The following is a 44417-nucleotide window of genomic DNA, read 5'->3' on the forward strand; positions in this document are numbered from 1 at the left end:
ACGCCGTCGCCGAGGAGTTCACGCGGGCCTGGCCGGGCCACGAGGTCCTCGACGCGGTCCTCCCGGCCGGGGCGGCCGACGGGCACGAGGCGCTCGGGGCCCGGCTGCAGGCCGAGCGCCCCCCGGACAGCTTCCAGGTCCATCCTGGCGCGGAGGTGCGGGAGTACGTCGAGGGCGGGCTGCTCGGAAGCCTCACCGAGGAGGTCGCCCGGTGGGGCCTGGCCGACGTCCTGCCGCGAGGGCTGCTCGACGGAGTGTCCGTCGACGGCGAGGTCTACGCAGTGCCCGCCGGCATCCACCGGCTCGTGCTGTGGGGCAACGAGGGGGTGCTCAGCCGTGCCGGACTCGCCGTGCCCGCGGCCGGCTTCGAGGAGTTCATCGACCATCTTGATGCGTTGTCCGCATCCGGGCTCCGGCATCCGCTCGCCGTCGGGGCCGACTGGGCCCAGCTCGGATTGCTCGAGGGGGTCCTGCTCGCGACGCTCGGGCCGGAGCGGTTCCGCTCGCTGTGGAGCAAGGCGGCCGACTGGTCGGGGACCGACGTGGCCGAGGCACTCACCCGCTATCGCGCGCTGCTCGCGTACACGCCCCCCGACCGTGACCACCTGACCTGGGCGCAGGCTGCGGACCTCCTCCGTCGCGGCGAGGCCGGCTATCTGTTCATGGGTGACTGGGTGCTCGGTGCCTGGGAGCGCCAGGGATTCCGGTCCTACTCACATCGTCCGTTCCCCGGCGCCGACGGAACCTTCCAGTGGCTCGGGGACGCCTTCGTCCTTCCCCGGGACGCGCCGAACTCCGAGGCGGCGATCCGCTGGCTGGCGACCGTGGGTGGCCCGGAGGGACAGCGCGCGTTCAGCCTCCGAAAGGGGTCCGTCCCCGCGCGCATCGATGCGGACCGCGCCGACTACTCGACCTACCGACGCGACACGATGGACGACCTCGCGGGGAACGAGCTCGTGCCGTCGTGCGCGCACGGCTCGGCGTGCACCCGGGCCGAGGCCGCTGCCGTCGTGTCGGCGGTGGGCCGTTTCTCCGCGTCGGGAGACATCGAGGCCCTGCGGTCCGAGATCGCTGCCGGGGTCGCCGCGTACGGGCCGGGGGAGAGCGGTGTCGACGCGCGCCGTGTCGGGTCGTCCCGCCCCCGATCGTCCTGATCATCGTCCGGGGCGAACCCGTCCCGGCGGAGCAGCCAACCCGAGAGAGGTCCGACATCATGATCACCACCGAACGGGCGAGCCGGACCCCGAGTCGGACCGCCGCGGCCGCGGCGTCGGTCTGCCGTGTCCTGGTCAGCGTCTTCCTGGTCTTCGTCGCCGTGTCCAAGCTGTTGCGGCTGCCGTTCATGGTCGACACCACCGTGAACCGGATGGGGTTCCCGGTCTCCGTCATGCCGGTCATCGGCACGGTGTTACTGGTCTGCCTGGCGCTGTACCTGGTGCCGCGGACAGAGATCCTGGGCGCCGTGGCACTGAGCGGTGTGGTGGGCGGTGCGGTGGCCGTGCACCTGCGCATCGGGGCGCCGCTGCTGCCCGACTACCTGGTCGTCCTCGGCTTCGGGGTGCTGGTCTGGCTGCCGCTGTACCTGCGCAACGACCTGGTGCGCCGGATCGTCCGCGACGGTCGCTGACGCACCGCGGGGAGCGGCATCGCAGGAGAAGAGCGGAGCCGTGGCTCCGGAGCAGGCTCGTACCAGCTCACCATCGATGGAGGATGCCATGATCAGCGACCGGAACCCGTTCCCCGGAGCCGTCGAGCCGCCGGCCGACGAGATGCCCGGTCGGGATGTCTCGGGCCTGGCCCGCGGCATCGTCTGGAGCGACCTCGCCGCCGAGATGCGGGCGGAGGCCGAGGCGGCCGGCGACGACCGCTTCGAGCGCGCCGACGCCATGGTGTCGTGGAGCAGCCGGGTCGAGGAGCTCGAGGCCATGATCCCCGACCGGCCGGCCGCACCGTTCGAGGCACGACCGATCGACCTGGAGCGGGCCCGCGCGGCGCGGGACGCGGTCGACGACGAGCGCGCGGCGTGACCTCGCCGGACCGGGAGGACGGCGCGGGGCCGGGTCCGGCCCTGCGCCTCGTCCGCGACGACGAGGTCGTCGTGCCCCCGCCCGCACCGCCCGACCTCGCCGCCCTGACCTCCGCCCGCGCGGCGCGCCGCCGGGCGATCGAGGACGGTGAGCCTCGGAGGGTCGCCGGGCGACGCGACGCCGGCCGGCTCACCGCCCGCGAGCGTCTCGACCTGCTCCTCGACCCCGGGAGCTTCACCGAGATCGACACGTTCCGCCGCGGGGCGGGCGGCGACGGACCGGAGACCGACGGTGTCGTCGCCGGGTCGGGGACGGTGGGTGGCCGCCGGGTGTTCGTCTTCGCCCAGGACGCCATGCTGCTGGGCGGCTCCCTCGGCGCAGCCCACGCCGCCACGATCCACAAGGTGATGGACCTCGCGGTGTCCACCCGGTCCCCGCTCATCGGGCTGCACGACTCCGGCGGCGCCCGCATCCAGGAGGGTGCCGCCGCCCTCGACGGGTACGGCGGCATCTTCCGGCGCAGCGTCGCGGCCTCCGGGGTGATCCCGCAGATCGCCGTGCTGCTCGGCCCGTGCGCCGGGGGAGCGGCCTACGCGCCCGCCCTGGCCGACGTCGTCGTCATGGTCCGCGAACTCACGCGGATGTACCTGACCGGGCCCGACGTCGTCCGCCAGGTGACCGGTGCGGACGTCACCCACGAGGAACTCGGGGGGGCCGACATGCACGGGAGCCGCACCGGTCTCGCCCACGTGGTGGCCGACGACGAAGAGACGGCCCTCGCCGACGTCCGCACGCTCGTCGGCCTGCTCCCGGCGAACAACGACAGCCCGGCCGCCGTGCGTGCCGGCAAGGTCGCCGACGACACCCGGCCCCGGCTGCGCGAGGTGGTCCCGACCGATCCGGCGACGCCCTACGACGTCACCGCGGTGATCGGCGAGATCGTCGACGGCGGCGACCACTTCGAGCTCTCCGAGGAGTTCGCCACCAACGTCGTCACCACGCTGGGACGGGTGCGTGGCGAGCTCGTCGGGATCGTCGCCAACCAGCCCTCGGTGCTGGCCGGCGTGCTCGACCGGGCGGCGTCGGAGAAGGCGGCGCGGTTCGTGCGGTTCTGCGACGCGTTCGGGGTGCCGCTGCTGTCCCTGGTCGACGTGCCCGGCTTCCTGCCCGGCCTCGAGCAGGAGCACCAGGCCGTCATCCGGCACGGCGCGCAGCTGCTCTACGCCTACTGCGAGGCGACCGTGCCGCGCATCAGCGTGGTGCTGCGCAAGGCCTACGGGGGCGCCTACATCGTCATGGACTCCCGGTCGGTGGGGTGCGACCTCGCGCTCGCGTGGCCCACCAACGAGGTCGCCGTGCTCGGCGCCGAGAGCGCGGTGGACGTGCTGTTCCGCCGGGAGCTGGCGGAGTCCGACGAGCCCGACCTGCTCCGTCGCGAGTACGAGCACACCTATCGCGAGCGCTACCTCCACCCCGACCACGCCGCCGCGCAGGGCCTCGTCGACGACGTCATCGACCCGGCGGACACCCGGTCCGCGATCGTCGAGGGCCTCGCGATGCTGCGGGCCAAGCGGGCGGACCGCCCGGACCGCAAGCACGGGAACATCCCCCTCTGACCCCCGGGTCGTGCGTTCCTCACTGTCGCGCCCGGGTCGGGCCCGGCACAGTGCCCCGGACGATCGCCGTACCGGGAGGACCACCATGACCGAGCACCGCATCGGGACCCACGAGGAGTGGCGGAAGGAGCGGATCGCGCTGCTCGAGGCGGAGAAGGAGCACACCCGTCGCGGCGACGAGCTCGCGACGCAGCGTCGGGAGCTGCCCTGGGTGCCGGTGGACAAGGACTACGCGTTCGCCACGGCCGACGGGCCGGCCTCGCTCGCCGACCTGTTCGCCGGGAACTCCCAGCTCGTCGTCTACCACATGATGAACCCGGGCTGCCCCGCGTGCGCGTGCGTGATCGACGGACTCGACGGGATCGCCCCGCACCTGCAGGGCCACGACGTGGCCGTGGCCACGATCTGCCGCTTCCCGCTCGAGGACGTCCTCGCCTTCGGCAAGCGGCAGGGCTGGACGCTGCCGCTGGTCTCCAGTGAGGGGAGCGACTTCAACCGCGACCTCGAGGTGCTCTACACCGCCGAGGAGGTCCGGGCGGGTGCCGAGCACAACTTCCAGGAGCTCCCGCGCGAGCTGGCCGAGATGATGCCGGTGGTCGACGCCCAGGGGCTGAGCTCGTTCGCCCGCGAGGGCGACCAGGTGTTCCACACCTACTCCGGCTACTCCCGCGCGACCGACGTGCTGAACCTCGCCCTGCAGTGGCTCGACCGTGCCCCTCTGGGCCGCAACCAGGGCGGCGAGCCCTGGCCGCTGCTCCGCCCCGACTACGCCCACGTGCACTGACGCGGTCCGGCCGCGGGGATCAGAGCAGCGCCGCGAGTCCGGCGTAGCCGATGTCGCGGAGGCGGCGGCCCGAGAGCTGCGCGTAGGCGTCGTCGGCGCGGATACCGGCGCCCTCGACCACCCGGTTCATGTAGTTGAACAAGGCGCACACCGCGATCGCGTCGTGGAGGGCCCGCTCGTCCCAGCCGGCCGCGTACACCGCCTCGGCGTCGTCCTCGGCGACGCGGCTCGGCGTGAGGGTGAGGACGCGGACGTAGTGCAGCAGCGGCCGCATCCGTCCCTCGACCGGCGCCGAGTCGAGATCGGCCAGGGCCGCCGGGAGCAGCTCCGCCGGCACCCCGAACGCCTCGGCGGTCGCCGTGTGCACGCCGTGGCAGTAGCCGCACCCGTTCAACCCGGAGACGTAGGCCGCGATCAGCTCCCGCTGCCCGGGCGTGAGCGGTGACTCCGCCCGCATGACGCGTTCGTGCAGCTCCAGCAGGGGCCCGACCGGCCCGGGGTGGGCCCGGAAGACGTCCAGCAGCGTGGTCTCGGGCGGCAGCGACGGCAGGTGGGACACGGCGGCCCTCTCTAGGGGTGCACGGCGCAGCGGTCGACGTCGGCGCGCCGCAGCCAGCAGGCGGTGAGGTGGATCCGGGTGGCGGCGTCGCGCTCGGCGAGGGCCTCCAGGTGGGCCGTCCGGCTCGCCACGGCCGCCCACCTCTCGCGGACCGAGCCGACCGGGATCCGGGCGAGCCCCGCGTCGGCGAGCACCGGCCGCCACGTCGTCCAGTGGTGGGTGCCTCGGCGGACGAGGTCGTCGAGGGTCACGCCGTCCACGGCACCGTGGCGGGCGCGATCGACCGCCAGCGCGACGAGCGCGGGGTCGCGCCCGGGGTCGTCGCAGGAGAGGCCCAGCCCGGCGAGCAGCCGCTCCGCGTCCAGGCCGAGCAGCACGATCCCGATCTCCTCGTCGGCGGAGGCGTCCAGCGCGGGCAGACCCCGGTGCGGACCGTCATCCATCGACGCCCACCCCGACCTCGGGGCGTCGTGGCGTTCCGCGGCGCAGACCCCCGGCGATCGCCGCGGCGACCCGGGCGGTGGCCACCCGGTGCCCGTCGATGTTGCGGGCGGCCGGGCCGAGCACCATCGAGGTGGTCGCTCCCACCGCGAACACGCGCGGGGAGCGGGCGTGGGCCAGTGTCCTGGGGTCGAGATCGGGCCACCCGTCGTCGCCGTGGGCGATCTCCGGCGCGAGGAGCGAGGCGCCTCCGGCGACCCCGTTCGGCACCGTCCCGAGAGCGAGAGCGATCCGGTCCCCGCGCACCCGGGTGCCGTCGTCGAGGGTGACCGCTCCCGGGGCCACGGCGAGCACCGTCCGTGCCCGGTGCACCACCAGCGAGCCCTCCGACTCGGCCCGCTCGAGCCGCGGTCGGAACTCGAACATGATCGACGCGCGTCGGTGGGCCCGGAGCATGGCCCGGCGGTCGGTACGGTCCCGGCCCTCGAACCGGGCCCGGCCCTCCGGGCGGAAGAAGGAGGCGTTCACGTCGGCGCACTGGTAGTGCTCCCGTTCGGCCCGCACCACCCAGTCGACCCGGGCGCCGGACCCGAGCGCCGCGGTGACGAGGTGGGCCGCGGTCAGGCCCGCACCGACGACGACGACCCGGTCCGCCCCGGGCGCGGGCGAGCGGAGCGACGGGGGAGGAGCCGCACCGGGCTCGTCCCAGTAGTGGACGCCGGGCGGGGTCGGCCCCCCGCCCCACCAGCCCGTGGGGGCCTCGCGCCGCTCCTCACCCGGGCAGAGCACCGCGAACCGGGCCGTGGCCACGCCGGTGTCGGTGGTGATCCGCACCCGGTCGTCGACCTCCCGGACCTCCCGGACCTCCGCCCGCCGGACCCGGTCCATCCCGTGGGTCGCGGACAGGTGCTCGCAGTACGCCTCGAACACGTCCACCGGGACGACCGAGCGGTGTCCGGACTGCGCCATGCGGATCTCGCGCCGTTCGACCGGGGTCAGCCGGCCCCAGTGCATCCGGGCGAAGTCCAGCAGCTCGCAGTCGCGGTAGCCCTCCACCCCGGGATGGTGCTCGTAGGGCGAGCGCAGGACCCGCTGTCCGAGACGGTCGATGCGGGCGAAGAAGCGGGCACACGGCGCGGGGTCACGGTCGAGGACGACCACGTCGCGCACCCCGTCGTGCCACAGCGCCGACACGACGGACAGGCCGGCCGGGCCGGCGCCGACCACGGCCACCTCCGTCTCGGAGGGCGGCGGGTCGGCCGGGACGTCTCCGGGCGCGGGGAGCGACGGCCAGGGCCGTCCTCGGGGTGAGTCGAGGAGCTGCGGGGCGGGGAGGAAGACCGTCACGGGTCAGGGGACGACGGTGACCGGCACGACGAGCTCGACCACCGGGCGCTGGGGAATCCCGTCCCGCACGATGTCCTCGATCGTCAGCCCGGTCTCCGCGGTCGTCTCCGCGGTCACGGGGGAGTACTGGGAGTACGAGTACGCGGGCCGCGTGGTGCCGGCGTCCAGCGAGTAGACCTTGAGGACCGACTCGCCGGGCCGCACCTCCCCGTCGTAGAACACGACGCGACGCTGGTCGGGCGTCAGGAACGACTTCGAGAACTGTCTCGACAACAGCACGGCGTCGTCGTCGTCGACGATCGTCGAGTCGCCGCCCACCACGACCTGCATCGCGATCCAGGTGCGGTCGGTCAGGTTGGTCTCGGCCTTGATGACCTGCCACCGCCCGGGCTCCGGGAGGTCGACCACGACGGAGACGTCCTGGTCGACGGTGTCGACGGCACCGGAGACGAGGAGGACGCGGCGACGGACGTCGGCGACCCCCGCCATCTGGATGTCACGCGAGCGGATGCGGCCCGAGACGTCGAGCCCGGGCAGTTCCGGTGATGCCATGGAGCACTCACTCCGTTCCACCGCCACGAGGACGGACTCGAGCCTGACGACGCCCGGAAAGGGTGTCAAGGAAACATCGGGTGTCAGGGGGTCTCCGGCTCCTCGGCCCCGGGGGGCTGCCGGTCGATGGACTCCACGCTGAACGACTCCTCGTCGATGCCGCCGCGCACCTCCAGGTCACGGCCGAGCTCGATCTGGTACCGACCGTCCTCGGACCGGACGTCGTACTGTTCCTCCACCGATCCGTCCACGATCGCGAACAACGCCTCGTACACCACGTTGCGGTCGGCCTGGGTCGCGTCGTCCGAGAAGTCGTCGATCGCGTCCTCGGCTCCCACCAGCCTCAGGGGCGGGTCCATGGCTCCTCCTCGGGTCGTCGGTGACATCAGCGTCCGCCGACGACTCCCCGGACCACGTCTCCTGGACTGCGCTCCGGACGATGCCGCGAGCGAGATCGAGAGCACGGCACGAGTAGCCGGACGCATCTCGGAGCGATCAGGGTGATCCACACCTGATCGGGAGGAGCTGCCACCGTGACCGTCCTCGAACGACCTGCCCCACCCGCGCCCCGGGAGCACCGCCGGACCCCGTTCCGTCTCCAGGCGCTGCTCGCCGTAACGGTGTGGACGGCCTGGCTGGTCCTCGGCGGTGGAGAGGCACTGGACGCGATCCGCCGGCACGCGTCGGTGGCCGTGACCATGATCTTCGGTTCGCTCGTCGGCGGCGGCACCAGCGAGGGCGGCGGCGCCATCGCGTTCCCGATGTTCACCAAGGTGCTCGGCATCCCGCCGACCGACGCCAGGGTCTTCACGTTCCTCATCCAGAGCGTCGGGATGATCGGAGCGGCGATCGTGATCCTCGTGCTGCGCGTCCCGGTCGAGCGGCGGGTGATCGCCCTCGGGACACCGGCGGGCGTCGCCGGGGTGCTGTTCTCGACGACCGTCCTCGCCCCCGGTGTCCCCTCGTCCGGCATCCGGCTCGGGTTCACCGTGCTGATCGTGGCGCTCGGGATCGCCCTGGTCGTCGGGCAGGCGCGGGGGACCGTCGCCCACCACCGGGCGATCCCGGTGCGGGGGCGGCGCGAGGACGCCGTGATCGTGGTCGCCGGACTCGCGGGCGGGCTGCTCTCCGGGATGGTCGGGGTCGGCGAGAACACGGTGATGTTCCTGGTGCTCGTGCTGCTGTTCCGGGTCTCGGAGAAGGTCTCGACGCCCACGACCGTCGTGATCATGTCGGTCGTCTCGGTCGCGGCCTCGTTCTCCCACGTGGTGCTGCTGCGCGACGTCCCACCGGTGGTGTGGGAGTACTGGCTCGCGGCGGTTCCGATCGTGGTGGTCGGTGCCCCGCTCGGCGCCGTGATCTGCCGACGGCTCTCCGCGGCCACGATCCGGTGGATCCTCGTCGTGCTGATCGCCGCGGAGCTCGTCAGCACGGTGGTCCTGGTGCCGATCCCGCCCGTCGCCGCGGTCCTGGCCGTCACGGGGCTGGCCCTGGCGACGGCGGTCTGTCTCCTGTTCACCCGCGTGCGCCGCTACGGCGCGGGCACCTCCACGGAACCCCAGGGAGAAGCCGCATGACCACCCTCCTCACCGTCGCCCGGCTCCCGCTGCGCCGCGCGATCCGCGACGTCCGGTACGTCGACCCCGTCCTGTACGGGCGGTCGCGGGGGGTGGTGCGCCGCGTCTACCGGGAGGTCGAGCGGGACTTCGGGATGCTCGCGCCGCCCGTCGCGCTCCACTCGCCGGCGCCGGGCCTGCTGGTCGCGGTGTGGGAGCTCCTGCGGGCCACGCTGCTCGTCGGCGGGGAGACCACGCGCGCGCAGCGGGAGGCGGTCGCGGCCGCCGTCTCGCGCGCCAACCAGTGCCCGTACTGCGTCGAGGTCCACGACGCGAGCCGCGAGCAGCTGGGCGGTCCGGCCGACGTCCCGGTCGAGAACGACGAGCTCCTCGCCGTCCGGGGCACCTTCGAGTACCTCAACCGCATGGTCACCGTGTTCCTCCCGGAGTCGCCGCTGCCCCCGGCCGCGCCGGAGCCCGTCCGGCGGACGGCCCTGCGGATGCTCGGGTCGGCAGCGGACCGGCCGGTCGAGCCCTGCCCGGTGGGCCGCTCGGGCACCGAGCTGCTCGCGGACGTCGCGGACGTCGCGGACGTCGTGCTCGGTGCCCGGCTCGCCGCTGCCGTGCGCGGCGCGGTGTACGCGGCGCTCGCCCGGCCCCCGGGGCTCGGCGACGAGCTCCCCGCGGACCCCGCGCTCCACCTCGCCGTCCTGGTCGCCGTCGCGCCTTGGCGGGTGACACCCGAGGTCGTCGGGCGCGTGGCGGGCGGCGACGAGCTCGTCGTGGCCCTCGCCGCCGCCGGTGCCGCCCGCGCCGCCGCGGCCGTGACACCTCTCGGGGGGAGCGGTCGTGCGGCTGGGTGAGCTGAGCGCGCGGTCCGGCGTGCCGATCTCGTCGATCAAGTTCTACCTGCGTGCGGGGCTGCTCCCCGCCGGCCACCGCGAGTCGGCCCGGCAGGCCTGGTACGACGAGGAGCACGTGGACCGGCTGCGGGTGATCCGGTCGCTCGTCGGGGCGGCCGGGATGTCGCTGGAGCGGGTGCGGGAGGTCGTCGACTCCGGCGGTACCGACGACGAGAGCTTCGCGTGGGCCGCCGACCTCCTCGGACGCCGGTGGACCCTCGACCTGGTCCGCGTGCTCGCGCAGGGCCCGCGCCGCTTCGTCGATCTCCGGCGGGACCTCCCGCGCGTCTCCCCGACGGTCCTGGCGGAGCGGCTGCGGGAGCTCACCGCGGCTCGGGTGGTCGAGCGGGAACGGCTCGCGCTCCCCGCGACCTCCTCGGTCTACCGCCTCACCGACCACGGGGCCGGGCTGGTCCCGGTCGTGACGGCCCTGGAGGCGTGGGCACGGAGGTCGGACCCGGCGAGTGCCGCGGGGTGATCCCGCGAGCAGGGGTGGGAGCCTGACCGGATGGACCTCGAGGAGCGCACCCGACGAGCAGTGGCGGCCGCGCAGGCCGTGGGCGCCGAGCACGGCCTCGAGGTCGACGCCCCGGTCGTCCTGCACGACCTGTTCTCCGTCGTCGTGCACCTCGCGCCCGCGCCCGTCGTCATGCGGATCCCGACGGTCCTCACCCCGTCCCGCCGCGCCGACCCGGCCCGCACCCTCGCCGAGCGTCGCGACGAGCTCGCGGTCGCCGCGGCGCTGGACCAGATCGGTTTCCCGACGACGAGGCCGTCGCCGCTGCTGCCCGCGGCACCGCTCGAGCGCGACGGCTTCGTCATGACCGCCTGGGAGCACGTCGAGGTGGTCGACGGCGAGGTCGACGACCCGGCCGGGTTCGTCGCCGACCTGCACCTCGCCCTGCGGGGCATCGACGTCGACCTGCCGTTCCTCACCTTCTGGGACGACTGGTTCAGCGAGACCCTCGACGCCCTGGAGGCCCTGCCCGAGCTGCTCGCCCCCGACGACCTCGCCCTCGCCCGCCGCGAGCACGCCCGGCTCGACGAGGTCCTCCGCTCGCCCGAGGCCCTCGCCGCCGCCTTCCCCCACGCGGCGGTCCAGCCGATCCACGGCGACGCCCCCACCCACAACGTCCTGCTCACCCCGGAGGGCCCGCTGGTCTCCGACCTCGAGCACGCGGGGCTCGGGCCGGTGGAGTGGGACCTGGCGATGCTCGGGCGCGAGTTCGTGCACGACTACGACGCCGCCACCGTCCTGCGCGGCGGCCGGCCCGCGAACCGGGAGCTGCTCGCGCTGTGCGAGTCGGCCCGGTGGCTGCAGATGGTCTGCTGCCTCGGGCTCGCCCCCGCGGCCCCGCCGTCGCTGATCGAGGCCCTCGTTCCGCTCGTCGACTCCTGGCGCGCTCAGATCCCGGAGTAGAAGGACCGGGCGCGGTCGAGCACGTCGGCGTGGTCGGCGCGCTGCCGCGCCCGCTGGGACGGGTCCTCGGCGAAGCGGCCGTGCTCGTCGAGGTGCGCCTCCAGCCGGTCGAGGAACGCCAGGCACCAGCGCGCGTCGTCGGGCCGGGCGATCCGGGAACCGTCGCGTGTCTCGACGTGCACCGGCGTGGTGTGGGCGAACACCGGCATCTCGGGGGCCAGGGGGTGCGGCCCGCCCTCGAAGGCGGCGGCGAACCAGCCGGGGGAGTCGCCGCGCACGGTCGTCTCCAGCTCTCGGTCCCGCGTCTCCGCGACGACGCCGTCGGGCCCGACGAGCCGCAGCGTCCCGTCGTACTCGCCCTCGACGGTCACCCGCACCTCGAGCTCGTCGCCCGCCACCACCGCGCCGGGGCCCGACCCGGCTACGGAGATCGTCGGGAAGGGGCCGTTGGTGGCAAGCGTGCGGCCGGCCCGGACGGCCTCCTGGAACGCCGCGACCGACAGCGGCTCCCCGCGCAGGTCGGCGTACATCCGGCCCCAGCCGGGCGGGTTCGACGCGACGCCCGGGCCGTGGGCGAACGAGAGGAACACGTCGCTGCCCGCGGTGGCGGCGAGGCGCAGGCCGCAGTTGAGGAGCCGGCGGTAGAGGGCGGCGGTGCCGCGCGGGCCCCAGCAGTGCACGAGGTCGATCGAGTCGACGAGCCCGAGGGCCGCGTCGACCACCAGGGAGCGGGCCTCAGGTATGCGGGCGATCGCGAACATCTCGTCGGCCCCGTCGAACACGGGGTGCGCGTAGCCGACGGTGGCGTCGCGCTCGCGGAGGTCGGCGCAGGCGGTGGCGTTGGGCGGCCAGTCGTGCGGGTGCTCCGCCCCGTCGTGCCCGGTCTGGTATCTCGTCGGCGGGCGGGTGAGGCCGAGGGCGTGGACGTGCCCGAGGAGGTCGTTACGGAACTCGACGCCCGCCCGGGCGACGTGGCGCTCGTCGTGCCAGAGGTCGTGCCCGACGGTGCTCTCCAGCAGTTCGCGGTCGTAGACCAGCGCCCCGGACAGGTTGCCGGCGGTCAGGCTCATCAGCGCCAGGTCCTCGCCGCCCTGCATGGCCCGCGCCTGCCCGGGGTCCACCACGAGGTCGCCGGAGTAGTTGAGGTGCACGTGCAGGTCGGCGGAGTGCCAGGCCGGTCGGTGCGTGCGCCGCAGGGTCGTCCCGACGACCGCCTGCTCCCGCGGGTCGACGACCGACGTCTCCGGGGCGAACTCGGGACCCCGCGCACAGGTGATCTCGAGCGGGGCGGCCGGCACCGTGAGCGTGACCTCGCGGGCGTGGAAGAACGGGCGGTGCGCGGCGTCCCACTTCGGGGGTGCGCCCTCGGGGAACCAGGCGCCGCCGGTCTCGTCGAGCACCGACCAGCGGGACCGGTCGTCGGCGCGGAGGGTCAGGTCGACGCTCTCGCGGACGTCGACCGCCCGCACGTCGGTGGGACCGATCCGGACCACGGGGCGCGCGCCGTCGACCTCGATCGCGTCGAGGACGATGCCGGTGTCCGGCACGGTCACCGCCCGCCCGTCGAGGTCGATCGTGGTGCCGGGGGAGGCCTCGACGACGACGTCGACCGGCGTGGGTCGCCCGGCGACGGCGAGGCGGCGGGGCCCGTCGACGGCGCTGCCGTCGACGACGTGCAGGACGCCGGGGTCCCCGCCGACCGCGTCGACCACCTCCCGGACCGCCGCCGCCCAGTCGCCGGTCCGCCCGAGGGCCGCCATGACGTCGCCGAGCCGCGAGAAGCGCGCGTTCCGGAAGAACTCGGGCAGGTCCTCGCCGCCCCAGTCCCAGCCGCGCTCGTCGAGCAGGCGCCGGTAGTGGGCGAGCGCCTCGATCGCGGGCGCGGGCAGGTCGAGCACCTCGTCGTCCTGGCAGCACACGCGGGTGAGCCTCCCAGAGCGCGGGCCGACGGTGGCGGATCCCTGACGTCCAGTGTCAGCGAGGTGCCATCGCTGGCACGGGGACCGGGGTCAGTCCTCCGTCCGCGCGAGCAGGAGGCGGAGCAGGCGCTCCAGCTCGGCGCGGTCGGCCTCGTCGAGCCCGGTGAACACGCGGTCGGCCTCCGCGGAGCGCGCCTGGCGCAGCGCGGCGGCCAGCTCGCGGCCGGCGTCGGTCACGACGACGAGGGTGGCGCGGCGGTCGTCGGGATCGGTCTCGCGCCGGACGAGGCCGCGCTCCTGCAGGGAGTCGACCACCTCGGTGGCCGAGCGGGGCGCGATGCCGAGGTGCTTCGCGAGCTCCCCGGGGCGCACCGACCCGTGGCGCATCAGGGTGCCGAGGGCCCGCAGCTGGGAGGGGGTGACGTCCCACGGCGCGAGCGTCTCGCGGGAGGCGTGGCGCAGGCGGCGCGCGACGGCCCAGAACAGGTCGCTGGCCGACGTGGGTTCGTCGTGCTGCACGGGAACACCCTAACCAAGAACGCTGTTGTAGCCTCATCATGAGGTTACCTCAGCAATAGGGAGCCGCTTCTTGCCTCGTCCGTCCGACATCTCCCGCGAACAGCGCCAGCGCGACCGCGAGCAGGCCAAGCAGGTCTCGCTCCGCCGGATCGCCCGCCTGTTCGCCCCCCACCGCTACTCGCTCGTGGTCGTCGTCGCCGTCATCGTGGTGTCGTCGGTCGTCGGGCTGGCCTCGCCGTTCCTGCTGCGCGAGGTCATCGACGTGGCGCTGCCGCAGCGCGACGTCCGTCTGCTCGTCTGGCTCGTCGTCGGGATGGTCGTGGTCGCCGCGGTGACCGCCGCGCTCGGCGTGATCCAGACCTGGATCTCCACCTCGGTCGGCCAGCGCGTGATGCACCGGCTGCGCACCGACGTGTTCGCCCACCTCCAGCGCCTGTCGCTGGGCTTCTTCACGCGCACGCGCACCGGCGAGGTGCAGTCGCGGATCACCAACGACATCGGCGGCATGCAGTCCGTCGTCACCTCCACCGCCACCTCGATCGCCGCGAACCTGACCACCGTGATCGCCTCCGGCGTCGCGATGGTCGTCCTGTCTTGGCAGCTCTCGCTCGTGACGCTGCTCGTGCTGCCCCCGGCGGTGCTGCTCTCGCGGCGCGTCGCCCGGCTGCGGCGCACGATCACCGCGCAGCGCCAGCGCGAGCTCGCCGACCTCAACGTCACCATCGAGGAGGGCCTCTCGATCGACGGCGTTCGCCTCTCGCGCACCCTCGGCACCGGCGACGCCCTCGTCGGCCGGTTCACCGACTCGTCCCTGCGCCTGACCGACCTGGAGCTGCGCAGCCAGCTCGCGGGCCGCTGGGTGATGGCGACGATGTCGATCGTCTTCGCCGCGATCCCGGCGCTCATCTACCTCGGCGCGGGCCTGCCGTGGACCGCGAGCGGGCTGTCGATCGGCACCCTGGTCGCGTTCACCACGCTGCAGACCGGCGTGTTCCGGCCGCTGTCGGCGCTGCTCGACGTCGGGGTCAACGTCTCGGCCTCGCTCGCGCTGTTCGCGCGCATCTTCGAGTACCAGGACACCGTGATCGAGGTCAGCGACCCCGAGCACCCCGTCGACCTGCCCGACCCCCGCGGCGACCTGCGGCTCGAGCACGTCACGTTCTCCTACCCGGGAGCCGACCGGACCGCGCTCAACGACGTCTCGCTCGACGTCCCGGCCGGCACCACGCTGGCGCTGGTGGGGGAGACCGGCAGCGGCAAGTCGACGCTCGGCGCGCTGGTGGCGCGGCTGCACGACCCCGACGCCGGGCGCATCACCATCGACGGCGTCGACCTGCGCGACCTGCGCCTCGAGGATCTCGCCCGCATCGTCGGGGTGGTCAGCCAGGAGACCTACCTGCTGCACGCCACCGTGCGGGAGAACCTGCGCTACGCGAAGCCGACGGCCACCGACGCCGAGATCGAGGCGGCGACCCGGGGCGCCCAGATCCACGAGATGATCGTCGACCTGCCCGAGGGCTACGACACCGTCGTCGGGCCGCGCGGGCACCGCTTCTCCGGCGGCGAGCGTCAGCGCCTGGCCATCGCCCGCACGCTGCTGCGCAACCCGCGCGTGCTCGTGCTCGACGAGGCCACCTCGGCGCTCGACACCGCCACCGAGCGGGCCGTGCAGGAGGCCTTCGACGCCCTCGCCGCGGGCCGCACCACCCTGACGATCGCCCACCGCCTGTCCACCGTCCGCGAGGCCGACCGGATCGCGGTGCTCGACCACGGCCGCATCGTCGAGTCGGGCACGCACGAGTCCCTGGTCGACGAGGCGGGTCGGTACGCGCAGCTGTCAGGGGTCTGACGACTCGTGAGCACTAATCCGTGTCCGGACACGGACTAGTGCTCACATGCGTCAGCACCTCGACGAGCGGCCCGGGCCGCAGCTGCACCCCGAGGTGCGAGGTGTCGAGGCTCGTCGTCGTGAAGGGGTTCCCGACGACAGCGGCGTCGGCCTCGGCGACGAAGCGGTCCTGCAGGGCCGGCATGAGGGCGCGGTCGGCGGTGAGGCGCACGTAGGTGTGCGGCACCCGCCCCCACCGCGCCGGGTCGACCCGCACCGTCTCCTCGTCGATCGCCAGCGACTCCCGGCGGTCCATCGCGGCCAGCATCGCGAGGAGCTCGGCGCGGGAGCCGTCGGCGAGCAGCGCGCTCTGCAGGGCGTCGAGCGCGGCGGGGTCGGTGGTGCCGAAGTCGACCCGCAGCTCGCCCGCCTCGACGGGGTGGGCGAGGAGCAGGGTGGGCGCCACGGCGTCGAGCTCCGAGGGGGCGAAGCCGGTGTAGTCCGACGGCCCACCGTTGACGCAGCACCACGCGGACACGTAGACGACGTGGTCGAGCAGCTCGGGCACGGCGTTCGCCACGGCCGTGACCGTCAGCCCGCCGCGGCTGTGCCCGACGAGCACCACCGGCCCGTGCTCGCGGGCCGCGCGCACCACCTCGACCACCGCCGCGACGTCGTCGGCCGTCGAGATGCCGACCATGCCGGTGTTGCGGGCGTCGAGCCCGTGCCCGGGCAGGTCGACCGCGACCGCCCGGTGGCCGCGCAGGGTCAGGCCGCGCGCGACCGGCCCCCAGTGGGCGGCGTTTGCGAAGGCCCCGTGGACGAGGACGAAGGTGCGAGGCATGGGAGCACTATCGCGTGCCCGAGCACGGATCACTGCTCACCTGGCCGCGGGCCACCTCAAGTACGGTTCCGCCCCATGCAGGACTTCGAGGTCCGCGCGGGCACCGCGCACGCGGTGGTGACCGGCCGCGGTGCCGGCCTGCGAGCCTTCACGGTGGACGGCGTGCACCACGTCGAGACCTACGACGGCGATCCGCCGATGGGTGCGGGCTGCGTCCTCATCCCGTGGCCCAACCGGACCGCCGGCGCCCGGTTCTCCTGGGACGGCACCGACCACGAGCTCGAGGTGACCGAGCCCGACCGCGGGCACGCGATCCACGGCCTCGTCCGCAAGCGCGACTGGGAGCTCGTCACGCACGACGACGCCGCGGTCACCCTCGCGATCGACGTCCCCGCGGGGCACGGCTGGCCGCAGCCGCTGCGCGTCGAGACCACCTACGCGCTGGAGCCCACCCAGCTCGTCGTCACGCACTCGGTCACCAACACCGGCGACGGCGCCGTCCCCGCGGGCATCGGCACCCACCCCTACCTGCGGGTGGGCGACCACCCGAGCGGCGACTGCACGCTCGAGGTGTCGACGGCGACCGTCCTCGACGTCGACGACGCCCTGATCCCCACCGGTGCGGCGCGCGACGTGTCCGACGACGAGTCGCTGGCCGCGCCCCGGGTGGTCGCCGACCTCGACCTGGACACCTGCTTCGGCGTCACCCCTGGGGTCGCCGGGGTGCTGGCCGAGCTGCGGGCCCCCGACGGCTCCGGCACCCGCCTCTGGGGCGACCGGAACTTCGGGTGGGTCCAGGCCTTCACCCCCGACAGCCCGTTCGGCCGCTCCGGGAAGGCGGTCGCGGCCGAGCCCATGACCTGCCCGCCCGACGCGCTGAACTCCGGCACCGACCTCGTCGTGCTCCAGCCGGGCGCCACGTGGACGGTGCGGTGGGGCCTGGAGGCGCTGTGAGCGGTCGGATCGTGGTGGGCGGGGAGGCGCTCGTCGACCTCGTGCCGACCGAGCGGCGTCCTCTGGCCCCGCTCGCCCCGCGCCTCGGGGGCGGACCGTTCAACGTGGCGGTGGGCCTCGGGCGCCTCGCGGTCCCGACGACGATGCTGACGCGCTTGTCCACCGACGCGTTCGGCGACGAGCTGCTCGCGCGGCTCGGTGAGTCGGGCGTCGACACGGCGCTGGTCCAGCGCGGCGACGAGCCGACCACCCTCGCCGTCGTCACGCTCGACGAGTCGGGGGCCGCGCGCTACTCCTTCCACGTCGAGGGGTCGGCCGACCGCCTCGTCGCCGACCCCGGACCCCTTCCCGACGATGCCGTGGCGCTCGCGCTGGGGACGCTGTCGCTGCTGCTGGAGCCGGGCGCGACCGTGTACGCCGGGCTCGCCCGGCGGGCCGCCGCCGAGGGCCTGTTCGTCAGCCTCGACCCGAACATCCGGGAGGCCCTCGTCGGCGACCCCGACGCGGTGCGGGCCCGGCTCGACGCGATCGCCGCCGTCGCGGGGCTGGTGAAGCTCTCCGACGAGGACGCCGCGTGGTGGGGCCGCGAGCCGGCCGACCTGGTCGCGGCGGGCGCGGGGGCGGTCGTCGTCACCCGGGGCGCGGAGGGCCTGACGGCGGTGACGGCGACGACCGAGGTCGAGGTGCCCGCGGACACCTCGAGGGGACTCGTCGACACCATCGGCGCGGGCGACTCCGTCCACGCGGCGCTGCTCGCCCACCTGGCCGAGCACGACCTGCTCTCCACGGGCGCCGTCCGGGATCTGTCGTCCGACGGCTGGCGCGAGGCGCTGACCTTCGCGGCGAGGGTCGGGGGGTGGACCGTGTCGCGCGCGGGCGCCGAGCCACCGACGAGGGAGGAGATCCGGGCGTGACCGGCGCCACTGGAACCGGCAGCGTCGTCCGTGCTGCGGTGATCGCCGCGTGGGCGATACGGTTCCCGCAGCGTACGACGCCCCACACCCGCGGGAGATCACCTCGGGAGTGACGCCGCTCCGGCGCGGTGACCACCGTCCCCGTGTGTCGGGCGGTGCCGTTCCCCCGCTCCCGCACGATCGAATCGTGAGAGGGATGCACCCGATGGCCGACGACGGCGAGAAGCGCACCGCCACCCTGTCCTACCCGGGCGGGGAGCACACGATGGAGATCGTCGAGGCCACCGAGGGGTCCTCCGGCATCCAGCTCGGCAAGCTGCTCTCCGAGACGGACCTGATCACCCTCGACCCCGGCTTCGTCAACACCGGGTCGTGTCGCTCCGACATCACCTACATCGACGGTGACGCGGGCATCCTGCGCTACCGCGGCTACCCCATCGAGCAGCTGGCGAAGAACTCGACGTTCGTCGAGACCAGCTACCTGCTCATCTACGACGAGCTGCCCAACGCCAAGCAGCTCGAGGACTTCACCCAGCAGATCCAGCGGCACACGATGCTGCACGAGGACCTGAAGAAGTTCTTCGACGGCTTCCCGGTCGACGCGCACCCGATGCCGGTGCTCTCCTCCGCGGTCTCGGCGCTGTCGACCTTCTACCAGCGCTCGCTCGACCCGTTCGACGAGCCGAACGTCGACCTGTCGACGATCCGCCTGCTCGCGAAGGTCCCGACGATCGCGGCCTACGCCTACAAGAACTCCATCGGCCAGCCGTTCCTCTACCCGGACAACTCGCTGAACCTGGTGGAGAACTTCCTGCGCATGACGTTCGGCCTGCCGGCCGAGCCGTACGAGGTCGACCCCGAGGTCGCCAAGGCCCTCGACATGCTGTTCATCCTGCACGCCGACCACGAGCAGAACTGCTCCACGTCGACGGTGCGGCTGGTCGGCTCGTCGCAGGCCAACCTGTTCGCCTCGATCTCGGCGGGCATCAACGCGCTGTTCGGCCCACTGCACGGCGGGGCCAACGCCGCGGTGCTGACGATGCTCGAGAACATCCGCGACAACCACGGCAACACCGACGACTTCGTCGCGAAGGTCAAGAACAAGGAGCCCGGCGTCCGCCTCATGGGCTTCGGGCACCGGGTCTACAAGAACTACGACCCGCGCGCGGCCATCGTCCGCGACACCGCCCGCGGCATCATCGAGAAGCTCGGCGGCGGCGACGAGCTGCTCGACATCGCGATGAAGCTCGAGGACTACGCGCTCAACGACGAGTACTTCGTCGAGCGCAAGCTCTACCCGAACGTCGACTTCTACACCGGCCTGATCTACCAGGCGATGGGCTTCCCGACGGAGATGTTCACCGTCCTGTTCGCCATCGGCCGGCTCCCCGGCTGGATCGCCCACTGGCGCGAGATGATCGAGGACCCCGACACCCGCATCGGGCGCCCGCGCCAGGTCTACACCGGCCCCACCGAGCGCGACTTCGTGCCGATGGAGGAGCGCTAGAGCGCTCGTGAGCACTAATCCGTGTCCAGACACGGATTAGTGCTCACGGGACGGGTAGTCACCCCCCATGGCTGACTCGACCGCTGTCGTCTGGTTCCGACGCGACCTGCGGGTGCACGACCAGCCGATGTTCCTGGCCGCGAAGGAACGGGCGACGAAGGCCCTCGCGCTGTTCGTCCTCGATCCCACGCTGCTCGAACCGGCCGGTCCGCGGCGCACCGCGTTCCTGTTCCGCTGCCTGCGCGCGCTCGACGACGACCTCGGTGGCCGGCTGCTCGTGGTGAAGGGCGACCCGGCCGACGTGGTGCCGCGCATCGCGCAGGCCGTCGGGGCGGACTCCGTGCACGTCGCGGGCGACTTCGGCCCCTACGGCCGGCAGCGCGACGAGGCCGTCGAGAAGGCCCTGGGCGACGTCGAGTTCGTCCGGACCGGGTCGCCGTACCTGACCCTGCCCGGCAGCATCACCAAGAGCGACGGCGACCCGTACAAGGTGTTCACGCCGTTCTCGCGGGAGTGGACGAAGCGGGTCGCCGACGCGGCCCCCGCCGTGACCGACGCCGGCACGCTCTCCTGGATGGACCCGGGCGAGAAGGACGGCGGGCCGCGGGCCGTGCGGGTGCCCGACGACCCGGCGGTCGACGCCGAGCTGCCCGCGGCGGGGGAGAAGGCCGCCCGGGAGAACTGGGAGGCGTTCGTCGACGAGCACCTCACCGACTACGACGACATGCGCAACCGCCCCGACCGTCCCGGGACGAGCCGGATGAGCATGCACCTCAAGTACGGCACGGTGCACCCGCGCACCCTGCTCGCCGACGCCCGCGGCACGGGGACGGGCGCCGCGTCGTTCCGCAACGAGCTGTGCTTCCGCGACTTCTACGCCCACGTGCTGTGGTGGTATCCCCGCAGCGCGCGGGAGAACTTCGACCCGAAGTTCGACCGGATCCCGCTCGACACCGGCAAGGCCGCCGAGGAGAGGTTCCGGGCCTGGCAGGAGGGCCGCACCGGCTTCCCCGCCGTCGACGCGGCGATGCGCCAGCTGCAGGGCGAGGCGTGGATGCACAACCGGATGCGGATGACCGTCGCGTCGTTCCTCGTCAAGGACCTGCACCTGCCGTGGTGGTGGGGAGCCCGCCACTTCCTGAACCTGCTCGTCGACGGCGACCTCGCCTCCAACCAGCACGGCTGGCAGTGGTCGGCCGGGTCGGGCACCGACGCCGCGCCCTACTTCCGCGTGTTCAACCCGGTGACCCAGGGGGAGCGCTTCGACCCGCAGGGCGACTACGTGCGCCGTTGGGTCCCGGAGCTGGCCGGCATCGAGGGCAAGAAGGTCCACCAGCCCTGGAAGCTCGACCAGCCGCCGACCGACTACCCGGCGCCGATGGTCGACCACAAGGCCGAGCGCCTGGAGGCCCTCGACCGCTTCAACCGGCTCTAGACGAGCCGCTCCAGCAGCGTGCGGGTGCCCGCCCGCAGGTCGTCCGCCGCGGCGGCGTCGCCCGCGAGCAGGCGCAGCAGGCACTGCTGGAACAGGCCGTCGAAGGCGGCGTAGACGAGCGCGGGGGAGGAGTGCGGCTCGCGCCCGACCAGGCCGGCGTAGGCGTCCACCACCCGCCAGATCATCCGCTCGAGGCTCGCGTCGATGTCGGCGACGTCGAGCCGGAACGACTCCTCGAACATCGACTGGGCCCGCAGGTCGTACCAGAGCCGGTGCATCAGCGCGTCGTCGACGAGGGTGGCGGCGAGCCCGTCGCCCGCGTCGCGCGCCAGGTCGTCGGCGTCGGTGGCGTCCGCGGCGATGGCGTCGTAGCGCTCGACGCACTGCGTCTTGTACTGCCGGACGCAGTAGGTGATCAGCTCGATCTTGTCGCGGAAGTAGTAGTGCAGGACGCCGTGGCTGAACTCGGAGTTCTGCGCGATGTCGCGCAGGCTCGTGCGGGCGTAGCCCAGCGACGCGAGCGTCTGCAGCGCCGCCCCGGCCAGCTGGCGGCGGCGTTCCTCGACCTTGTCGGTGGGCCGGCGCGGCGTCCGGTCGACGGTGTCGGTGCTGGTCACACGGCTCCCTCCGCTCCGGACGACGACGCGGGTCACCCTACCCCCGGTCGTCTGGACGGTCGTCCAGGAAATTCTTGACGACCGTCCAGAGCCGTCCCTACTGTGACGCGCACCGCACTCGGAGGAACAGCGACGTTCCGGCCGGACGGCCGGGGAGGGACGTGGAGATGACCGTGTTCGACCTGACCGGACGCCGGGTGCTCGTGACCGGGGGCGCCCAGGGGCTCGGCGAGGGCATGGCGCGCGCGCTGGCCGCGGCCGGCGCCGCCGTGATGATCGCCGACGTGCAGAAGGACGTGGGCGAGCAGACCGCGGCCTCGATCGCCGAGAGCGGGGCGACCGCCCGCTTCGTCGCGCTCGACGTCACCGACGACGCCGGCTGGGAGGCCGCCGTCGCGCACACCGTCTCCGAGCTCGGCGGGCTCGACGTCGTCATCAACAACGCCGGCCTCGAGGTGACCCAGCTGCTGGTCGACACCGAGCCGGACGACGTCCGCCGCCTGCTCGAGGTCAACCTCATCGGCACGATGCTCGGCATCAAGCACGCCTTCCGGACGATGCGCCCGGGCGGCGCCGCGGGGGCCGGCGGCGCGGTGATCAACGTGTCGTCGGTGGCCGCGACCATCGCGTTCCCCTCGATCGGCGCCTACTCGGCGACCAAGTCCGGGGTCGACCGGCTGACCCGCATCGCGGCCGCCGAGTCGGGCAAGCTCGGCTACGGCGTGCGCGTCAACTGCATCTACCCGGGCCTCATCCCCACCGCGATGGGCCAGAAGCTCGCGGTCGAGACGGCCGGGCTGGGCCTGTTCGCCAGCCCCGAGGAGGCCGTCGGCGCGGTCGTCGGGCTCACCCCGTCGAACCGGCTCGGCGAGGTCTCCGACATCGCCGACGCCGTGGTCTTCCTCGCCTCCGACGCCTCCCGCTTCGTCAACGGGGCCGGCCTGCCCGTCGACGGCGGGATGGGCATGTAGTCGATGCGTCTCGCGGACTACCTGGACAAGGGGGCGTCGCTCGGACCCGACGCCCCCTGTCTGACCCTCGACGGCGAGGCCCGGTCCTACGGCCGGGTCGTCGAGGACTCCCGTGCGGTCGCCCGGGCGCTGCGGCGCTCGGGCGTCGCGCCCGGGGCGCCGGTCGGCATCCTGTCGGCCAACGACCCCACCGCGTTCACCTGCGTCTTCGGCATCTCGCGGGCGGGCGCGGTGTGGTGCCCGATCAACCCGCGCAACGCGGCGGGCGAGAACCGCGAGCTGCTCGACCTGTTCGGCTGCGTCGCGCTCGTGTTCCAGGGGCGCTTCGCCGCGCTCGTCGCGGAGATCGCCCCGCAGCTGCCCACGCTGACCACGCTCGTCTGCCTCGACGACGAGAGCCCGGCCGTCGAGGGCGCCGTCGGCCTCCGCGCGTGGCTCGCGGCGGCGGCGGACGACCCGGACCCCGACGAGGCCGGGAACGGCCGCCCGGGCGACCTCGCGGCGCTCGTCGGGACCGGCGGGACCACCGGCCGGCCGAAGGCGGTGGAGCTGACCGAGGGCAACCTCGAGACGATGTCCGCGATCACGCTGATGGCCTACCCGCTCGAGCGGCGGCCGGTGTACCTCGCGCTCGCGCCGCTCACCCACGCCGCCGGGGTGCTCTGCTTCCCGATCCTCGCGCAGGGCGGGGAGATCGTCGTGATGGCGGCGCCCGACGTGGGCGGCTTCCTCGCGCTGGCCGAGCGGCACCGCGTGACGCACACGTTCCTGCCGCCGACGCTGATCTACATGGTCCTCGACCACCCCGCCCTCGACGCGACGGACCTGAGCTCCCTGCAGTGCTTCTGGTACGGCGCGGCCCCGATGTCGACCACGCGGCTGGCCCAGGCCTGCGAGCGGATCGGGCCGATGGCGCAGCTCTTCGGCCAGTCCGAGGCCCCGATGATGGTCTCGACGATGAGCCCGGCCGACCACCGCCGACCCGACGGGAGCCTCGCCGTCGAGCGCTTCGCCTCGGCGGGCCGGCCGTCCCCGCTGGTCACCGTCGCGATCATGGCCGACGACGGGACGCTGCGGCCTCCGGGCGAGCGCGGGGAGATCGTCGTGCGGAGCTCCCTGGTGATGGCGGGCTACCACCGCAACCCCGAGGCCACGGCCGAGGTGTCGGCGCACGGGTGGCACCACACCGGCGACATCGGCTACCTCGACGACGACGGCTGGCTCTACATCGTCGACCGCGCCAAGGACATGGTGATCTCCGGCGGGTTCAACGTGTACTCCGCCGAGGTGGAGCAGGCGCTGATGGCGCACGACGCCGTCGCCGACTGCGCGGTGGTGGGCCTGCCCGACGAGAAGTGGGGCGAGCGGGTCACGGCCGCGGTGCAGCTGCGGGCCGGCGCGTCGGCGACCGCCGAGGAGCTCGTCGCGTTCGCGAAGGAGCGGATCGGCAGCGTGAAGGCGCCCAAGCAGGTGGTGTTCTGGGACGACCTGCCGCGCTCGACCGTGGGCAAGGTGCTCAAGACCGAGGTCAAGGCGAGGCTGGCCCTCTAGCGACCCAGGGCCTCGCGCCACGACACCCGGGCGCCGGTCCGCAGCACCGAGCGGGCGTAGATGCGGCCGCCGACGCGCAGCACCAGGGCCGTGAAGGCGACCGTCAGGACGAGGGCGAGCGCCACCTGCCACACCGGCGCCACCCCGAGGGCGACCCGCGCGGGCATCGTCAGCGGAGCCCACAGCGGGATGATCGACAGCACCGTGAGGACAGGCGAGTCGGGGGAGGAGAGCACCAGGTTGAACCCGACGACGAACCCGATGAGCACGACGATCGTCACCGGCGTCAGCACGCTCTGGGTGTCCTCCTGGCGCGACACCAGCGACCCGAGCGCGGCGTAGATCGTCGCGTACAGCGCGAAGCCGAGCAGGTACCAGACGAGCACCGACACGAGCGTCCCGCCGAGACCGGCGCCGGCGACGATCAGGCCGGCCCCGCCCGCCACCGCGAGCCCGGCCGCACCGAGCACGAGCAGTTGCAGCAGCCCCACCGCGCCGAGGCCGATCACCTTGCCGAGCAGCAGCTGCCACGGCCGCAGCGTCGCGAGGACGATCTCGACGACCCGGCTCGACTTCTCCTCGACCACGCCCTGCGCCACCATCGCGCCGTAGGTCTGGATGGAGAAGAACAGCAGGAAGGCCCCGAACGCGCCCAGCCCCACCCGCAGGCCCTGCGCCGGGTCCTCGGGGTCGGCGGCGACGACCACGGGCTCGGCCTGCACCGCGGCGGCGTCGAGGGCCGCCGGGTCGACCCCGCGCGCCGCGGCCACCTCGGCCTGCGCGGCCAGCGTCGTCGCCACCGAGATCACCGAGCCGGTGCCGTCGCCGAGCGACCGCTCCACGTCGACGCGGGGGCGGGTGGGCGCGCCCGACAGGGCGGCGTCGGCGTCGCCCGCGACCACCATCGCGCGGCCGGCCGCGGCGTCGGCGACCGGCACCACGGTGACGATGCGCCCCTGGTCGTCGGCCGCGGTGCGCAGTGCGGTGGTGATGCCGAGCGTCTCCGGGGCGACGGCCACGGTGGAGCTCCGCGAGTCGGCGCCCGAGGCGATCGAGCTCACGAACAGCGTGTACGCCACGAGGAACACCAGGATCACGATCGTCGAGACGACGAACGCCCGGCCGCGGACGCGGGCGAGGAACTCCCGGCGGGCGACGAGCAGCACGGCACTCACGCGACGGCCTCCCGGAAGAGCTCGGTCAACGACGAACGGCGGCGCGCGAACTCGTGCACCGGCCCGGTGGCCAGGGCGGCGCGCAGGAGCGGCTGGTCGTCGGCGCCGGGCTCGAGCGTCACCTGGGTGCGCCCGCCGTCGGGGCGGGCCGACGCGACGCCCGGGACGCCGTCGGCCCAGCCCGCCGGGGCCTGCGGGGCGTCGACGACCACGACGTTCCCGGCGCTGCGCAGCTCCTCCACCGCACCCTCCGCGACGAGGGTGCCGTCGCGGACGATGCCCACCCGGTCGCAGAGCCGCTCCACGAGGTCGAGCTGGTGGGACGAGAACACCACCGGCGCTCCCTGGTCGCAGCGCTCGCGCAGGACCTCGCTCATCACGTCGACGGCGACCGGGTCGAGGCCGGAGAAGGGCTCGTCGAGGACGAGGACGTCGGGGTCGTGCACCAGGGCGGCCGCGAGCTGGACCCGCTGCTGGTTGCCGAGGCTGAGCTTCTGGACCTCGTCGCCCACCCGGTCGGCCACCCCGAGCCGCTCGGTCCACCGCTCGGTCGATGCCTTCGCGTCCGCGGCGGACAGGCCGTGCAGCTGGGCGAGGTAGCGCAGCTGCTCCCCGACGGCCATCTTCGGGTACAGCCCACGCTCCTCGGGCATGTAGCCGATCCGGCGGCGGCGCCCGGCGTCGATCTCGCGGCCGTCGAGCCGGACCGAGCCGGCGTCGGCGGCGAGCACCCCGAGGACGATGCGCATCGTCGTCGTCTTGCCGGCCCCGTTCGCGCCCACGAACCCGAACAGCTCGCCGGGGCGCACCGTGAAGCTCATGTCGGCCAGGGCCCGGACCGACCCGTAACGCTTGGACACACCGTCGATCTCGAGCACGCGGACCAGCCCCCTCGCCGGAGGAGGTGATCATAGAGCCGCCGGGAGCCCGCCGCCGTCCACCCGATCGTGAGGGGACGCCACCCCTGCAGGTGTCCCGCCCGGGCGCCCGGGCGGAGCAGCATGGTCGTTCTCCGGGGGTTCGGGTGGTGGGGGTGCGGTGCGGCTGCTCGTCGTGATGGTGGTGACGCTCGCCCTGCTCGCGGCGGCCGCGCCGGTGGCGATCTCGCAGGCCCCGCGGCTGGGGTCGCCGATGCTGGCGCTCGTGGCCTTCGGCGTCGCCGGGGTCGCGCTGCTCGCGGGCCTCGCGCTGCTCGTGCGGGCGGCGCTGCTGGGACGGCGGGCCTCCGCGGCCGACGCCGCCGAGGTGCCGCCGGACGAGTCGGTGACCGAGCCGCGCTCCGGCGCCGACCGGATCGCGCTGGTCCCCAGCGCGGGCCGCCTCGCGATCTCGGTGCGCACCTCCACCCTGCCGCCCCGCCACGCCCGGGACGACGAGCCGGCTCAGGACCCGGCCCAGGACCCCGTCACCCGCGACCACGCCGCCGACGGGGGCGAGCCCCAGATCCACGCCCAGGCGAGCTCGCCCGTCGAGGCGGCGGTCGCGGACCCGTCCCCGCGGCGCTCGGCGGTGTTCTCCTCGCGGTACACGACCACCCGCTCGCGGCGGTAGTCCGGGCCCTCGTAGGCGTCGAGCGCGGGCATCGCCGCGGCCGGGTCGGCCAGCGTCACGAGGTGGCCGGGCACGGTGCCGGCCCCGCGGACGAGGGCCGGGTAGCCGTACCCGGTGTCGTACACCCGGCCGGTCGCGACGGCGGGCCGGGAGCCGGTGGCGTGCGGGGCGAGCCGCCACCACGCCGACGCGCCGGGCTGCAGCGTGCCGTAGACGAACACCCGGTCGGGCCACGAGCGCGGGTCGGCGCAGCCGCGGCCGGGCAGCGGGGTCGCGGCACCGGGCGGGACGGCCGCGGGCTCCCCGACGAGATCGCGCGCGGCGGCCTGGCCGAGGTCGGTGAGCCGCACCGGGGCCCCGTCGACGAGCAGCGGTGCGCGCAGGGGCGCGGCGGGCCAGTAGCCGAGCACCGGGTCGAGCCGGACCCCGCGCTCGTCGTGCACCGTCGCGGCGTCGAGGCGGGCGAGGTCGTAGCGCTCGCCGCGGCCCTCGCAGCGGTCGAGGACGGCGACCTGCTCCGGGGTGGCGAGCCAGACGTGGTGCTGCTCGGGCACCGTCGTACGTGCCCCGATTGTGACGTCCAGTGTCAGCATGGCCGCAGTGCTGACACTCAACGTCGCAGGACGCGCATCATCGCGGGCACGCCGACCCGCGGCCCACACCGCCGCGACCCCGCGCACCGCCACCCGCAGCGCCACCACGGGATCGGGGAGGCCGAGCTCGGTCCGCAGCCAGGTGATCTTCGACGGGCAGGCGTTCGACCCGTAGGCGAGCACCGGCACCCGCCCGGCCAGCGGCACCGCGCCCCGTCGGGCCAGCCACGCGTCGATGGAGAAGCCGTCGACACGCCACCCGCCGCCCGCCTCCTCGTCGGGAAGCAGACGGCGGGTGGCCGCGTCGTCGTGGACGAACGAGTAGTCCGGCACGACCCCGGGGTAGGGGTCGGATGGGAACTCGCGGTCCGGGGAGGGAGCAGCTATTCCTTCGCTGCCTTCCACTCCTCGAGGTGCGGCGACTCGTCACCGATCTTCGTGCTGTCGCCGTGCCCGGTGCGCACCACGGTCTCGTCGGGCAGCGAGAACAGCTTCGCCGCGATCGAGTCGAGGATGACGCCGTAGTCGGAGTACGAGCGCCCGGTGGCCCCCGGCCCGCCCTGGAACAGGGTGTCGCCGGTGAAGACGACGCCCAGGTCGGGCGCGTAGAAGCACGTCGACCCCGGGGAGTGCCCCGGCGTGTGGATCATCTTGAGGTCGATCCCGGCGATCGTGAACGTCTCGCCGTCCTCGAACTCGCCGTCGGGCTCGAGGTCGGGGTGCGTGAGATCCCAGACGACGCGGTCGGCCGGGTTCAGCAGGACCGGCGCGTCGAGCGCCTTCGACAGCGCCGGGGCGGCGTTGACGTGGTCGTTGTGCGAGTGCGTGCACAGGATCGCCGTGACGTTGCGGTCGCCGACGGCCTTGCGGATCGCCTGCGCGTCGTGCGCCGCGTCGATCACGACGACCTCGCTGGAGTCGCCGAGGATCCAGACGTTGTTGTCGACGTCCCAGGACCCGCCGTCGAGCTCGAACTTGCCGGACGTCACGACGTTCTCGACGGGACCGCCGTCGTTGACGCCGCTCCCGACCGTGTCTCCGTAGCCGACCATCTAGAGGATCACCACCGATCGCAGCACGTCGCCGTGGTGCATCTTCTCGAACGCGGTCTCGACGTCGTCGAGCGAGATCCGCTCGGTGACGAACTTGTCGAGCGGGAAACGGCCCTGCAGGGACAGGTCGACCAGCATCGGGAAGTCGCGGCTCGGCAGGCAGTCGCCGTACCAGGACGCCCGCAGCGACCCGCCGTGGGAGAAGAACGGCTGGAAGTCGGCCTCGAGCTTCATGTCCGGGGACGGCACGCCGACCAGGACGAGGCGCCCGGCGAGGTCGCGGGCCTCGAAGGCCTGCTTCCAGGTGGCCGGGATGCCGACCGCGTCGATGACGACGTCGGCGCCGAAGCCGTCGGTGAGGTCGCGGATCCCCTGCACCGGGTCGGTGTTCTTCGCGTTGATGGTGTGGTTCGCACCGAAGCCCCTGGCCCACTCGAGCTTCCGGTCCTCGGTGTCGACCGCGATGATGGTGGTGGCACCCGCGAGCGCCGCGCCGGCGATCGCCGCGTCGCCCACGCCGCCGCAGCCGATGACGGCCACCGACTCGCCGCGCTGCACCTGCCCGGTGTTGATCGCCGCACCGGCGCCGGCCATGATCCCGCAGCCGATGAGGCCGGCCTGCGCCGGATCGATGTCGGGGTTGACCTTCGTGCACTGCCCGGAGTGGACCAGCGTCTTCTCCGCGAACGCGCCGATGCCCAGGGCCGGCTTGAGCTCCTCGCCGGTCTCCTTGAGCGTCATCGACTGCGCGGCGTTGTGCGTGTCGAAGCAGAGGTGGTGATGCCCCTTGCGGCAGGCCCGGCAGACGCCGCACACCGCCCGCCAGTTGAGGATCACGTAGTCGCCGACCTCGAGGCCGGTGACGCCCTCCCCGAGCGCCTCGACCGTGCCCGCGGCCTCGTGGCCGAGCAGGAACGGGTAGGCGTCCTCGATGTTGCCCTCCCGGTAGTGCAGGTCGGTGTGGCAGACCCCGCACGCCTGGATGTCGACGACCGCCTCTCCCGGTCCCGGATCTGGGATCACGATGGTCTCCACCGTGACCGGCTTGCCCTTCTCCCGGGATACGACTCCCCGGACCTCCTGCGGCATTGCTGTCCCTCCACACCTCGACGGCTCATGCGCTCATGCGCAGGGTTCCACGTGACGGGCGTTACTACGCAAGCCCTCATCGCGAAACGCCGCACGGGCGGTCACCTCGGGACCCCGAGGTGACCGCCCGTGCGGGTGGTGCGGACTGCTCAGACGTGCAGGATCAGGCCGGAGCCCTGGCCGCCGCCGCCGCAGAGGCCGGCCGCGCCGATGCCGCCACCGCGACGCTTGAGCTCGTGCGCCAGGTGGATCGCGATGCGGGCGCCGGACATGCCTACCGGGTGACCCAGCGAGATGGCCCCGCCGTCGGGGTTGACCCGCTCCGGGTCGACGCCCAGCTCGCTCGTCGACTGCAGCGCGACCGCGGCGAAGGCCTCGTTGAGCTCGAGCATCTCGAGCTGGTCGGCCTTCAGACCCTCGCGCTCGAGGGCCTTGTTGATCGCCCGCGACGGCTGCGAGAGCAGCGAGTTGTCGGGGCCGGCGACCCAGCCGTGGTGCCCGATCCGGGCGAGGACCTCGAGGCCGAGCTCCTTCGCCTTCTTCTCCGACATGATCACCGCGGCCGCGGCGCCGTCGGAGATCTGCGACGACGTGCCGGCGGTGATGATGCCGTCCTTGGAGAACGCCGGGCGGAGCTTGCCCAGGCCCTCGGCGGTGGTGTCGCCGCGGACGCCCTCGTCCTCGGAGACGACGATCGGGTCGCCCTTGCGCTGCGGCACCGACACCGGGGCGTACTCGGCGTCGAAGCGGCCGTTCTTGGCCGCGTCGGCCGCGCGCTGGTGCGAGTACGCCGCGTACTCGTCCATCGCCTCGCGGGTGAGGCCGATCGCCTTGGCGAAGCGCTCGGTCGAGGCGCCCATCGACTCGGCGTCGTAGACGTCGGTCAGCGCGTCGTACTCGGTGGCGTCGATGATCGTCCCGTTGCCGTACTTGTAGCCGCGGCGGGCCTTCGGCAGCAGGTACGGAGCCGCGGTCATCGACTCCATGCCACCGGCGACGACGATGTCGTAGTCGCCGGCCTGGATCATCTGGTCGGCGATCGCGATCGCGTCGAGACCCGAGAGGCAGACCTTGTTCAGCGTGAACGAGGGGGTCGACATCGGGATGCCGGCGTCGGTCCCCGTCTTGCGGGCCGGGTTCTGGCCGGAGCCGGCCTGGATGACCTGACCCATGATCAGGTACTCGACCTGGTCGCCGGAGATCCCCGCCTGCTCGAGGGCCTTCGTGATCGCGGTCGTTCCGAGCTGGTGGGGGGTGAGGTCGGCATACGCTCCGGAGAGCTTGCCGATCGGCGTACGGGCGCCGGAGACGATGACGGAACCGGGCATGGGTCCTCCTGGTCGGTTGGCGAGAGGCTCTGACGAGATGGGGGCACGACTGACGCTTGCTGAGCCGCACCGGCGACCACCGGGGACTCGAACGTACCCGTGTCACGGCCCACACCCCAGGGCTTCGTGGAGCCCTCGGGGTGGAGCCGCCGATGGGGATCGGTTCAGCTGTCGCCGACCCCGGACACCTTCGCGACCTCCTCCATGATCGGCGGCCACTCCTCACGCAGGGCCTGGTTGCCCATGAACAGGCCCAGGTGCCCGCCCGGGGCGGTGCGCTTCCAGACCTTGTCGGCCGGGGTCGACACGAAGTCCGCGGCGCGGAAGACCTGCACCGGCGGGGTGATGTGGTCGGTGGCCCCGCCGAGCAGGAACAGCGGGCAGTCCAGGGCGCCCAGGTCGACCCGGCGCCCGCCCACGTGCAGCCGGCCCTCGACGAGCTCGTTGCCGGTGAACAGGTGCTCGACGAGCCAGAGGTAGAACGCGCCGGGGACGTCCTGCGTGTGCTTGAACCAGTCCTCGAAGGTCTGGTAGCGGGCCACGGCGGCGTCGTCGTCGAGGTGGCGCAGCAGGTCGACGTGCTTGGCGATCTCGGCGTCGGGGCTCATCGCGATGAAGCCGTTGAGCACGAACTGACCGGGCATGTTGCCCCGGCCCATCGCGACCATCGCCTTGTAGGGCAGCGTGCCGAAGCGGCGGCTGGTGACCCGCGAGGAGGCGCCGATCGCGGTGTCGCCCGCGTGGAAGTCGATCGGGGCGCCCGCGAGGGTCAGCGTGTTGACCCGCTCCGGGTGCAGCGCCGCGTAGATCGCGGAGAGCCACCCGCCCTGGCAGTCGCCCACCAGGTTGACCGTGGTGTGGCGGGTGCCCGCCGTCGCGGTGTCGACCGCCCGGTCCACGACCGCGACGTAGTCCTCGATCGTCGTGTTCTTCGTCTGCTGCGTGGCGCCGACCCAGTCGAGGGTGAACGCCCGGGTGAGACCCGCCTGGCGGATCACCTGCATCTGCGACTGGCTCGGCGCGTAGTCGACGATGCACGAGTCGTGGCCCGCCTGCGGGGGCAGCACGAGGGTGGGCACCACGTCGTCGACGGAGCTCGCGGTGAAGTCCCGCAGCCGCGCGATCGGGGTCTCCCAGACGATCCGGTGCTCGGTCGACCAGGTCGGCTTGCGGCGGCCCAGCACGTGGCGCCACCAGCGGGCGGCGTCGTAGAGGGTGCGGTGCGGCGTCGCCGCCTGGGCGAGGGCACGGGTGGTCACGTACGCCCCGCCCTCGACGAGGGCCGTGGTGGCGTTCTTGAGCGTCTCGCCACGAAACGTGCGCAGGTAGGCCGCGGGGTCGACCGGGTCGAGCGGGGGCGCGTCGGGGGCCAGCGGGGCACCGGCACCGGAGATGTCGGTGGTGGTGGCCTCGTCGGTGGTCGCGGTCATCGGGATCCCTCCTCGGGCAACCGGAACACGAGGTGCGTGAGCCGCCCGGGGCGGTCCGGCGGCACCGCCGGCTGCTCGGTGAACCGTAGAGGCGCTAGGGATGCTTCGCAACGCGTCCCCTTCGTCGGGTTCCGCCGAACAGCGCAACCGCCGTCACGGGTGTGTCCCGGACCGCACGAACAGGTGTGACCGGCGGCACGACCGGGCACGATCTCGTGCGACGGGCCGCAGGAGATGCGGACGAGCGAGGCGAGCGGAGGTTGCGCGATGGCGGACATGACTGGACAGGTCGCCCTGGTGACGGGGGGCGCGCGCGGCATCGGCAAGGCGATCTCGGAGCGGCTGGCGAGCCGCGGCATGAAGGTGGCCGTGGGTTACTCGAACGGCCGGGACACCGCGGCGGAGCTGGCCGAGAAGTACCCCGGGATGACGATCCACCAGGGCAACATCGGCTCGCGCGAGGACTGCGAGCGCGTGGTGCAGGAGGTCTACGACCAGCACGGGCGCATCGACGTGCTCGTCAACAACGCCGGCATCACCGCCGACAAGATGCTGCACAAGATGGAGGTCGACGACTGGGACAAGGTCATCCAGGTCAACCTCTCCGGCACCTTCTACATGTCGCACCTGGCCTTCCAGCAGATGCGGGAGCGCCAGAGCGGCCGGATCATCTCGATCTCCTCGGTGATCGGTGAGCGCGGCAACGCCGGGCAGGCCAACTACGCGGCCACCAAGTCCGGGCTGTTCGGCATGACGATGTCGTTCGCTATGGAGGGCGCGAAGAAGGGCATCACCGCGAACTGCGTGGCGCCGGGCTACATCGAGACCGACATGGTGGCCGGCGTGCCCGAGTCGGCCCTGGAGAAGATCGTGGCCCAGGTGCCGGTGGGCCGTCTCGGCCAGCCCGACGACGTCGCGCGCGTGGTCGAGTTCCTCGCCGATCCCGACTCGTCCTACATCACCGGGCAGGTCTACTCGGTCAACGGCGGGCTGTTCATGTCGGCCTGACCGACCCGACCACCCTGACCCGTCCGGGCCGCCCGGACCCTCAGGCCAGGAGCCGGCCGAGCTCGACGCAGATCTCGTCGAGCGCGGCGGTGGCCGCCCGGCACACGCCGGGGAAGCTCATGAAGCCGTGGACCGCCCGCGCGTGGTCGCTGTGCCTCGTCGGCACGCCGGCCGCCCGCAGGCGGTACGCGTAGGCCTCGCCGTCGTCGTGCAGCGGGTCCACCTTCGCGGTGATCACCAGCGCGGGCGGGAGCCCGCGGTGGTCGGGTGCCAGCAGCGGGGAGCACAGCGGGTCGGTGGCGTCGCCGTCCGGGCCCAGGTAGTTGGCCCGGAAGACGTCCATGTCGGCGCGGGTGAGCAGCGGGCCCCGCTCGAACGCGTCGGTCGACGGCGCGTCGAGCGAGAGGTCGACCACCGGGTAGATCAGCACCTGGGCGTCGATGGCGGGGCCGGCCTCGCGGGCCATCAGGCAGACGACGGCGGCCAGGTTGCCCCCGGCGCTGTCGCCCATCACCGCCACCCGGTCGGCGCGGCCGCCGAGGGCGTCGGCGTGGCGCACCGCCCAGGTCAGGGCCGCGTACCCGTCGTCGCGTCCGGCCGGGTAGGGGTGCTCCGGGGCGAGCCGGTAGTCCACGGAGACGACGAGGGCGCCGATCCGCGCGGCCACCTGCGCGCACAGCCAGTCGGACTGGTCGAGGTTGCCGAGCGACCCGCCACCGCCGTGGAAGTTCACGACGATCGGCAGTCCGTCCTCCCGGCGCCGCCCGCCTGGCAGGGGGCCGTGCGGCCGGTACAGGCGGACGGTCATCGGGCCGGCGTCGGTGTCCACGCGGAGGTCGGTGAGCGAGACGTCGCCGGGCATCGGCCCGAACACCCGTGAGGTGACGACGTTGTGCGAGAGCCGGCGGGCCCGGGCGCGGGCGAGGTCCTCGGCGCTCATCCGGCTGATCGCGATCACGCCGGCCCGGTCGGTGAACCAGGTGAAGAGGCGGGTCCGCACGTCGATGTCGACCTCGCCGACGACGTCGCGGTCCTCGCGCGGGGGACGGAGACGGGACAGGGCGGGGTGCGAGCGCAGCGTCGGTCCCGGCATCACGCCTCCTCTCCTCGCAGACGCCCCGTTCGGCGGTCGACAGCGACCACGTTGCTCCGTTCGGGCAGGTGCGGCCGATCATGGCGTGCCGTACCTCACAGCGCCAGCGCTCGCCCGCGCACGATCGTGGGCGCGCGGTGACCGGTATCCCGGACCGACCGCCCGTCCGGGTGACCGGCGCGTCGCGGAGACGACCGGCCGTACGGCGTCGGTCGGCGGGGGGTGTGACGCATCGCCGAGTCGGCCCGGCCGCCGCGGGCTGCCTGCTAGGGTCGGGCCCAGCGAGGGGGAGTAGCTCCCAACACCGCGATCGACACACTGATCGCCGCCCGGCCGACGTCGGGTGTGCATCCGGTCGCGGAGGCCATCGACACCGGGGGACCGGGCGGTGGCGGGCGAGACCTTCGGCCGACCCGTTGTACGCACCGGGCCGGGCCGGAGACCGTCCGAGGTCCTGCCGGCACGGCCCGGAGGACGAGAGGACCTCGTGGACATCTTCCTGATGTCGCTGGCCGTCAGTTTCGCCGTCATCTTCGTCGCCGAGCTCGGCGACAAGTCGCAGCTGATGGCCCTCACCTTCGCCACCCGCTACAAGGCGCTGCCGGTGCTCATCGGCATCACCGTCGCCACCGCGGTGGTGCACGCGGTGTCCGTGGGCGTCGGGTACCTGCTCGGAGCCGCGATCCCCACCTTCTGGATCAGCATCGTCGCCGCCGTCGCCTTCGTGGCCTTCGGCCTGTGGACCCTGCGCGGCGACCGGCTCACCTCCGACGAGCAGGAGAAGGCCCAGCGCTCCGGCGGGTCGGCCGTGATCGCCGCCTCGGTCGCGTTCTTCCTCGCCGAGCTGGGCGACAAGACGATGCTCGCGACGATCACGCTGGCCACGCAGTACCCGGGCTGGGGCGGCGTCGTCGGGGTCTGGGCCGGCTCCACGGTCGGCATGGTGGTGGCCGACGGCCTCGCGATCGCCGTCGGGCGGCTGCTCGGGCGCAACCTGCCCGAGCGGGCGATCCGGATCGGTGCGGCCGTCCTCTTCTTCGTCTTCGGTGCCTGGCTGGCCTACGAGGCGCTGGCCGGCTAGCGGTCAGGGCTGGCGGTCAGGAGGCCGTCGCCAGCTCCGAGGCCGCCTCCCGGGTCGAGGCGATCACCACGTCGTCGTAGTAGAGCGTCCCGTCGGTGTCGATGTCGGAGGACCGGTAGAGGCCGGTCTTGAGGTAGGACACCTCGTCGGGATAGAGCGTGCCGCCGCGCGGCCGGTAGTCCGACACCACCTCGCGGCCGTCCTGCAGGACGTCGACGCTTCCCTCGTCGGGGTCGTCGGAGAAGCGGACGTGCAGCACGAGGTCGGTGCGCTGCCCGGCCACGGCCGGGCCGATGTCGCGCGACCAGTGCTCACCGATGGCCTCGCCGCCCTCGAGCACGAAGCGGCCGCCGTGCACCTGGATCGAGAGCGGCGGGCTCCCGTCGCCCGAGTTCTTCCACTGCGCGATCACCTGCCAGTCGGAGGTGTCGACGGGGAAGCCGTCGGCGAGGCGCACGGCGAAGCCGAACCAGTAGTCGTCTCCGGGTCGGAAGCTGCGGTACGCGGGCTCGAGCTCGGAGCGGGTGCCGCCGCCGGGCACCGTGTACTCCACGGCCGCGCGTCCGGGCACGTCCGGCGACGCGACCGCGGTGGGGTCCTCGGCGTCGTCGGTGTTCCACGGGGTCACGCGGTAGGTGTCGAGGACCGTGGACGACTGGGCGCCGGCCCGCCACAGGACGCCGTCGCCGGTCGGCCCGGAGGACGGCCCGTTCCCCGACGACGAGCGGGTGCCGGTGGCGCACCCGGCGAGCAGGAACACCAGCACGATCCCGACGACGGTCCGGGTCAGTCCTCGGGGCACATGATCGAGGCTACGGACCGCCCGGTGAGTCCGCGGTCTCGTCAGACCCGCGAGACGCGTCCCGGCTCGCGGACCGCCGGCGGCAGGAGCGCGGCGTCCACCCGCCCGCCCGCGGCCAGCGCCGCGCCCACGGGGTAGGCGCGGGCCCGGGCCGGGAGGTCGGCCTCGTCGCCGGAGAGCACCACGGTCACCCCCGCCGGCTCGGCCCCCGGGGCGGGGCACAGCCCGAGGCGGCGCAGGGCCTGCCCGGCGACGGCGCCGGCGCTGTCGTGCAGCCGCACCCCGGGCAGCGCGGCCGCGATCTCGGTCGAGACGAGCGGGTAGTGGGTGCAGCCGAGCACCACGCCCGCCACGTCGTCGGGCGTGTGCCGCGCGGCGGCTCCGACGGCCGCGGCGATCGCGTCGGCGTCGGCGGCCTCGACCGCGTCGGCGAGCCCGGGACACGGCACGGGCGTCGCCTGCCCCGGCGCGGCGAACAGGGCGACGAGGTCGGCCTGGTAGGTGCTGGCGGTGGTCCCCTCGGTGGCCCACACCGCGAACGGCTCGCCGGCCGCGGCCGCCGGCTTGATCGCCGGCACCGTCCCGACGACCGGGCGGTCCGGCTCGAGCTCCGCGCGCATCGGCACCAGCGCATTGACGCTCGCGGTGTTGCACGGCACGACGACCGCGTCGGCACCGCGGGCCACCGCCAGCCGCGCGACCCCGAGGACCCGCTCGACGATCCAGTCGGCCGGGCGACCGCCCCAGGGCATGCCGACGGGATCCATGAGCAGGTCGAGGTGGGCGTCGGGACGCAGGTGGCGCAGCCACCCCGCCGTCGGCAGCATCCCCAGCCCGGAATCGATCAGTGCGATCCGGATCGAGGGGTCGGCTCGCCTCGCAGGCACATGGCGAGGGTACGCGGGGCGGGTCAGACCATCGCGGCGGTGCCGACCTCGGGGTGGGCGAGGAAGTACTCGACCATCGGGCCGACGTGCTCGTCGAAGGTCGGGCAGCGCACCCCCACCTCCGCGAGCAGCGCGGTGGTGGCCGCGGTGTCGTAGATCGTCGGGTGGGTCAGGTACTCCAGCGTCGAGGACGGCACCTGGAACAGGCGCCCGACCCCGGGCACGTGGTCGATGCCGAAGCCGGCCAGCGACGTCGGGGTCGGCACCACCCGCAGCCGCTTGCCGAGCCGGGCGGCGAACGCCTCGCACATCTCGACGACCGTCGGCGGGTCGGGCTGGGCGAGCGCGACGGTGCGGCCCACCGCGGCCTCGTGCCCCGCGAGCGCGGCGATCCCGTCGACGACGAAGTCCGAGGGGACGAGGTTGAACGCCACCCGGTCGGCCCCCGGGGGCAGCGGCATGAACGCGGTGCCGCCCTGGCGGGCGAGCAGCTGCAGCACGTAGTAGGGCCCGTCGTACTTCTGGGTCCGCCCGGTCGTGGAGTCGCCGACCACCACCGACGGCCGGTAGATCGTCACGGGCAGCCCCGCGTCCCGCGCCTTCACGACGACCCGCTCGGCCTCGTGCTTGGTGTGGTCGTAGTGGTTCGCGAACGCCTGCCCGAGCTCGAGGTCGGACTCGTCGAAGATGCCGTCGTAGCGCCCGGAGACGTAGCAGGTGGAGACGTACTGCAGGCGGCGCAGCCCGGCGCCGTCGGCGGCCTCGCGGGCGAACGCCACGACCTGGCGGGTCCCCTCGACGTTCACGCGCCAGGCGATCTCCGGGGCCACGGACAGGTCGTAGACCGCAGCCAGGTGGAAGATCTCGAGCCGGTCGGCCAGCAGACGCGACCGCACGGCCGCGTCGAGCCCGAGACCCGTCGTCGTGATGTCCCCGACGACGAGGTCGGTCCGCCCCGCCACGGAGGGGTCGTCGCGCTCGATGTCGGCGAGCGCCTCGCGCGCCCGGTCCATCCAGCGCTCCTGGACGAGCGCGACGGCCCGGGCCTCCGGGTCGCGCCGCAGCGTGCGGGGGAGCAGGGCCGAGCCCAGGAAGCCCGGGAAGCCGGTGAACAGCACGGTGGTCACCGGCGGAGACTATTCGGTACCGCCCGTACCGGGCGGTGAGTCCCCACACAGCGGGACGACGGGTGTCAGCCCGGCCCGCGTGGGGCACCTTCGCACGCAAGGGACGTCGCGCACCGCAGCCGGCGTGACGGCGCCGCCGGTGAGAGGGAAGACATGCAGAGCCAGAGGATCGTGGTGGTCGGGGCGGGGTTCGCCGGCCTGGAGACCGTCAAGCGCCTGGAGAAGGTGCTGCGCGCGGAGATGGGGCGTGGCGAGGTCGAGGTCGTGCTCGTCGCCCCCAACGACTACATGCTCTACCTGCCCCTGCTCCCGCAGGTGGCCTCCGGCGTCATCACCGCGCAGGCCGTGACCGTCCCGCTGCCCCGCGCGGTCAAGCGCGCCCACCGGCTGCCCGGCACCGTCGTCGGGGTCGACCTCGCGTCGAAGAGCTGCGTCGTCCGCAAGATCAGCGGCGAGGTCGTCGACCTGCCCTACGACCGGCTGGTCCTCGCGCCCGGCAGCGTCACCCGGCAGTTCGACATCCCCGGGCTCGAGGAGAACGCCCTCGGGATGAAGAACCTCGCCCAGGCCGCCTACCTGCGCGACCACGTGCTCTCCCAGCTCGAGCTGGCCAACGCCTCCACCGACGACGAGGAGCGGGCCGCCCGCTGCCGCTTCGTCGTGGTCGGCGGCGGCTACGCCGGCACCGAGACCGCCGCCCAGCTGCAGCTGCTCACCGAGGCCGCGCTCAAGCGGTTCCCGCGCCTCGACCCCGGCATGGTGCGCTGGACGCTGGTCGACATCGCGCCGCGCCTCATGCCCGAGCTCGGCAAGAAGCTGGGCGAGCAGGCACTCGACCTCCTGCGCCGCCGCGGCGTCGAGATCAAGCTGGAGACCGGCGTCGAGGAGGTCACCCCCGACCGGGTGACGCTCTCCGACGGCACCGTGATCCCGTGCCGGACGCTGGTGTGGACCGCCGGCGTGACCTCGAGCCCGCTGGTCAAGAACCTCGACGTCGACCTCAACCGCGGGCGCGTCCAGGTCGGCGCCGACCTCGAGCTGCCGGGCTACCCCGGCGTGTTCGCCCTCGGCGACTGCGCCGCGGTCCCCGACCTCACGCAGGACGACAAGGAAGCCATCTGCCCGCCCACCGCGCAGCACGCGAGCCGGATGGCGCGGACCGCCGCCGACAACGTCGTCGCCTCGCTGCAGGGCCGGGCACTGACGCAGTACTCCCACCACGACCTCGGCCTCGTCGTCGACCTCGGTGGCTCGCAGGCCGTGGCGCACCCGCTGAACCTGAAGCTCAAGGGGATGCCCGCGCAGGCGGTGACCCGCGGCTACCACCTGTTCGCGCTGCCGCTGATGCGCACCCGCGCCCGGGTCGTCGCGAACTGGATCCTGCACCTGTTCGGCGGCGACGACTTCATCCGGATCGGCTTCCTGTCCGATCGCAAGGCCACCGTCGACGAGTTCGAGGGCACGCAGTCCTACCTCTCGGCGGAGGAGATCCGCGCGCGGGCCTCGTGAGCGGATCCGAATCCTGATGGGGGCCGGCTGATGCCGCGGCTCGACGACGTCCTCGCGCCCGACGGCACCCGCATCCGCTGGTGGGACAACGGCGCCGTGGGCCGGCCGGGCCCCGACGTCGTCATCTCCAACGGGCTCGGCGCCGCCCCGGCGGCCTGGCCGTTCCTCGGCGGGGACGGACGGCCGAACCCGACCACCCCGCGGGCCGTGACCTGGCACCACCGCGGGCTCGGCGGGTCCGAGCGGCCGGCCGACCCCATGCGGATCTCGATCGCCGACCACGTCGACGACATGTTCGCGGTGATGGACGCGGCCGGGATCGAGAAGGCCGCGGTGGTCGGGTGGTCGGTGGGCGTGGCGATCGCCTTCGAGGCCGCCCGCCGGGCCCCGGAGCGGGTGTCGTCGCTGCTCGTCCTCGGGGGTGTGGCCGGTGGCGGGTTCCGCACCGGTCCGTCCTGGGCGCCGTCCTTCGTCTCGCGCGGGATCTCGACGGCGAGCGCCTGGTCGCTGCGCCTCGTGGGCCCGCCGGTGGCCGGGCTGATCTCGCTGCTCCCGCGGAGCATGGACGTCAGCGGGCTCGCCGCGCTGTCCCCGCCGCCGCTGCAGACGCTCGCCGAGGTCGCCCGCGAGTTCTCCCACCACGACTGGACCTGGTTCTCGACGATGGTCCTCGCCGCCGGCCGGGAGCCCGCCATCCCGGTCTCGTCGATCTCGGTCCCGACGACCGTCGTGGCCGGGGAGTTCGACACGATGGCGCCGGTCGAGGAGATGGTGGCGCTCGCCGACTCCGTCCCGGGCGCGCGCCTGGTGCGGCTGCCCGGCACGCACTTCCTGCCGCTGCAGTTCCCCGACGTGCTCGAGGCCGAGCTCGCCGACCTCAGGTCCGGTCGGCGCTGACCGGTCCGGGGCCGGTCGGTCCGGGGCTGGTCGGTCAGGGACCGATCCGGTCGGCGACGACCCGCAGCGCCAGCTCGTAGCCGAGCGTCCCGGCCCCCGCGATCACCGCGGTGGCGATGCCGGAGACGTAGGAGTGGTGCCGGAACTCCTCGCGGGCGTGCACGTTCGAGATGTGCACCTCGACGACCGGTACCGGGATCGCGGCGAGGGCGTCGCGCAGGGCGACCGAGGTGTGGGTGAGACCGCCCGGGTTGACGACCACCCCGGCGAAGTCGGTCATCGCCTCGTGCACCGCGTCGATCAGCACGCCCTCGTGGTTGCTCTGCCGGGCGTCGACCCGCAGGCCGAGCTCGGCCCCGAGGGTGCGGGCGCGCTCGTCGACGTCGGCGAGCGTGGTGGAGCCGTACACGTCGGGCTCGCGGCGCCCCAGCAGATTCAGGTTCGGGCCGTGGAGCAGGAGTACCGGACGGGGTTCGTGCATTTCACGATTCTGCGACACGGGGTCTCCGATCGATCACAGAGGGATAACAACAGCGATGTGATTCGAGGGTCAAGGTCCCGGGTGGGGACGCCGATGGAAGGACATCGCCCACAGTGGGCGGCCCTGCCGCAGGGAGGCAGGACTGGGACGGGAGTCTTTATGAGGACGGTTCTGATCTGTGACGACCGGCGCAGTGTCCGTGAGGGCCTGACCCGTGTCATGTCGGCCGTGCCGGGCGTGCAGCGCATCGACTGCGTCGCCACCCCCGAGGACCTGATGGCCCGCTACGCCCGCCAGCCGGTCGACGTGGTGTTCGTCGGGACCCAGCGTGCCGTCAGCACCGGCGCCGAGGCCACGCGGCGGCTCGTCGCCGCCCACCACCAGGCCAACGTCATCGTCTTCGGGGCCCCGGACGACGCCGGCAGCATCGCCGCCGCGATCGCGGGCGGCGCCCGCGGCTACCTGCGCTGGGACGCCTCGCGCCCCGAGCTCGTCGCCGCGCTCGCCTCGACGACCATGGGCGATGTCTTCCCCGCGCAGCGCCAGACGGCGGAGCCGGGCACCGGGGTCAACCTGACCGAGCGCGAGATGCAGGTGCTCCGCGGGATGAGCCAGGGCAAGAGCAACGGTCAGATCGGGCGCGAGCTCTACCTGTCCGAGGACACCGTGAAGACCCACGCGCGGCGCCTGTTCCGCAAGCTCTCGGCGTCCGACCGCGCGCAGGCGGTGGCCCAGGGCTTCCGCTGCGGCCTGGTCAGCTGAGTCGATCGTCCTCCGTCGCTGGGCAGCGAACCGGACGATCCGCCGAGTCGGAGGCGGCGGCATCGTCGGGCGAGCACGGCGACGGGTCGGGTACGACCTCGCGGGGTCACCCGCGACGAGGGGGGACACGCCCGGCCGGGCAGTGGCCGGGCGTGTGCTCGTCGTGACGGGTCAGGCCGTGGAGGTCCTACAGCGGGCCCACCGTGGACGCGATCCGGTCGTCCCGGATCTCGGTCCGGGTCCGGCGCTGGGCGCCGAAGCGGTGCCGGATGCCGTCGGGGCCGGCGAGCCAGCCCTGGTAGGCGTCGACCCGGTGCTGGGACTCGGCGCCGTCGGAGGTGACGGTGACGAGATACCGGGTGTCGCGCTGGAAGCGGTAGCGCGGAGCAGACTTCACCTTCGCGGTCATCGGGCGCGATCGTACGGGTACTGACGATCCGCGCGGTGGCCCGACGCGCTGACGACGCGGTCACATCCTGACCGCCTCGGACGCCATCATGGCCGGGTGCTCGAGACCTCGGCCCGGCTGCTGCGCCTGCTCTCGCTGCTCCAGACCCGCCCCGAGTGGTCGGGTCCCGAGCTCGCGGAGCGGCTCGACGTCTCGGTCCGGACCGTGCGCCGCGACGTCGACAAGCTGCGCGGCCTCGACTACCCCGTCGAGGTCGACCTCGGCCCGACCGGTGGCTACCGGCTCGGCGCCGGCGCCGCTCTGCCGCCGCTCCTGCTCGACGACGAGGAGGCGGTCGCCGTCGCGGTGACGCTGCAGACGGCCGCGGGCTCCGGAGGAGTGGGCGTCGCCGGGCTGGGCGAGACCGCGGTCCGGGCCCTGGTCAAGCTCGAACGCATCCTCCCGGACCGCCTGCGCCGACGGGTCGCCGCGGTGCCGGTGTCGACCGTGGCCCCGATCCGCGCGCTGCCGTCGGTCGACCCGAAGGACCTCGTCGCCGTCGGCGCCGCCTGCCGGGACCGGCGCGTGCTCGAGCTCGACTACACCGCCTTCGACGGCACCGAGACCCGCCGGCGGGTCGAGCCCCACCACCTCGTGTCGTGGGGACGCCGCTGGTACCTGCTCGCCTACGACCTGGGCCGCGACGACTGGCGCACCCTCCGCCTCGACCGCACCCGACCCCGCGTCTCGCCCGACGGCCTCGCGACCGGGCCCCGCTTCGTCCCGCGGGACGTCCCCGGCGGTGATCCCGCCGCCTACGTCGCCTCGAAGGTCGCCGACGTGCGGCCCTTCCGGTGCCGGGCCCGCGTGCTGGCGGGCATCGACGAGGTGCGCCGGCGCATCTGGACCGACCAGGTCCGGCTGACCGACCTCGGCGACGGCACCACCCGCGTGCAGCTCTCGAGCGACGCGGCGTCCTCGGCCGCGTTCCTCCTCGTCGCGATGGAGCTCGACCTCGAGGTGGAGGAGCCCCCGGAGCTGACCGCGGCGCTGCGCTCGCTGGGGGAGCGCTGCCTGCGCGCGGCGAATTCGTCCAACCCCGGGGTTGCGCCCGCTCGGGGTTAGGCTAGGCTCACCTCAACGAGATCGTCCGACGGACATCTCCACCAGACCGGCCCGTGCGAGTGTTGTGGTGGCGCTCGCGGTGGCTGCGCAAGAGGAGGGCGCCGGGCTCGAGGGACGAGCCCGGCGCCGTCCTCGCGACCATACCTCGTCTCATGGCCCCTCGCGGCCCGAGGCTCGAGTGCGCACCCGGTCGCCCCCCGCATCGACACCCCGCGGTCAGAAGGGTGGGTCGGTGTCGTCGATGTCCTCCGTCGGCTGCTCGACCCGCCCGGTCTTCGTGGCGGCGCGGATGCCGAGGCGGATGGAGGTCTGGATGGCCTTGTCGGTGATGATGCCGTCGCGGTTGGGGCGGGGTTCGAAGTCGGGGCGGGGCTTCGCGGGGTCGAGGTCGAGCAGGTGCCACGGGTACGGGTAGCGGCGTGCCACGGGCCCGGGTAGTGGGTTGGTGACGCGGCTCGCGGTGTGGTGGACGGTGCCGGTGGGGTCGGTGACCTGGAAGCGGCCGGGGTCGGGCTGGGTGTAGTGCCAGCGGCCGGTGTGTTTGCCGCGGTGGTGGTGGCGGCAGAGGTTGGCCAGCTCGTCGGCCTGGGTGCGTCCGCCGTACTGCCAGTCGAGGGTGTGGTCGTGGTCGCAGCGGCGGGCGAGCTTGCTGCAGCCGGGCGCGACGCACTGGTGGTCGCGGGCGTCGATCCACCGGGCCAGTGCGGTCCGCGGCAGCCGCTGGTCGCGGTCGCGGGTGGTGGTGGCGGGGTGCTCGTCGGGGTCCAGGGCGCAGG

General features: G+C 73.6%; 45 protein-coding genes (1 of these 45 cut by a window edge). 22 read left to right on the plus strand and 23 right to left on the minus strand.

Translation table 11 applies throughout. From position 1 onward, the window contains the following. The 5 genes from ACFPBZ_RS18675 to ACFPBZ_RS18695 form a co-directional block, all read left to right on the plus strand. Nucleotides 1-1154 carry the 3' portion of an ABC transporter substrate-binding protein gene (locus ACFPBZ_RS18675; RefSeq protein WP_378037604.1) on the plus strand. The gene continues 79 nt to the left of window position 1, outside the view, so the window shows 1154 of its 1233 coding nt (coding positions 80-1233); its start codon lies off the left edge, out of view; the stop codon is at nt 1152-1154. Nucleotides 1155-1213: 59 nt separating this feature from the next. Beyond that, entirely contained in the window at nt 1214-1627 is a 414-nt protein-coding gene (locus ACFPBZ_RS18680) for a DoxX family protein (protein WP_378037605.1), read from the plus strand. Nucleotides 1628-1715: 88 nt separating this feature from the next. Then, a complete protein-coding gene (locus tag ACFPBZ_RS18685; protein ID WP_378037606.1) occupies nt 1716-2027 on the plus strand; it encodes a hypothetical protein in 312 nt (103 codons plus the stop codon). Between the two features lie 41 nt (nt 2028-2068). Further along, a complete protein-coding gene (locus tag ACFPBZ_RS18690; RefSeq protein ID WP_378037646.1) occupies nt 2069-3643 on the plus strand; it encodes an acyl-CoA carboxylase subunit beta in 1575 nt (524 codons plus the stop codon). An 85-nt stretch (nt 3644-3728) separates the two neighbouring features. Further along, on the plus strand, nt 3729-4427 hold the full coding sequence (locus tag ACFPBZ_RS18695; RefSeq protein WP_378037607.1) for a DUF899 domain-containing protein: 699 nt from the start codon (nt 3729-3731) through the stop codon (nt 4425-4427). Nucleotides 4428-4446: 19 nt separating this feature from the next. Here the strand turns inward: ACFPBZ_RS18695 and ACFPBZ_RS18700 are convergent, their stop codons facing one another. The 5 genes from ACFPBZ_RS18700 to ACFPBZ_RS18720 form a co-directional block, all read right to left on the minus strand. Beyond that, nucleotides 4447-4986 (minus strand): carboxymuconolactone decarboxylase family protein, encoded by a 540-nt coding sequence (locus ACFPBZ_RS18700; RefSeq protein ID WP_378037608.1) that lies wholly within the window; start codon nt 4984-4986, stop codon nt 4447-4449. Nucleotides 4987-4997: 11 nt separating this feature from the next. Then, entirely contained in the window at nt 4998-5429 is a 432-nt protein-coding gene (locus ACFPBZ_RS18705; protein ID WP_378037609.1) for a DUF6187 family protein, read from the minus strand. Further along, nucleotides 5422-6774, minus strand: a complete 1353-nt coding sequence (locus ACFPBZ_RS18710) for an NAD(P)/FAD-dependent oxidoreductase (RefSeq protein WP_378037610.1) — start codon at nt 6772-6774, stop codon at nt 5422-5424. The genes ACFPBZ_RS18705 and ACFPBZ_RS18710 overlap by 8 nt, the downstream gene beginning before the upstream one ends. Nucleotides 6775-6777: 3 nt before the next feature. After that, a complete protein-coding gene (locus ACFPBZ_RS18715) occupies nt 6778-7326 on the minus strand; it encodes a DUF6423 family protein (RefSeq protein WP_378037611.1) in 549 nt (182 codons plus the stop codon). Between the two features lie 83 nt (nt 7327-7409). Beyond that, entirely contained in the window at nt 7410-7685 is a 276-nt protein-coding gene (locus ACFPBZ_RS18720) for a DUF6235 family protein (RefSeq protein ID WP_378037612.1), read from the minus strand. A gap of 174 nt (nt 7686-7859) precedes the next feature. Here ACFPBZ_RS18720 and ACFPBZ_RS18725 point away from each other — a divergent pair, with 174 nt between their 5' ends. The 4 genes from ACFPBZ_RS18725 to ACFPBZ_RS18740 are packed head-to-tail and all read left to right on the plus strand — an operon-like array spanning nt 7860 to nt 11204. After that, complete coding sequence (locus ACFPBZ_RS18725) at nt 7860-8903, plus strand: sulfite exporter TauE/SafE family protein (protein WP_378037613.1); 1044 nt, start codon at nt 7860-7862, stop codon at nt 8901-8903. Beyond that, on the plus strand, nt 8900-9745 hold the full coding sequence (locus ACFPBZ_RS18730; RefSeq protein WP_378037614.1) for a carboxymuconolactone decarboxylase family protein: 846 nt from the start codon (nt 8900-8902) through the stop codon (nt 9743-9745). The genes ACFPBZ_RS18725 and ACFPBZ_RS18730 overlap by 4 nt, the downstream gene beginning before the upstream one ends. After that, nucleotides 9732-10262, plus strand: a complete 531-nt coding sequence (locus ACFPBZ_RS18735) for a winged helix-turn-helix transcriptional regulator (RefSeq protein WP_378037615.1) — start codon at nt 9732-9734, stop codon at nt 10260-10262. Before ACFPBZ_RS18730 ends, ACFPBZ_RS18735 begins: the two co-directional genes overlap by 14 nt. 30 nt (nt 10263-10292) lie before the next feature. After that, nucleotides 10293-11204, plus strand: coding sequence for an aminoglycoside phosphotransferase family protein (locus ACFPBZ_RS18740; RefSeq protein WP_378037616.1), 912 nt, complete (start codon nt 10293-10295; stop codon nt 11202-11204). Here the strand turns inward: ACFPBZ_RS18740 and ACFPBZ_RS18745 are convergent. Continuing rightward, complete coding sequence (locus tag ACFPBZ_RS18745; protein WP_378037617.1) at nt 11189-13123, minus strand: CehA/McbA family metallohydrolase; 1935 nt, start codon at nt 13121-13123, stop codon at nt 11189-11191. The genes ACFPBZ_RS18740 and ACFPBZ_RS18745 overlap by 16 nt on opposite strands. 90 nt (nt 13124-13213) lie before the next feature. Beyond that, the gene (locus tag ACFPBZ_RS18750; protein WP_378037618.1) at nt 13214-13642 is read right to left on the minus strand and encodes a MarR family winged helix-turn-helix transcriptional regulator; all 429 of its coding nucleotides are present in this window, start codon (nt 13640-13642) and stop codon (nt 13214-13216) included. A gap of 70 nt (nt 13643-13712) precedes the next feature. On the opposite strand from ACFPBZ_RS18750, the gene ACFPBZ_RS18755 reads away from it, so the two are divergent. Further along, nucleotides 13713-15491: an ABC transporter ATP-binding protein gene (locus tag ACFPBZ_RS18755; RefSeq protein ID WP_378037619.1), complete on the plus strand. Its 1779-nt coding sequence runs from the start codon at nt 13713-13715 to the stop codon at nt 15489-15491. Nucleotides 15492-15504: 13 nt separating this feature from the next. Here ACFPBZ_RS18755 and ACFPBZ_RS18760 read toward each other — a convergent pair whose 3' ends face one another. Next, on the minus strand, nt 15505-16314 hold the full coding sequence (locus ACFPBZ_RS18760; RefSeq protein WP_378037620.1) for an alpha/beta hydrolase: 810 nt from the start codon (nt 16312-16314) through the stop codon (nt 15505-15507). Nucleotides 16315-16389: 75 nt separating this feature from the next. On the opposite strand from ACFPBZ_RS18760, the gene ACFPBZ_RS18765 reads away from it, so the two are divergent. The 4 genes from ACFPBZ_RS18765 (at nt 16390) to ACFPBZ_RS18780 (ending at nt 21124) form a co-directional block, all read left to right on the plus strand. Then, entirely contained in the window at nt 16390-17268 is an 879-nt protein-coding gene (locus ACFPBZ_RS18765) for an aldose 1-epimerase family protein (RefSeq protein WP_378037621.1), read from the plus strand. Beyond that, a complete protein-coding gene (locus ACFPBZ_RS18770; RefSeq protein WP_378037622.1) occupies nt 17265-18182 on the plus strand; it encodes a carbohydrate kinase family protein in 918 nt (305 codons plus the stop codon). Before ACFPBZ_RS18765 ends, ACFPBZ_RS18770 begins: the two co-directional genes overlap by 4 nt. A 205-nt stretch (nt 18183-18387) precedes the next feature. After that, the gene (locus ACFPBZ_RS18775; RefSeq protein ID WP_378037647.1) at nt 18388-19689 is read left to right on the plus strand and encodes a citrate synthase; all 1302 of its coding nucleotides are present in this window, start codon (nt 18388-18390) and stop codon (nt 19687-19689) included. Nucleotides 19690-19756: 67 nt separating this feature from the next. Beyond that, nucleotides 19757-21124: a cryptochrome/photolyase family protein gene (locus tag ACFPBZ_RS18780; protein WP_378037623.1), complete on the plus strand. Its 1368-nt coding sequence runs from the start codon at nt 19757-19759 to the stop codon at nt 21122-21124. Here ACFPBZ_RS18780 and ACFPBZ_RS18785 read toward each other — a convergent pair. Next, nucleotides 21121-21741, minus strand: a complete 621-nt coding sequence (locus ACFPBZ_RS18785; RefSeq protein WP_378037624.1) for a TetR/AcrR family transcriptional regulator — start codon at nt 21739-21741, stop codon at nt 21121-21123. The two genes, ACFPBZ_RS18780 and ACFPBZ_RS18785, sit on opposite strands and share 4 nt — an antisense overlap. Before the next feature lie 167 nt (nt 21742-21908). Here ACFPBZ_RS18785 and ACFPBZ_RS18790 point away from each other — a divergent pair, with 167 nt between their 5' ends. Further along, nucleotides 21909-22712: an SDR family NAD(P)-dependent oxidoreductase gene (locus tag ACFPBZ_RS18790; protein WP_378037625.1), complete on the plus strand. Its 804-nt coding sequence runs from the start codon at nt 21909-21911 to the stop codon at nt 22710-22712. A gap of 3 nt (nt 22713-22715) precedes the next feature. Beyond that, nucleotides 22716-24263: an acyl-CoA synthetase gene (locus ACFPBZ_RS18795; protein WP_378037626.1), complete on the plus strand. Its 1548-nt coding sequence runs from the start codon at nt 22716-22718 to the stop codon at nt 24261-24263. Here the strand turns inward: ACFPBZ_RS18795 and ACFPBZ_RS18800 are convergent. The 7 genes from ACFPBZ_RS18800 to ACFPBZ_RS18830 form a co-directional block, all read right to left on the minus strand. After that, a complete protein-coding gene (locus tag ACFPBZ_RS18800) occupies nt 24260-25438 on the minus strand; it encodes an ABC transporter permease (protein ID WP_378037627.1) in 1179 nt (392 codons plus the stop codon). The genes ACFPBZ_RS18795 and ACFPBZ_RS18800 overlap by 4 nt on opposite strands. Further along, nucleotides 25435-26259 carry an ABC transporter ATP-binding protein gene (locus tag ACFPBZ_RS18805; protein ID WP_378037648.1) on the minus strand — a complete coding sequence of 275 codons (825 nt, stop codon included), beginning with the start codon at nt 26257-26259 and terminating at the stop codon, nt 25435-25437. Before ACFPBZ_RS18805 ends, ACFPBZ_RS18800 begins: the two co-directional genes overlap by 4 nt. 561 nt (nt 26260-26820) lie before the next feature. Then, a complete protein-coding gene (locus tag ACFPBZ_RS18810; protein ID WP_378037628.1) occupies nt 26821-27915 on the minus strand; it encodes a gamma-glutamylcyclotransferase family protein in 1095 nt (364 codons plus the stop codon). A 50-nt stretch (nt 27916-27965) separates the two neighbouring features. Continuing rightward, nucleotides 27966-28634 (minus strand): MBL fold metallo-hydrolase, encoded by a 669-nt coding sequence (locus ACFPBZ_RS18815; RefSeq protein WP_378037629.1) that lies wholly within the window; start codon nt 28632-28634, stop codon nt 27966-27968. Continuing rightward, nucleotides 28635-29723, minus strand: coding sequence for an S-(hydroxymethyl)mycothiol dehydrogenase (locus tag ACFPBZ_RS18820; RefSeq protein ID WP_378037630.1), 1089 nt, complete (start codon nt 29721-29723; stop codon nt 28635-28637). Between the two features lie 149 nt (nt 29724-29872). Then, nucleotides 29873-31051 carry an acetyl-CoA C-acetyltransferase gene (locus ACFPBZ_RS18825; protein WP_378037631.1) on the minus strand — a complete coding sequence of 393 codons (1179 nt, stop codon included), beginning with the start codon at nt 31049-31051 and terminating at the stop codon, nt 29873-29875. 164 nt (nt 31052-31215) lie between these two features. Continuing rightward, nucleotides 31216-32481 carry an alpha/beta fold hydrolase gene (locus tag ACFPBZ_RS18830; RefSeq protein WP_378037632.1) on the minus strand — a complete coding sequence of 422 codons (1266 nt, stop codon included), beginning with the start codon at nt 32479-32481 and terminating at the stop codon, nt 31216-31218. A gap of 276 nt (nt 32482-32757) precedes the next feature. Between ACFPBZ_RS18830 and ACFPBZ_RS18835 the strand changes: the two genes are divergently transcribed. Further along, nucleotides 32758-33489 carry a beta-ketoacyl-ACP reductase gene (locus ACFPBZ_RS18835; RefSeq protein ID WP_378037633.1) on the plus strand — a complete coding sequence of 244 codons (732 nt, stop codon included), beginning with the start codon at nt 32758-32760 and terminating at the stop codon, nt 33487-33489. 40 nt (nt 33490-33529) lie between these two features. On the opposite strand, the gene ACFPBZ_RS18840 is transcribed toward ACFPBZ_RS18835, so the two are convergent. Further along, on the minus strand, nt 33530-34582 hold the full coding sequence (locus ACFPBZ_RS18840) for an alpha/beta hydrolase (protein ID WP_378037634.1): 1053 nt from the start codon (nt 34580-34582) through the stop codon (nt 33530-33532). 487 nt (nt 34583-35069) lie between these two features. Here ACFPBZ_RS18840 and ACFPBZ_RS18845 point away from each other — a divergent pair, with 487 nt between their 5' ends. Beyond that, the gene (locus ACFPBZ_RS18845; RefSeq protein ID WP_378037635.1) at nt 35070-35663 is read left to right on the plus strand and encodes a TMEM165/GDT1 family protein; all 594 of its coding nucleotides are present in this window, start codon (nt 35070-35072) and stop codon (nt 35661-35663) included. A 16-nt stretch (nt 35664-35679) separates the two neighbouring features. On the opposite strand, the gene ACFPBZ_RS18850 is transcribed toward ACFPBZ_RS18845, so the two are convergent. Genes ACFPBZ_RS18850 through ACFPBZ_RS18860 form a run of 3 tightly spaced genes read right to left on the minus strand, consistent with a single transcriptional unit; the run spans nt 35680 to nt 38479 of the window. Continuing rightward, entirely contained in the window at nt 35680-36465 is a 786-nt protein-coding gene (locus ACFPBZ_RS18850) for a polysaccharide lyase (protein ID WP_378037636.1), read from the minus strand. A gap of 41 nt (nt 36466-36506) precedes the next feature. Next, nucleotides 36507-37352 carry a glutamate racemase gene (locus ACFPBZ_RS18855; protein WP_378037637.1) on the minus strand — a complete coding sequence of 282 codons (846 nt, stop codon included), beginning with the start codon at nt 37350-37352 and terminating at the stop codon, nt 36507-36509. 23 nt (nt 37353-37375) lie between these two features. Next, nucleotides 37376-38479 carry an SDR family oxidoreductase gene (locus ACFPBZ_RS18860; RefSeq protein WP_378037638.1) on the minus strand — a complete coding sequence of 368 codons (1104 nt, stop codon included), beginning with the start codon at nt 38477-38479 and terminating at the stop codon, nt 37376-37378. Between the two features lie 153 nt (nt 38480-38632). Between ACFPBZ_RS18860 and ACFPBZ_RS18865 the strand changes: the two genes are divergently transcribed. Both ACFPBZ_RS18865 and ACFPBZ_RS18870 read left to right on the plus strand, forming a co-directional pair. Then, nucleotides 38633-39988, plus strand: coding sequence for an NAD(P)/FAD-dependent oxidoreductase (locus ACFPBZ_RS18865; protein WP_378037639.1), 1356 nt, complete (start codon nt 38633-38635; stop codon nt 39986-39988). Nucleotides 39989-40018: 30 nt separating this feature from the next. Further along, nucleotides 40019-40885 (plus strand): alpha/beta fold hydrolase, encoded by an 867-nt coding sequence (locus ACFPBZ_RS18870; protein ID WP_378037640.1) that lies wholly within the window; start codon nt 40019-40021, stop codon nt 40883-40885. Nucleotides 40886-40919: 34 nt separating this feature from the next. On the opposite strand, the gene aroQ is transcribed toward ACFPBZ_RS18870, so the two are convergent. Beyond that, nucleotides 40920-41366, minus strand: coding sequence for a type II 3-dehydroquinate dehydratase (gene aroQ / locus ACFPBZ_RS18875; RefSeq protein WP_378037641.1), 447 nt, complete (start codon nt 41364-41366; stop codon nt 40920-40922). Nucleotides 41367-41525: 159 nt separating this feature from the next. On the opposite strand from aroQ, the gene ACFPBZ_RS18880 reads away from it, so the two are divergent. Beyond that, the gene (locus tag ACFPBZ_RS18880; RefSeq protein ID WP_378037642.1) at nt 41526-42128 is read left to right on the plus strand and encodes a response regulator transcription factor; all 603 of its coding nucleotides are present in this window, start codon (nt 41526-41528) and stop codon (nt 42126-42128) included. A 187-nt stretch (nt 42129-42315) separates the two neighbouring features. Here the strand turns inward: ACFPBZ_RS18880 and ACFPBZ_RS18885 are convergent, their stop codons facing one another. Further along, complete coding sequence (locus ACFPBZ_RS18885; protein WP_378037643.1) at nt 42316-42537, minus strand: hypothetical protein; 222 nt, start codon at nt 42535-42537, stop codon at nt 42316-42318. Between the two features lie 96 nt (nt 42538-42633). On the opposite strand from ACFPBZ_RS18885, the gene ACFPBZ_RS18890 reads away from it, so the two are divergent. Beyond that, entirely contained in the window at nt 42634-43641 is a 1008-nt protein-coding gene (locus ACFPBZ_RS18890) for a helix-turn-helix transcriptional regulator (protein ID WP_378037644.1), read from the plus strand. Between the two features lie 216 nt (nt 43642-43857). Here ACFPBZ_RS18890 and ACFPBZ_RS18895 read toward each other — a convergent pair. Next, on the minus strand, nt 43858-44417 hold a 560-nt coding region (locus tag ACFPBZ_RS18895; RefSeq protein WP_378037645.1), incomplete at its 5' end, for an HNH endonuclease signature motif containing protein.

This window comes from Actinomycetospora atypica (assembly GCF_042653685.1).
GTDB classification, from domain to species: domain Bacteria; phylum Actinomycetota; class Actinomycetes; order Mycobacteriales; family Pseudonocardiaceae; genus Actinomycetospora; species Actinomycetospora atypica.

Excerpts from the sequence above, each read along its gene's own strand:
- ACFPBZ_RS18680 (WP_378037605.1), top strand. The coding sequence starts at position 1,214 with ATGATCACCACCGAACGGGCGAGCCGGACCCCGAGTCGGACCGCCGCG.
- ACFPBZ_RS18685 (WP_378037606.1), top strand. The coding sequence starts at position 1,716 with ATGATCAGCGACCGGAACCCGTTCCCCGGAGCCGTCGAGCCGCCGGCC.
- ACFPBZ_RS18695 (WP_378037607.1), top strand. The coding sequence starts at position 3,729 with ATGACCGAGCACCGCATCGGGACCCACGAGGAGTGGCGGAAGGAGCGG.
- ACFPBZ_RS18705 (WP_378037609.1), bottom strand. The coding sequence starts at position 5,429 with ATGGATGACGGTCCGCACCGGGGTCTGCCCGCGCTGGACGCCTCCGCC.
- ACFPBZ_RS18715 (WP_378037611.1), bottom strand. The coding sequence starts at position 7,326 with ATGGCATCACCGGAACTGCCCGGGCTCGACGTCTCGGGCCGCATCCGC.
- ACFPBZ_RS18720 (WP_378037612.1), bottom strand. The coding sequence starts at position 7,685 with ATGGACCCGCCCCTGAGGCTGGTGGGAGCCGAGGACGCGATCGACGAC.
- ACFPBZ_RS18730 (WP_378037614.1), top strand. The coding sequence starts at position 8,900 with ATGACCACCCTCCTCACCGTCGCCCGGCTCCCGCTGCGCCGCGCGATC.
- ACFPBZ_RS18740 (WP_378037616.1), top strand. The coding sequence starts at position 10,293 with ATGGACCTCGAGGAGCGCACCCGACGAGCAGTGGCGGCCGCGCAGGCC.
- ACFPBZ_RS18760 (WP_378037620.1), bottom strand. The coding sequence starts at position 16,314 with ATGCCTCGCACCTTCGTCCTCGTCCACGGGGCCTTCGCAAACGCCGCC.
- ACFPBZ_RS18765 (WP_378037621.1), top strand. The coding sequence starts at position 16,390 with ATGCAGGACTTCGAGGTCCGCGCGGGCACCGCGCACGCGGTGGTGACC.
- ACFPBZ_RS18775 (WP_378037647.1), top strand. The coding sequence starts at position 18,388 with ATGGCCGACGACGGCGAGAAGCGCACCGCCACCCTGTCCTACCCGGGC.
- ACFPBZ_RS18780 (WP_378037623.1), top strand. The coding sequence starts at position 19,757 with ATGGCTGACTCGACCGCTGTCGTCTGGTTCCGACGCGACCTGCGGGTG.
- ACFPBZ_RS18790 (WP_378037625.1), top strand. The coding sequence starts at position 21,909 with ATGACCGTGTTCGACCTGACCGGACGCCGGGTGCTCGTGACCGGGGGC.
- ACFPBZ_RS18795 (WP_378037626.1), top strand. The coding sequence starts at position 22,716 with ATGCGTCTCGCGGACTACCTGGACAAGGGGGCGTCGCTCGGACCCGAC.
- ACFPBZ_RS18805 (WP_378037648.1), bottom strand. The coding sequence starts at position 26,259 with ATGAGCTTCACGGTGCGCCCCGGCGAGCTGTTCGGGTTCGTGGGCGCG.
- ACFPBZ_RS18815 (WP_378037629.1), bottom strand. The coding sequence starts at position 28,634 with ATGGTCGGCTACGGAGACACGGTCGGGAGCGGCGTCAACGACGGCGGT.
- ACFPBZ_RS18820 (WP_378037630.1), bottom strand. The coding sequence starts at position 29,723 with ATGCCGCAGGAGGTCCGGGGAGTCGTATCCCGGGAGAAGGGCAAGCCG.
- ACFPBZ_RS18825 (WP_378037631.1), bottom strand. The coding sequence starts at position 31,051 with ATGCCCGGTTCCGTCATCGTCTCCGGCGCCCGTACGCCGATCGGCAAG.
- ACFPBZ_RS18830 (WP_378037632.1), bottom strand. The coding sequence starts at position 32,481 with ATGACCGCGACCACCGACGAGGCCACCACCACCGACATCTCCGGTGCC.
- ACFPBZ_RS18835 (WP_378037633.1), top strand. The coding sequence starts at position 32,758 with ATGACTGGACAGGTCGCCCTGGTGACGGGGGGCGCGCGCGGCATCGGC.
- ACFPBZ_RS18840 (WP_378037634.1), bottom strand. The coding sequence starts at position 34,582 with ATGCCGGGACCGACGCTGCGCTCGCACCCCGCCCTGTCCCGTCTCCGT.
- ACFPBZ_RS18865 (WP_378037639.1), top strand. The coding sequence starts at position 38,633 with ATGCAGAGCCAGAGGATCGTGGTGGTCGGGGCGGGGTTCGCCGGCCTG.
- ACFPBZ_RS18870 (WP_378037640.1), top strand. The coding sequence starts at position 40,019 with ATGCCGCGGCTCGACGACGTCCTCGCGCCCGACGGCACCCGCATCCGC.
- aroQ (WP_378037641.1), bottom strand. The coding sequence starts at position 41,366 with ATGCACGAACCCCGTCCGGTACTCCTGCTCCACGGCCCGAACCTGAAT.
- ACFPBZ_RS18880 (WP_378037642.1), top strand. The coding sequence starts at position 41,526 with ATGAGGACGGTTCTGATCTGTGACGACCGGCGCAGTGTCCGTGAGGGC.
- ACFPBZ_RS18885 (WP_378037643.1), bottom strand. The coding sequence starts at position 42,537 with ATGACCGCGAAGGTGAAGTCTGCTCCGCGCTACCGCTTCCAGCGCGAC.